This is a genomic window from Paracoccus pantotrophus (assembly GCF_008824185.1).
Taxonomy (GTDB): Bacteria; Pseudomonadota; Alphaproteobacteria; order Rhodobacterales; family Rhodobacteraceae; genus Paracoccus; species Paracoccus pantotrophus.
Window position 1 is genome coordinate 1,361,599 of record NZ_CP044426.1, and the last position, 55,770, is coordinate 1,417,368.

Below are 55,770 nucleotides of genomic sequence, written 5' to 3' on the forward strand. Positions count from 1 at the left end.
TCGCCTCCTTGCCGCGCGCGCGGTCGATGGGGATGCAGCCGACCTTGCGCGCGAACCAGCCCATGACCGGCACCCGCAGCACCTCGCGCTTCATCACGAAGGCGCGGCGCGGGCAGGCGCGGGCCAGCGCGAGGATGTCGAGAAAGCTCTGGTGCTTCGAGGCCACGATGCATTCTCCCGCGGGCGGCGTGCCGCGATATTCGATACGCACCCCCAGGAGCAGCCGCGCCGCGCCCAGCATCTGGTCCAGCCACAGGCTGGCCACGCGATGCGCGCGCTCGGGATGGACCAGCACCTGCGGCAGGCCCCACAGCCCCAGAACCAGCGTCACCAGAACCGCATAAAGGTAATAAAGCACCGTGCGCGGCCAGTCGAGGATCGAGGCCCGACGCGGGTGATAGGCGCTCATCAGCGCACCTCGCGCAGCATCTTCAGCGCCGCCCAGCGGGTCGCGACGAATCCGATGGCGGCGGCGGCGGGCGGGATCAGCAGGGGCCAGAGCCAGCCCCAGCCCTGAAACCCCAGCCCGGTCAGGAAACTGCCCGCCTGGTCCATCGAGGGCAGCGCCCAGATCGCCGCCATGCCCAGCACCGTGCCCCCGGCCGCACCCATGGCGGCGCGGCGGGTAAAGCGGCGCACGAAGGCGGTGGCGATGGTGATGTCGCGCGCCCCGATCAGGCGCAGCACCCGGATCACCTGCCCGTTTGCCGCCAGCGCCGCCTTCGCGGCCAGCGTGATCATCGCCCCCGAGGCGGCAGCGATCAGCAGCAGCGAGACAAGCCCCAGCACCCGCAGCCGGTTCGCCGCCGAGACCAGCGGCTGGCGCCAGCGGGTATGGTCGTCCAGCACCGCGCCCGGCGCCTCGCCCTCCAGCCGCAGGCGCAGCGCCTCGGCATCGAAACCCTCGGCGGCCTGGGCGATCTCGATCAGGCGCGGCACCGGCAGGGCCTCGACCGGGACATCGGGACCGAACCAGGGCTCGAGCAGCCTTTCCACCTCGTCATCGGGCAAGAGCCGCGCCTCGGCGATGCCGGGGGTGGTCTTCAACGCCTCCATCACCGTCACGGTCTGCTCGTCGATCTGGTCCTCGGGGGCCGAGATGCGCACGGTCACGGTCTGGGCCAGCTCGGTCGACCAGCGTTCGGCCAGCCGGCCGGTGGCCAGCGCCAGCGCCAGGGCAAAGACCGCCAGGAAGGCCATGGCGCCAGCCGAGAACACCGTCAGCTGCGCGGTGAAGCCGGTCGGCGGCACCACGCGGTCCGTTCCCGCCGGGTCGGGCCGGGTCAGCCCCCGCCACAGCGTTGCCAGGTCCAGCGATTTCAGATCGGCTTTCTTCACAGGTCCGCCCCCGCCAGTTGCAGCCTCTTGCCCGCGATGCGCAGCACCCGCGCCTGCACCTGCTGCTTGGCGGCACGGATCAGGTTCAGGTCATGGGTGGCGATCAGCACCGCCTTGCCAGAACGGTTCAGTTCGATCAGCAATTGCAAGAGCCGCATCGACATGTCCCAGTCCAGGTTCCCCGTCGGCTCGTCCGCCAGGATCAGGTCGGGCGACATGATGACGGCGCGGGCCAGCGCGGCGCGCTGCCGCTCGCCCCCCGACAGTTCCGGCGGCATGGCGCGGGCATGGCCCGACAGCTGCACCCAGGCCAGCAATTCGCCCAGGGCGCCCATGTCCACCTGCTCGCCCGAGACCAGCAGCGGCAGGGCGATGTTTTCCGCGACAGGCAGGTGGTCCAGGAACTGCGTGTCCTGATGCACCACGCCCACCCGCCGCCGCAGCCCGGCGATGCCGTCGCGCGACAGCGCCTGCACGTCCTGGCCGAAGGCCGTCATCCGCCCGCCGCTGGGCAGCAGGTCGGCATAGCACAGCCGCAGGAAGGTGGTCTTGCCCGCGCCCGAGGGACCGGTCAGGAAATGGAAGGAACCCGGCTGAAGCGTCAGCGACATGTCGGCAAGCAGCGGATCGTTGCCGCTGTAGCCGAAGGACAGGTTCTGCATCTCGATCACTGGTGGTCCCTTTCCGAGCGGGCTGCTTGGCGCGCGGTTCGTGGCTTGATAGAACAGTCGTGCGGCGAATGCGAGACGCCCGCATGATCGAAACCATCCCCCTACCGGAGCCGAAAGACCAGCCCATGCGCCTGACCTGCCCCCGCTGCGCTGCCCAGTACGAGATCGCGGAATCCGCCATTCCCGCCTCGGGGCGCGAGGTCGAATGCTCGGCCTGCGGCCATGTCTGGCGCCAGCCCGGCGCGGGAAAATCCGCGCCGCCCGCCCCTGCTGCCGCCGCTGCCGCCGCCCCTGGCGCCTATGACCCGCAGGCGCGCCCGGTCCTGAACCGGCCGCTGGACGAATCGGTGCTGGCCATCCTGCGCGAGGAAGCTGCGCGCGAGTTGCGCGCCCGCGAGGCGCCGGCACGAAAATCCAGCCCCGATCACATTCCCGCGACGACCCCGGCAGCGGCACAGGAGGCGGCACAGGACGCGGCACAGCCTGCCGCAGGCGAACGCCGCGCCAAGGCCGAGCCACCGATCGACTGGCCTGCCGTCACCGTGACCGAAACCGGCAGCGCCGCGGCGCCTGCCGAACCCGTCGCCGGCAAGGAGGCCCCCGCCAACCCGCAAATGCCGCCTGTGCCCCAGCAGGAAAGCCCGGCCGCGGAAGCCCCTGCCGCCAGGCCCGCGTCCCCGGACCGGCCCGAGCCGGTCGCCCCCGCCCTGCCCGATGCCGAGGAACTGGCCGCGACCCTGACCCGCACCGGCCCGCCACGGCCCGACGCGGCCATCACGGCCGAGGAGCCGCCCCCGGCCGTCGCGCCGCTGATCCGTCCGGCCTTGCCGGAAATCCCGGCCGCGGCTACGCCGCCAGCGACCGCCGCGGCGACCGTCCCGCGCGAGGCGCCGGTCCCCGCCCTGGTGCCGGTGCGCCGACAGCGCGGCGGCTATGGCATGGGCTTCGGCCTTGCCGCGATGCTGGCGCTGGGGGCGGTGATCCTCTATGTGCTGGCTCCCCAGATCCCGGCCGAGGAAGGCGGCGGCTGGCTCGCCGACTGGCGCCAGCAGGTCGACCAGGCCCGGCTCTGGCTCCACGACCGCCTCCTGGATCGATAGGGGCTTCGCCGAACCGAACGGCCCCGCCGCAAGGGCCGGCAGCGCGTCTTCAGAAATTCTCCAGCAGCCGCCCCAGGTAGTCGCGCTCGTCGCGCGGCCGTTCGCGTTCGCCGCTGCGCCGCCGGATCTCGTCCTGCAATTCGCGGGCCTTGCGCGAGGGATCCCCCCCTCGGCCAGGGGATCGCCCGAAGTGATCGAGCCGCCGTCGCCCGACAGCGCCCGTCCCAGCGGATCGGTCTGCGGCTGGCGGTCATAGGGCTGCGCCAGCCCGCGCCGCCCGCGCGGATCGCCCGAGGGCCCTTCGGGGCCGTCCTGCTGCCCGCCTTGCTGCGGCTGGCCGTCCTGGCCCTGCTGCCGGTCCTGCGCCATCATGTCGCCAAGCGCCCGCATTCCCTCGCGCATGGACTGGATCGCCTGGGCCTGGCGCTCCATCGCGCCGGCCGCATCGCCCTCGCGCAGCGCCTGTTCGGCATCCTCCATGGCGCGGCCGGCCTCGTCCAACTGGCGCCGCGCCTCCTCGCCCTGCGGGGTGCCGCGGCCGGGCAGCAGACCGCGCTGGCGGCCCAGATCCTCGCGCAATTCGCGCTGGCGGTCGGCAAGCTGCTGGTTGTCCTGGCTGCCCTGCCCCTCCTCCTCGCCCGGCTGCCATTGGCCGAACCGATCCTGCATCTGGCGCATGGCCTCGTCGGCCAGCTTCTGCTGGTCGCGCAGGGTCTCGGCCAGCCTGTTCATCGGCCGCTGGCGGCCGCCCTCGCCGCCTTCGGATTGCGTCACCCGCATGTTCTGCATCATGCGGTTGAACTGCTCCAGCAATTCCTGGGCCTCGGCCATGCGGCCCTCGTTCATCAGGCGCTGGATCTCGTCCATCATCTGCTGGATCTGGTCGCCGGTGATCTGCCGGCGGTCCCGGGCCGAGCGGTCGAAGCGCTCGGCCGGATCCTCGCCCTGCTGCTGGGCCAGCATGTCCAGGTAATCGTCTGTGGCCTGCTTCAACTCGTCCATCAGGCGCTGGATCTCGTCGGGGCTGGCGCCGTTGCGGATCGCCTCGCTCAGCCGCTCCTGCGCCTGGCTCATCCGTTCCAGCGCATCGGCCAGCCCGCCATCCTCCAGCGCCACGGCGGCATCCCACAGCTGCTGCGCCAGCTTGTTGCGCGCCTCCTCGCCCAGGTTGCCGGATTCCAGCGTGCCGATGGCGCCGCGCAGACCGCGATAAAGCTCCTCCTCCATGAAACCCTCGGGCTGCCAGCTCGCCGCGCGCAGGATCTGGGCGCTGCGGGCGGCATTGTCGCGCGACCACAGCAGGTCGCGCCGCACCTCGATCAGCGCCGCCGCCAGCGGATCGAAGAAGCGCCGCCCCGGCAGGACCATGCGCATGGGGGCCGAGACGCCCTGCTGCTCGATCCCGTCCTCGACCTTCAGCGAAACCGTCACCGGCAGATTGGCCCAGGGGTGGCGCGCCAGGTCGCCCACCAGCCGGCCGCGGATCTGCTTGCGGCTGCCGGTCGCGGGCAGCGGCAGCACCAGTTCCACCGCCTCGCGCGGCTCGGGCTCCGGGGCCAGGCCAAAGCGGCGGTCCACCGCATCCAGGTCCAGCACGATGACCGCCTGGCCCGCCGCGATGCCGTTGTCGTCGCTGGCGGTGAATTCCTGCACCAGCCGACCGTCGGCACGCCGCTCGGGCGCCTTGCCGGGCGCCACGACCGGCACCGCATCGGGCAGCACCGTCACGTCGAAGCGCCGCCCGGCGACCTCGATCATCCCGTCGCGCTCGGCCATGAACTCCGGCGTGGCAGGCTCGCCGCCCGGCACCGCCGCGCCGATGTCCTGCGCGATCTCGGCGCCCTCGCCGTAAAGCCGGAAGCTCAGCTTCGAGCCCTTGGGCAGTTCCAGCCCCTGCCCCTCGGGCAGGGCGTTCAGATACAGCGTCGGGCGTCGGGTATAGGTGGGGGGCTCGGCCCAGCCCTCCCATGACGGGCCGGCCTCGGCGCCAGGCCGCGCCTCGGGCAGGGGCCGGAAGGTCGCGCCCAGGGCGGCAAGGCCCTGCCCCAGCTGCCCCGCCGGCGCAAAGACCAGCGCCATGACCAGCGCCACCACGCTGGCCAGCCGCAGGGCGGCCGGATCGCGCCAGCGCAGCCGTGCATCGGGCGGCACGGGGCGCGCCGCCGCCGCCGCCATCTGCATCCGCGCCAGATGCGCGCGCCACAACGCATCCGCACCCTCGTCCCCGGCCCCCAGGGCCAGGCGGTCGCGCAGGGCCGATAGCGGCCGCCCCGGCAGGGTCAGGTCGACCCGCACCCGCGCCGCCAGGGCCGAGGGTCGACGAAAGCGCCGCAGCCCCCGGCCGAAAGCCAGCACGGCGACCAGGGCCACCAGGCCCATCAGCCCCATCAGCGCCTGCGAGGAGAAAAGCTCGGCCGCGCCAAAGGCCAACGCCGCCAGGACCAGCGCCAGCAATACGCCCAGGGGCCAGAAGGCCGCGGCCAGCGCCTCCCACCACATGCCGGCACGGGTCAGTCCGACCGCCCATCCGATGCGGCGCGGTTCAGCCATGGCCGCTTCTTTCTTGGGCAAATATCCCACGGGGGTCCGGGGGTGTGAAACCCCCGGCGACCACGCAGCAGGAAGCGATACCTAAAGCCATTCCGGGATGGTATCGCGTCCCAGCATTTCCTCAAGCGTCGGTCGCGCCCGGATGACGGCGAATTGATCGCCGCTGACCAGGACCTCGGGCACCAAGGGCCGCGAATTGTATTCCGAGGCCATCACCGCCCCATAGGCCCCGGCCGAGCGCAGCGCCACCAGGTCGCCGGGCCCCAGCACCGGCAGATCGACCGCCTTCTGGAAGGTGTCGCCGGTCTCGCAGACCGGGCCGACCACGTCATGGGGCGCGGCCTCCGCCCCCGGCGCCGGCTCGCGCACCGGGACGATGTCGTGATGGGCCGAATACATCGCCGGCCGGATCAGGTCGTTCATGGCGGCGTCGAGGATCAGGAAATCCCGCCCCTCGCCCTGTTTCAGGTAGATCACCGAGGCCAGCAGGATGCCCGCATTGCCGGCGATGTTGCGCCCCGGTTCGATCTCGATCTCGCAGCCCAGGTCGCCCACGGCGTCGCGGATCACCTGGCCGTATTCGATCGGCAGGGGCGGCGCGTTGTTGTCGCGCCGGTAAGGGATGCCCAGGCCGCCGCCCATGTCGAGCCGGGTGATGGCATGGCCGTCGGCGCGCAGCGCGCGGGTCAGCTCGGCCATCTTGGCATAGGCCTGGCGATAGGGCTCCAGGTCGGTCAGCTGGCTGCCGATATGCATGTCGATGCCGACCACCCGGATGCCGGGCAGGCGCGCGGCATGGGCATAGACCTCGCGCGCCCGCGCGATGGGGATGCCGAACTTGTTTTCCGACTTGCCGGTGGCGATCTTCTCATGCGTCCTGGCATCCACGTCCGGGTTCACCCGCACGGCGATCGGCGCCTCGACGCCCATCGAGGTGGCGACGCGCGACAGCAATTCCAGCTCCGGCTCGGATTCGACGTTGAACTGGCGGACGCCGCCTTCCAGCGCCATGCGCATCTCGGATTCAAGCTTGCCGACGCCGGAGAACACGATTCGCTCGCCCGGCACACCTGCCGCCCTGGCCCGCGCATATTCCCCGGCCGAGACGATGTCCATGCCCGCGCCCAGGTCGCCCAGAAGCTTCAGCACGGCGATGTTCGAATTCGCCTTGACCGCAAAGCAGACCAGGTGGTCGGTCCAATCCAGCGCCTGCTGGAACAGCTTGAAATGCCGGGTCAGCGTCGCAGTGGAATAGACATAGACCGGGGTGCCGACCTCGGCCGCGATGCGGGCCAGCGGCACCTCCTCGGCATGCAGCCAGCCATCGACATAGTTGAAGTGATCCATCAGGTGATCCTGCGAGAGCGGATGAACAGATAAAGCGGCAGCGCAAAGCCGATCCCCAGCGCCAGCGCCGGCAGCGTCAGCAGCGCCGCCCAGTTGCGGCGCTGCATGGTCTCGACCAGGCACCACAGCGCCAGCGTTGCGTGTGCCACCAGCTCGGACCCGCCCGCGCCCTGCCACGACGCCTCGCCCCGCCACAGCGCCGCCACCAGGCCGGCCAGCGCAAGCGCGGCCCAGGCCAGCCGCAGCGGCGTCAGCTCAGAGCTGCGTGACGACACCGAAACGCGCCTCTCCGCTGATATGCACGCCGGGTTCCGGCACGGTTTCGCGGGCGGGCTCGGGACGGGTCGGGGCGCCGTCGACGCCGCAAGCGGCCAGGCTTGCCAGGATCAGCGCGAAAGCGGCCAAAAGCAGATGCTGCGTCATGCGGATTTCTCCTCCAGTTTCTCTTTCCAGCGGGCGATCTGGGCGCGCACCTGCCGGGGTGCGGTGCCGCCATAGGACATGCGCGAGGCGACCGAGTTATGCACGCCCAGCACGTTATAGACATCCGCGGTGATCGCGGGGTTGACCGATTGCATCTGCTCAAGCGTCAGCTCCGGCAGGTCGATGCCGGCCTGCTCGGCCATGGCGACCAGCGCGCCGGTCGCGTGATGGGCGTCGCGGAAGGGCAGCCCGGCCTCGCGCACCAGCCAGTCGGCCAGGTCGGTCGCGGTGGAAAAGCCCGAGCCCGCCGCCGCCTCCAGCCGCTCGCGGTTCGCCGTCAGGTCCGACAGCATCCCGGTCATCGCCGCCAAGGCCAGCATCAGGTTGTCCGCGGCATCGAAGACCTGCTCCTTGTCCTCCTGCATGTCCTTGGAATAGGCCAAGGGCAGGCCCTTCATCACCACGAACAGCGCCACGGCCGCCCCAAGGATGCGGCCGATCTTGGCCCGGATCAGCTCGGCCGCGTCGGGGTTCTTCTTCTGCGGCATGATCGACGAGCCGGTCGAGAAGCGGTCCGACATGGTGACGAAACGGAACTGCGCCGAGGACCAGATCACCAGCTCCTCGGCCAGCCGCGACAGGTGGACGGCGCAGATCGCGGCCGAGGACAGGAACTCCAGCGCGAAATCCCGGTCGCTGACCGCGTCCAGGCTGTTGGCCATCGGCCGGTCGAAGCCAAGCGCGCGCGCCGTCGCCTCGCGGTCGATGGGAAAGCCGGTGCCGGCCAGGGCGGCGGCGCCCAGGGGCGATTCGTTCATGCGCTTGCGCGCGTCCCGGAAACGCGACAGGTCGCGGCCGAACATCTCGACATAGGCCATCATGTGATGGCCCCAGGTGACCGGCTGCGCCGTCTGCAGATGGGTAAAGCCGGGCATGACCCAATCCGCGCCCCGCTCGGCCTGCGACAGGGCGACGCGGATCAGCGCATCGAGCCCCTGGATGGCCGCATCGCATTGGTCGCGCACCCAGAGCCGGAAATCGGTCGCCACCTGGTCGTTGCGGCTCCGCGCCGTGTGCAGCCGCCCCGCCGGCTCGCCGATGATCTCCTTGAGCCGCGATTCCACGTTCATGTGGATATCTTCCAGCGCGGTCGAGAAGGGGAAGTCGCCCGCCTCGATCTCTGACAAGACCGTGAGCAGCCCTTCCCCGATCGCCTCGGCATCGCTAGTGCTGATGATGCCTTGTGCCGCAAGCATCGCGGCATGGGCGCGGCTGCCCCGGATGTCCTGGGCATAGAGCCGCCGGTCGAAGCCGATCGAGGCGTTGATCGCCTCCATGATCGCGTCCGGGCCTGCGGCGAAACGTCCGCCCCACATCTGGTTGGCGGTGGTGGGCTGCTCGGTCATGACTTGTCCTTCGGGGGGTGGAATGCGTTGGCTGGTTCTTTATACGGCGCTGCTGATCGGTGCAAATGCGGGTTTCGGCCCGGCATTTGCCGGCGAAATCGACTGGCAGGCCGCCCGTGACGGCGGGCTTGCCAAGCTGGCGCCCACCGATCCGACCCCGGTGCCCGCAACCGGCTTCACCGACCCCGAGGGCGGCACGCACAGCCTGGCCGACTGGCGGGGCAAGGTGGTGCTGCTGAATTTCTGGGCCACCTGGTGCGCCCCCTGCCGCGAGGAAATGCCCTCGCTCGACGCGCTTCAGGCCGAGATGGGCGGCGAGGATTTCGAGGTCCTGGCCATTGCCGCCGGCCACAACCCGCCGCCCGCGGTCAGGAAATTCCTGGACGAGGAAGGCATCACCCATCTGCCGGTGCATCTGGACCCGCGCCAGCAACTTGCGCGCGAAATGGGGGTGATGGGCATGCCGGTGACGGTGCTGATCGACCGCGACGGCAACGAGATCGCCCGGTTGATCGGCGGCGCCGACTGGTCCTCGGAGGCGGCCAAGGAACTGGTCAGGCAGGCGACAGCGCCTTGACGCGGGCATGGGCCGGGCAATGGGTCATGTGGTCGTTGACCAGCCCGCAGGCCTGCATGAAGGCATAAGTGATCACCGGCCCGCAGAAGTTGAAGCCACGCTTTTTCAATGCCTTGGCCATGGCCTCGGATTCCGCGGTCTTGACGGGAACCTGGCTCATGGCGGTGAAATGGTTCTGGATCGGCCGACCGCCGACGAAGGACCAGATGAAGGGCGAGAACCCCTCGCCCGCCTCGATCTCCAGGAACAGCCGGGCGCCCCGGACGGCGGCCTCGATCTTGCCACGATGGCGGATGATGCCGGGGTTTTGCAGGGCGCGCGTGATCTGCGGCTCGCCCCAGGCGGCGACGCGCTCGGGGTCGAAGCCCTCGAAGGTCTCGCGGAAGGCCTCGCGCTTGCGCAGGATGGTGATCCAGCTCAGCCCCGCCTGAAAACCGTCCAGCACCAGCTTTTCCCAAAGCGCGCGGGAATCGTATTCCGGCACGCCCCATTCATGGTCGTGATAGGCGACGTAAAGCGGGTCGGAGCCGCACCAGGCGCAGCGTTCGGACAGGTCGGGCAAGGATCCGTTAACCTCGAGTCGAGAATGCGGCTTCAGTTTACGCGATCTTAGGAGATGATCGCCAGCGTGCCGTGGATGACAGGAGTCTTGGCATGACCGACAAAATCGATTCGCGACTGGAAATGGGCTCTCCGCTGGATTTCGCCGTGGACCGGCAGGCGCGGGTGACAATGGCGACGGTGCGGCGGGCGGTCTCGCGCGGCGACGCCGTCCTGGCCTATCAGCCGGTGGTGCAGGCGGATCGCACCGACCACGCAGCCTTCCACGAGGGGCTGATCCGAATCATCGATGAAACCGGGCGCATCGTGCCGCTGCGCGATTTCCTGCCGCTGGCCGAAACCACGGAACTGGGACGGCAGATCGACTGCCTGTCGCTGTCGCTGGGGCTGAAATCCCTGGCCGAAGCGCCCTCGCTCAGGCTTTCGATCAACATGTCGGCGCGCTCCATCGGCTATCCGGCCTGGCTGCGCACCCTGCGCAAGGGCATCGCCGGGGATGTCAGCATCGCCGAGCGGCTGATCCTCGAGATCACCGAAAGCTCGGCCATGGGCATGCCCGAGCTGGTCGAACAATTCATGCAGGAGTTGCAGGCCCAGGGCGTCAGCTTCGCGCTGGACGATTTCGGCGCCGGCTATACCTCGTTCCGCTACCTGCGGGATTTCTGCTTCGACATGGTCAAGATCGACGGACAGTTCGTCCGCGATATCGCCACGCAGCGCGACAACCAGGTGCTGGCGCGGGCACTGCAATCCATTGCCCGGCATTTCGACATGTTCACCGTCGCGGAATCGGTCGAGACGGCCGAGGACGCGGCCTTCCTGATCGACATGGGCATAGACTGCCTGCAGGGCTATTATTTCGGCGCCCCGACCATCGTGCCGCCCTGGAAATCGCCCAGCACCGCCGCCCGGCGCAGCTGAACCCGATTCACCCTGCGGTAGAAATGCCCGCCGCCGCCATGGTGACCGGCGGCGCCCTGGCCCGCGGTCCAGAGCGATGGCGGACGATTTCCCGACCGACCGGCCGGCCGGCGCGGATCGGCCTGGCAGGCGTCACGACCACGCGGCTTGCCGGCCTGCGCGAACGGGCGCCCAAGCCTCGCGGCCATGCCGCCTATTGGCAGCAGCACAGCATCAAGTCCGCTTGACCTCGGGTAACGAAACGGCAAACAGTCTTCCTGTAACCGAATATTTTCGGCCATCTGGGAAGGAGCCCGTCATGACCAAAGCCGTAATCGTTTCCGCTGCCCGCACCCCCGTCGGCAGCTTTCTGGGATCCTTTGCGAACCTGCCGGCGCATGAGCTTGGCGCCATCGTCCTGAAAGCGGTCGTCGAGCGCGCCGGAATCGATCCTTCCGAAGTGTCCGAAACCATCCTGGGCCAGGTGCTGACCGCCGCCCAGGGCCAGAACCCCGCCCGCCAGGCGCATATCAAGGCCGGCTTCCCGCGGGAATCGGCGGCCTGGGTCATCAACCAGGTCTGCGGCTCGGGTCTGCGTACGGTGGCGCTGGCGGCGCAGCAGGTTCTGCTGGGCGACGCCAGGATCGTCGTGGCCGGCGGCCAGGAATCCATGTCGCTGGCACCCCATGCCGCCTATATCCGCGCCGGGCAGAAGATGGGCGACATGAAGATGCTCGACACCATGATCAAGGACGGGCTCTGGGACGCCTTCAACGATTACCACATGGGCACCACGGCCGAAAACGTCGCCGGCAAATGGGAAATCTCGCGGGCCGAGCAGGACCAGTTCGCCGTCGCCTCGCAGAACAAGGCCGAGGCTGCGCAGAAGGCCGGCAAGTTCGCCGACGAGATCGTGCCCGTGACCATCAAGTCCCGCAAGGGCGAGACGGTGGTCGATGCCGATGAATACATCCGCCACGGCGCCACGCTGGAGGCAATGGAGAAGCTGCGCCCCGCCTTTAGCAAGGAGGGGACGGTGACGGCCGGCAATGCCTCGGGCCTGAACGACGGCGCCGCCGCCGTGCTGGTCATGACCGAGGACGAGGCCGCTCGCCGCGGCCTGACGCCGCTGGCCCGCATCGCCTCCTATGCGACCGCCGGTGTGGACCCGCAGATCATGGGCACCGGCCCGATCCCCGCCAGCCGCAAGGCGCTGGAAAAGGCCGGCTGGTCGGTCGGCGACCTGGACCTGGTCGAGGCGAACGAGGCCTTCGCTGCCCAGGCCATCGCCGTGAACCGCGACATGGGCTGGGATCCCTCGATCGTGAACGTGAACGGCGGCGCCATCGCCATCGGCCATCCCATCGGCGCCTCGGGCTGCCGCATCCTGAACACGCTGCTGTTCGAAATGCAGCGCCGCGACGCGAAAAAGGGCCTGGCCACGCTGTGCATCGGCGGCGGCATGGGCGTCGCCCTGTGCCTCGAGCGCCCCTGACCCGAAAAGGCGCGCGCAACTATCTTGCGCGCGCCGTGCCAGTTCGGTAACACAATTTCACGACCATTTTCAAAGGGGGACGAAAAATGGCAAAAGTGGCCCTTGTGACCGGCGGGTCGCGCGGCATCGGCGCGGCAATCTCGAAGGCGCTGAAGGAGGCCGGCTATACGGTCGCGGCGAATTACGCCGGCAATGACGATGCCGCCCGCGCCTTTACCGAGGAAACCGGCATCAAGACCTACAAATGGTCGGTGGCGGATTACGACGCCTGCGCGGCGGGCATCAAGCAGGTGGAGGAGGAGCTTGGCCCCATCGCCGTGCTGGTCAACAATGCCGGCATCACCCGCGACGCGATGTTCCACAAGATGACCCCCCAGCAGTGGAAAGAGGTCATCGACACCAACCTGACGGGCCTGTTCAACATGACCCATCCGGTCTGGTCGGGCATGCGCGACCGCAAATACGGCCGTATCGTCAACATCAGCTCGATCAACGGCCAGAAGGGCCAGGCCGGCCAGGCGAACTATTCGGCGGCCAAGGCAGGCGACCTGGGCTTTACCAAGGCGCTGGCCCAGGAAGGCGCCCGTGCCGGCATCACCGTGAACGCGATCTGCCCCGGCTATATCGGCACCGAGATGGTCCGCGCCATCGACGAGAAGGTGCTGAACGAGCGCATCATCCCCCAGATCCCGGTCGGCCGCCTGGGCGAGCCCGAGGAAATCGCGCGCTGCGTGGTCTTCCTGGCTTCCGAGGATGCCGGTTTCATCACCGGCTCGACCATCAGCGCCAATGGCGGCCAGTTCTTCGTCTGAGCCGGCTCCCCCGACAGGCAACGGCCCGCGAGATGTCGCGGGCCGTTTCTCATTCCATGGTCCTGGCCTTCGGGCGGGCACGGGCCCGCCCGCGCCGCAGGTCAATGCGACAGGCGCGTGATCTCTTCCTTGAGGCGAAGTTTTTCCTTCTTCATCCGGGCGATGGTGAGGTCATCCGTGCCGGGGCTGCGATGCGCGGCCTCGATGGCGTTCGAAAGTGACTGATGTTTGCGGCGAAGCTCCTGCACATGGGATTCAACCGACATTCCGTCCTCCTCTTGGATTGATCGAACCAAGGGATTGCAGCATAGAATCGTCACATTGTCACCGAAAATTCGGCCCGCCGAGCGAAAGTGCCGCACCCTCGCGCAAAACCGCCTGTGCGGCCCCGGTCAGGTCTTCTTCATCGGCCGAATGTAACGGTTTTGCATGCATGACAAAGGGCGACAGCAGGCGCAGCGGCGCCCGCGTGCCCTTGCGCGCGGCGACGATGATCCGCCCCGCTTCGCGCCCCTCGCGCGCCGCGACCGGCAGGATCGTGATCGCCCCGGCCGCGGCCGAAAGCGCGGCCAGGATCTCGGCCAGCCGCTCGCTGCGCTGGATCAGCGTCAGCCAGCCGCCCGGCCGCAACCGGCGCAGCCCGGCCTCGATCCACAGCGGCAGGGGCGTGGCCTCGTGCCGGGCGCGGCCGCGGCCGGCATCGGGCGCCGGCGGGCCGCCGGTGAAATAGGGCGGGTTGGCGATCACATGGTCGAAGCTTTGGCCGCGCAGGGCGGCAGGCATCCGGGCCAGGTCGCCCTCATGCAGCTCGGCCGGAATGGCATTGGCCGCGGCATTGCGTCGCGCCAGCTCGGCATAAGCCGGCTGGAGTTCCAGCCCGGCCAGCCGCAGGCCCGGCACCCGCGCGCCCAGGCACAACAGCGCCGCCCCTGCCCCGCAGCCCAGTTCCAGCACGCTGTCGCCGGGTCGCGCCGGGCAGGCCGCCGCCAGCATCACCGCATCCGCCCCGGCGCGATAGCCCTGCGCGGGCTGGGCAATGCGCAGCCGGCCGCCGAGGAATCCGTCCTCGCGCAGTTCAGTCATGATGGATGCGATTGTCCCGCAGGATGGCGCGCGCCATGAACAGGTCGCGATCCGCCACCATCAGCCGCCGCGGCAGGATGCCCAGCGAACCTTCCAGCACGCTCATGTGCTGGTCCAGCGGAAAGGCATGGATCCCCTCGGCCGCCAGCAGGTCGGCGGCGCGGGTGATGAGAAGTGGATCGGTGGTGCGCAGAAGCTCTTTCATGACACAGCAAAGTTACGCGGCTGTTGCGCATGTGTCCATGGCGTGGCAATGGCTGGCAGCGAAAGGGGATCGCTGATGGGCATGAACGAAAACGTCTCCAAGCCGCTCGACCGGCTCTCCGTGGAACTGGCCGGGGATATGGGCCGGGTCAATGCGCTGATCCGCGAACGCATGGCCAGCCGCCACGCCCCCCGCATTCCGGAAGTGACCGCGCATCTGGTCGAGGCCGGCGGCAAGCGGCTGCGGCCGATGCTGGTGCTGGCGGCCGCGCGGCTGTGCGGCTATGGCGGCGACAGCCATGTGCTGCTGGCCGCGGCGGTCGAGTTCATCCATACCGCAACGCTTCTGCATGACGACGTGGTCGACGAAAGCCGGCAGCGGCGCGGCCGGCCGACGGCCAACCTGCTGTGGGACAACAAGTCCAGCGTGCTGGTCGGCGATTACCTGTTCGCGCGCAGCTTCCAGCTGATGGCGGATACGGAGAGCATGCAGGTCATGCGCATCCTGGCCAATGCCAGCGCCACCATCGCCGAGGGCGAGGTGCTGCAGCTGACCGCCGCGCAGGACGTCTCGACCACCGAGGACACCTATATCCAGATCGTGCGCGGCAAGACAGCGGCGCTGTTTTCCGCCGCGACCGAGGCAGGCGCGGTGGTGGCCGGCGCCGACCCGGCGGTGCAGCGGGCGCTGTTCGATTACGGCGATGCGCTGGGGATCGCCTTCCAGATCGTCGACGACCTCTTGGATTACGGCGGCTCGACCACCACGATCGGCAAGAATGTCGGCGACGATTTCCGCGAGCGCAAGCTGACTCTGCCGGTGATCAAGGCCATCGCCCGCGCCGACGAGGCCGAGCGCGCCTTCTGGGAACGCACCATCGGCCAGGGCCGGCAGGACGAGGCCGACCTGGCCACTGCGCTGGAGATCCTGCGCCGCCGCGAGGCGCTGGAGGCCGCCCGCGCCGATGCCATCGCCTGGGCCGGCCGCGCCAAGGCGGCGCTGCAAGCCGCGCCCGACCAGCCCCTGCGCCGCATCCTGGCGGACTTGGCGGATTTCGTGGTCTCGCGCCTGTCCTGACCATCAAGCCCCGCGCCGACGAAAAAGCCCGGCAAGAAGCCGGGCTTTTCCTTTTGCCTGAAGCCCTGCCTCAGCTGTTATAGGCGTTCTCGCCATGGGTGGTGACATCGAGGCCCTGCCGCTCGTCGCCGCCCGAGACGCGCAGGCCGATCACCGCCTTAACGATCATCAGCGCGATGAACGAGACCACGGCCGACCAGACCACCGCCACGGTCACGCCCAACGTCTGGGTCATCACCTGGCCGGCGATGTCATAGCCGGCCACGACCGATTCGGTGGCATAGTCGTAGATGCCCGAGCCGCCCAGCGACGGCGCGGCGAAGACGCCAGTCAGGATGGCGCCGACGATGCCGCCGATACCGTGGATGCCGAACACGTCCAGGCTTTCGTCCACGCCCAGCTTCGCCTTCAGGCTGACGACGAACCACATGCACAGGAAGCCCGCGGCCAGGCCGATGACGATGGCGCCCATCGGGCCGACGAAGCCGGCGGCGGGGGTGATGCCGACGAGGCCGGCGATGGCACCCGAGACCCCGCCCAGAAGCGAGGGGTGGCCGCGCAGCAGCCATTCGCCGAAGGCCCAGGCCAGCGCGGCGGCGGCGGTGGCGACGGTGGTGTTCAGGATCGCCATGGCGGCGGTGCCGGTGGCCTCCATGTTCGAGCCGGCGTTGAAGCCGAACCAGCCGATCCACAGCAGGCAGCCGCCCAGGAAGGTAAAGGGCAGGTTGTGCGGCGCCATCAACTCCTTGCCGTAGCCCAGCCGCGGCCCGACGACCAGCGCCGCCACCAGCCCGGCGACGCCGGCGTTGATGTGGATGACCGTGCCGCCGGCGAAGTCCAGGTCGCCATGGCCGAACAGGAAGCCGCCCGGCGCGTCATAGGCCGAGGGCCCGCCCCACCACCAGACCATATGCGCCATGGGCAGGTAGGAGAAGAAGAACCAGATCACCACGAAGGCCAGCACGGCCGCGAATTTCATCCTCTCGACCGTGGCGCCGACGATCAGCGCCGGCGCGATGCAGGCGAAGGCCATCTGGAAGATGATGAAGACATATTCCGGCACATAGACATTGGTGGTGAAGGTCTCGGCAAGGGACGCGCTGTCCACCCCCGCCAGGAACGCCTTGGAGAGGCCGCCGATGAAGGGCGTGAGCCAGGTCGCCTCCTCGGCCGAGCCGGCGCCGGTGAAGGCCAGCGAATAGCCGAAACAGACCCACAGGATCGACATGATGCAGAAGATGGTGAAGACCTGCATCAGCACCGAGAGCATGTTCTTGGCCCGCACCAGCCCGCCATAGAACAGCGCCAGCCCCGGAATGGACATGGCCATGACCAGGATGGCCGAAATCATCATCCAGGTCGTGTCGCCCTTGTCGACGATGGGCGCCAGGGTCTCGACGACGGTTTCGACGGTCGCCGCCGGGGCCTCGGCATCCTGCGCCAGGGCCGGCACCGCCAGCCCGATCAGCGGGAGGGCGAGCGCCGGGATCATGGGTTTGATCGCGGTAGGTCTCATCATGTTTCCTGCACCTTCTTTCTGCGTTGCAGCAGTTCCATGTCCCGGTCAGGAAACCCGCCGCCCCCCTCCAGGCACAAGGTTTGTGCAGCTTTCGGCCCGGCCCGCCCCTCGCCTGCACGAAATAAGGGCAGGAATGCCGGGTTCTGCAGCCTGCGGGGGCAGTTCACTGATAGGTCATCTCGGTTCTCAAGCCCCTGGCTTTGATGTATGTTGCGCGCCAATGGGCCGGAGCAATCGGCCGGGCAGGAAAGCAGGCATGAAGAAACCGACCGGCAAGGGCCGCATCGTCGCGGACAAGCGCAATTTCGACCAAGCCCCTCAGAAAGCGCAGAAACGAACCGGCGGATCATCCCCTGGCAAGCCCCCCAGGCGGCGGCGCGGCGGCAATGTGGTGACGCGGGGAATCGCCGGAATCATCGCGCTGGTCTGGCGGGTGATCTGGGGCGCCTTCTGGCGGCTGGGGCTGACGGTGGCGCTGATTCTGCTGGCCGCCAGCTTCTATTATTACACCACGCTGCCCGAACCTGCGGCGCTTTTCGACGGCCGTGCCCGCGGTTCCGTCACCATGCTGGACACCGAGGGCCGGGTCTTTGCCTGGCGTGGCGAAACTTTCGGCATGGTCAGCGCCGACAAGATCGCACCGGTGCTGAAGGACGCGGTGGTCGCCACCGAGGACAAGCGATTCTATCGCCATCCGGGCGTGGACCCGCAGGGCATCGCCAGCGCCATCAAGATCAACCTGGCCGCCGGCCGCGGCCCGCTGGAGGGCAACGGCGGCTCGACCATCACCCAGCAGGTCGCCAAGCTTCTGTGCCTGGGCGAGAGCTTCGACCCGATCCGCTGGAAATCCGAGGCCGAGTTCGAGGCCGAGTGCCGCAAGTCCTCGATCTGGCGCAAGGTCAAGGAAGTGCCCTATGCGCTGGCGATGGAGTTCAAGTATTCCAAGCAGGACATCCTGAACATCTACATGAACCGCTCGTATCTGGGTGCCGGGGCGCGCGGCTTCGAGGCGGCGGCGCAGCGTTACTTCGACAAGTCGGCCGCCGAGGTGAACGCGGCCGAGGCGGCGATGCTGGCCGGGCTGCTCAAGGCGCCCAGCTATTTCGCGCCGACCTCGAACCTGCAGCGCGCCCAGGACCGGGCCACGGTGATCCTGGGGCTGATGCATGACCAGGGCTATCTGGACGACAGGCAGTTCGCCGAGGCCAAGGCGCAACCGGCGGCGCTGTCCAAGGCGGCGGCGGCGCGGGCCGGCGGCTATTTTGCCGATTGGGTAATGGAATCCGGCCCCGGCTTCCTGACCAGCGAGACGACCGAGGACGTCACCATCACCACCACCTTCGACCAGCGCGTGCAGCGCGCCGCCGAACGTGCGCTGAAGCGCATCTTCGACGAAAAGGTCGCCGAGGGCTCCAAGGCGCAGGCGGCCGTGGTGGTGATGTCGCCCGACGGCGCCGTGCGCGCCATGATCGGCGGGCGCGACAATACCGCGACCGGCACCTTCAACCGCGCGACCCAGGCCAAGCGGCAGACCGGCTCCAGCTTCAAGCCCTTCGTCTTTGCCGCCGCGCTGGACCAGGGCTACAGCCCGAACGACACGGTGCTGGACGCGCCGCTGACCATCAACGTGCGCGGCTCGGGACCGTGGTCGCCGCAGAACTACACCCGCCGCTATTCGGGCGAGGTGACGCTGACCCGCGCCCTGTCGCAATCGCTGAACACCGCCACCATCCGCCTGCAGGAAATCGCCGGCCGCGATGCCGTGCGCCGCGTGGCGCAGGATTTCGGCTTTGCCAGCGACCTGGCCAGCGGCCCCTCGCTGGGGCTGGGCGTCTCGGAATCGACGCTGCTGGCGATGACCGGCGCCTATGCCGGCATCCGCAACGGCGGCACCGCCGTCAGCCCCTACGGCCTGGTGGAGCTGCGCATCAAGGGCGACGACCAGGCGCTGATCGGCCAGGCCGGCGGCATGGGCCAGCGCGTGATCTCGCAAAAGGCGGCGCGCGAGCTGATCGGCATGATGCAGCAGGTGATCGAGCGCGGCACCGGCACCCGCGCCAGGCTGTCGGGCCGTCCGGCGGCGGGCAAGACCGGCACCACCTCGAGCTATCGCGACGCCTGGTTCATCGGCTTCACCGGGCAATATGTCACCGGCGTCTGGATGGGCTATGACGACAACACGCCGCTGAAGGGCGTGACCGGCGGCGGGCTGCCGGCCGAGATCTGGCAGGCGGTGATGGCCGAGATCCACGAGGGCCTGCCGGTCGAATCGCTGGGCAGTTTCGCCTTCGACCCGGACAGTGCCGTCCCGCAGGTGGTCAGCACCGGCGGCGATGGCGCGGCCGATCCCCTGGCCGCGGCGCTGTCCGAGGCGCTTGGCCAGCCCTTGCCGCAAGGCCAGCGCCAGGATCAGACGCAGCCGGGGGACGGGGCCGGGCGCGCCCTGCCCGATCCCGGCGTGCAGACGCCCGGCGGCCCGCCCACCTTCCCGGCCGAGACCATCACCAGCGGCCCCGAAGCCGAGATGCCGCCGCCCGGCGCCGACGACGCGCTGACCCAGGCGCTGCGCGGCATCCAGGGTGTCTATCAGGAATGAGGAACGGCCGGTTCCGCGGGACCGGCCTTCCTGTTTTTCGTGCAGGCCGCAGGCGTCATCACTGTGCCCGCCCGGCCGCGCCGCCGCGGTGGGTATTTGGGGAACGAAGAAGCCGCTTTGTCCTTGGCGCCGGGACGCGCGCCGGGGCTCAGCCTGCCTGCTGCAAGTCCGCCGTCAGCGCCGCCAGATCGCCCTTGCGCCGCGCCAGCATCGCCCCGATCTCGGCCCGTTCCGAGGCGAGCATGTTCACCCCCTCGATGATGATGTTGAAATAGCGGCTCTTCCCGGACTTGTCCGAGACATGCCATTCCACTTCCATCGGGCTGCGACCCTTGAGATAGGCGACCGAGGTCACGGCAAAGAAGGATTTCACCGGCCTGGCGCCCGTGACCTCGATCTTCGAGCCGATGAACTCGCGGAAGCGCTTGCCGTATTTGCGCCCGATATAGCCCTGGAACGCCTGGCGATAGGCCGCAAACTCGGCCGCCCCGGCCTGGCGCGCCGCCGGACCCAGGGCCGAGCGGGCGATGATCTCGACATCGGCATAGCGCGCGAAGATCGCCTCGAAGGCGCGATACATCTGCGCCGGCGGCTGGCCGGAATTGATCACGGCATAGACTTCGCCCAGGGATTTCTCGATCAGCGCCCGCGCCTCGCCGGTGTCCAGCGCCCAGGCGGGCCGGACGGCGATGGCCAGCCCCGCGCCGACCAGGCCCAGGAACCCGCGGCGGGTTTCATTCGGCATAAGGGTCAATGTGCTCTCCTTCCTCGCCCAGTTCGTGACGGCGATGCTGCAACCAGATCAGCCGCGTCTGGGCATAACTATCGGCGCTTTCGTGCAGGATGGAATCGACGGAATCGCCGAAACGGCCCCGCTCACCGGCTTTTGAGGCGACGCGTGCCCCCATGCCGATCAGGTATTGGTCGCGGTTCAGCCAGCCCCGCATCGGGTCGATGACCAGATCGACGACGCGGCCCGCCGCATCGCGCTGGGTCGAGGGACCAATCAGCGGCAGTTCCAGATAGGCCCCCTCGCCCACCCCCCAGGTGGCAAGGGTCTGGCCGAAATCCGTGTCCTCCTCGGGCAGGGAGAAATCGCTGGCGGCCGGATCGAGAAAGCCCGCCAGCCCGACCGTCGTGTTCACCAGGAACCGCAGGGTCATGCGCGCGGCCGGCCCCGGCTTGCCTTGCAGCAAGTGGTTCACCACCCTGCCCGGCTGTGCCAGGTTCGAGCCGAAATTGCCAAGGCCCGCGACGACATGGCTGCCGATCCCGCTCCCTTCGCCGCCCGACATGCCTGCGCCCAGCGGCTTGACGACATGCGCGTCGATCCCGCGGTTGAAGGCATGGACCTTGCGGTTCATCGGTTCGTAAGGGTCATGGATGCCGTCACCGTCGCGGTTCGAACAGGCCACCAGCACGACGGCCGCGACAAGAAGCAGGGGGAGATTCCACGCAGGCAAGCTTTTGATAACCTTCTGAAGCTAAGACTGGTCGGACCGGCGGCGATTCGCCTCGGGGCAGACGGCGGGGCGGCGGCGGACTGTTTCACGGCTGCGCTTTGGGATATGCGCTGGGGCGATTCCGGGCAAGCCCGGTCATGGTAACGAGGAAGGAACCGGCATGGCCTTGCCGCCGATGCGACATGACGGCCAGCGCGAACTGCAATCCGCGCGCAGCCTGGCCTGGCAGCTTTACGCCATTGTCGGCCTGTTTTCCTTTGCGGTGAACCTGCTGATGCTGACCGGGCCGCTGTTCATGATGCAGGTCTATGATCGCGTGCTGGCCAGCCGCTCGGTCGAAACATTGACCGCCCTGTTTCTGCTGGTCGCGTTCCTGTTCACGCTGATGGGGGTGATCGACCTGGCGCGCAACCGCGTGATGTCCCGCATCGCCGCCCGTTTCCAGGACCGGATGGAGGGGCGGGTCTTCACCGCCGCGCTTCAGGACGGCCAGGCCGCCGGCTCGGACCTTGTGGTGCGCGGCGGCATGCGCGACCTCGAGGCAGTGCAGCGGCTGATCGCCTCGCCGGTGCTGATGGCGCTGTTCGACCTGCCCTGGGCGCCCTTTTTCCTGGCAGCGGTCTTCATCTTCCACCCGATCCTGGGCGCGGTGGCGACGGCGGGCATGGCGGTGCTGGTCGCGGCGACGCTCTTGAACCAATGGCTCAGCCGCGATCTGCTGCAGCAGGCCGGCGTCGCCGCGCAATCGGCCGAGCGCATGTCCGACCTCTACCGCGACGAGGGCGAGTTGATCGGCTCGCTCGGCATGCGGGCGGCGGCCTTCCGCCGCTGGCAGGCGGCGCGCGACCGTGCGACCGAGGCGACGCTGCGCGCCAGCGACCGCGCCACCGGCTTCACCGTCTTCTCCCGCACCTTCCGGCTGTTTCTGCAAAGCGCGCTGCTGGCCGCCGGCGCCTGGCTGGTGCTGCGCCAGCAGGTGACGCCGGGCGCCATGATCGCCTCGTCGATCCTGATGGGCCGGGCGCTGGCCCCGGTCGAGCAGGTGGTGGGCGGCTGGTCCATGGTCCAGCGCGCCCAGGACGGCTGGAAACGGCTGGCCGAGCTGCTGTCGCGCCACCCGCCGGTCGCGCAGCGCACGCCCCTGCCCCGGCCCGAGGCCCGGCTCGAGCTGCGCAACCTGGCCGTCGTGCCCCCCGGCCAGGGCGCGGCGATGCTGCGCGGGGTCAGCTTCGACCTTGCCCCCGGCCAGGCGCTCGGGGTGATCGGCCCCTCGGGCGCCGGCAAGACCACGCTGGCGCGGGCGCTGATCGCCGCCTGGCCCGTCGCCTCGGGCTCGATCCGGCTCGGGGGGGCGACGCTGGACCAATACGACCCGGACGCACTCGGCCGGCTGATCGGCTATCTGCCGCAGCAGGTCACGCTGTTCGACGGCACCATCGCCGAGAACATCGCCCGCCTCTCGCCCCAGCCCGATCCGCAGCGCGTCGTCGCCGCCGCCACGGCCGCCGCCGCGCATCGCATGATCCTGGACCTGCCGCAGGGCTACGACACCCGCGTCAGCCAGGCCGGCGGGCAGCTTTCCGGCGGCCAGATCCAGCGCATCGGCCTGGCCCGCGCGCTTTACGCCGACCCGGTCATCTTCGTCCTGGACGAGCCGAACTCGAATCTCGATAATGAGGGATCGACGGCGCTGAACCTGGCGATCCGCACCATCAAGGCGCGCGGCGGCGCCGTCATCATCATGGCCCATCGCCCGGCTGCGATCACCGAATGCGACCTGCTGCTGGTGCTGGACCAGGGCCTGCGCCGTGCGTTCGGCCCGCGCGACGAGGTGCTGAAATCCCTGGTCAAGAACGCCGAGCAGATCGCCCGTGCCCAGGGCCACGGCGGAGGGGTGACATGAGCGATCCGAACCGATCCGGCCGCGCGCCGGCCGACGACATGCCCGGCGACGTGGCCCGCGTTTCCGCCGGGCCGCATCCGGCCCCGGGGCCATCCCCACCGCCCAGGCGCCCCGACTGGTCGGCGCGTGGCCCGGTCATCCTGGGGCTGGCGGCGATGCTGGTTCTGGTCGGCGGCTTCGGGCTCTGGTCCTGGACCGCGCGTATCGCCGGCGCTGTGGTCGCACCCGGCCAGGTCGAGGTCGAGCAGCGCCGCCAGGTCGTCCAGCACCCCGATGGCGGGGTGGTGGCCGGGATCCTGATCCATGACGGCGAAAGCGTGACCGCCGGCCAGCCGCTGATCCGGCTGGACGGCGCGCTTCTGGGGACCGAGCTCGCCATCGTCGAGGGCCAGTATTTCGAGATCCTCGCCCGCCGCGGCCGGCTCGAGGCCGAACGCGCCGACCGCAAGCGGATCGCCTTCCCGCAGGAACTGGTCGAGGCCGCCGCCAACCGCCCCGAACTCGCCGCGCTGATGGAGGGGCAGGCCAGCCTGTTCCAGGCCCGGCTCGACACGCTCGAACAATCCCTGGGCCAATTGGCCAAGCAATCCGAACAGGTGCAGTCGCAGATCGGCGGCGTGGACGCGCAAACCCAGGCGCTGGAGCAGCAGCGCGGCTTCATCGCCCAGGAATTGCGCGACCAGCGGTCCTTGCTGGAAAAGGGCCTGGCGCAGGCCCCGCGCGTGCTGGCGCTGGAACGCGAGGCCGCCCGGCTCGACGGGCTTCTGGGCGAGGCGACGGCGACCCGCGCCCGCGCCGTGACGCAGCTGGCCGAAATCGACCTGTCGCGGCTGGAAAAGACCGCCACCCGCCGCGAAGTCGCCGAAACCGAACTGCGCGAACTGGGCTATCGCGAGCTGGAACTGGCCGAGCGCCGCCGTGCGCTGGCCGAGCGCATCGCCCGGTTGGACATCCGCGCCCCGGTCTCGGGCGTGGTACAGGAATTGCAGATCACCACCCCGCGCTCGGTGATCCGCCCGGCCGATCCGATCCTGTTCATCATCCCGCAGGACCGGCCGCTGCTGGTCGCCGCCCGCATCGCCACCATCAATATCGACGAGGTCCAACCCGGACAAAGGGTGGTGCTGCGCTTCTCGTCCTTCTCGTCGCGCACCACGCCCGAGATCGACGGGATGCTCAGCCGCGTCTCCCCCGACACCCTGGTCGACCCGGCCACGCATGTACCCTATTATCGCGGCGAGGTGACGATCCCCGCCACCGAGGCCGAAAAACTGAAGGGGCTGGACCTGATGCCCGGCATGCCGGTCGAGGTCTATGTCCAGACGGGCGAACGCAGCCCGATGGCCTATCTGGCCAAGCCCCTGACGGATTACTTCACCCGTGCCTTCCGCGAGAACTGAACGGCCCCGGCCCCCCCGTCATTCTCCCTTGTCCAAATATCCCGGGGGAGTCGCGCCCCCGGCGTGATGATGGATGACAAAAGGTTTGAGACTCTGCAATTTTTCGGGTGTTTAAAATCAATGGCTTCCCAATGCTTCTCAAGCTGGGCCGCGATAAGCCGGTTCTCCGGGTCGCAGGCGGCATAGCGCCGTTCCGCCAGCGAAGCATCGTATTCTGACTGCTGCAGGCCGAGTTCGGCTATGCGCCGGCGCTCGGCCTCTCCTTCCCTGTGCATCCGCTCTGCCTCCAGCGCGGCCTCGACCGCCATCGGCTCGACCACCCGCAGTATCTCCGATGCGATCGCGGCGTCCACACGGGATCCGCCGAAGCTGAGACAGCGCAGCAGGCCGAGCATGAGATTGGGCCGATCGCAGCGATAGGTCGGACGCCTAGAGCGAATTTGACCAACACCGGGTCGCTTTGAGGATTCACGCGATGAACAATGTCTGATTCACTGCTCCTGTGATTTGCCAGGAGGAGATGATGACGAGGAGCCTGAGACGAGGAGCCTGAGCGGAGACCTTCGCGGTCGGGTAATTGCCGCGATCGAAGATGGGGTTTCGACGCGGGAGGCGGCACGACGCTTCCGCATCGGCATCTCGACGGCCGGGGCCTGGTATCGCCGCTATCGCGAGACCGGCGAGATGGAAGCGCGCAAGCAGGGACAGCCGTCGCGCTCGAAGCTTGATACGCACGAGGCCTTCATTCTGGGCCTCATCGAGAAGACACCGGACATCACTCTTGCTGAGATCGGCGAGCGCCTTGCTGGCGAGCGCGGCGTGCGGGTGGCGCCCTCGACGGTCTGGCTGTTTCTTGACCGGCGCGGCATCACGTTCAAAAAAAGACGGCCAAAAAAAGACGGCGCATGCCTCAGAGCAGCAGCGTCCCGATGTCTTGCGCCGCCGCATAGCCTGGTTCGACGGCCAGCTCGATCTCGATCCCGAGAGGCTCATCTTCATCGATGAGACCGCGGCATCCACGAAGATGGCGCGGCTGCGAGGACGAGCGCCATGTGGCGAGCGATGCCGGGCGCCCATTCCACACGGACATTGGAAGACCACCACCTTTACCGCGGGCCTGCGGCTATCTGGCATGGCGGCACCGATGCTGCTCGATGGGCCAATGAACGGACCAGCCTTCCTCGCCTATGCCGAGCAGGTGCTCGCACCAGAGCTGCGCCCCGGTGACGTCGTGGTCATGGATAATCTGCCCGCCCACAAGATCAGCGGCGTGCGCGACGCCATCGAAAAAGTTGGAGCACGGCTCCTGTTCCGCCCGCCATACTCGCCGGACTTCAACCCCATCGAGATGGCTTTCTCCAAGCTCAAGGCACTGCTCAGAAAGGTCGCTGCCAGAACCGTTGACGATCTCTGGTCAGCCGTCGCCGACTGTCTATCCGCCTTCACCCCCGAGGAATGCCGGAACTACTTCGAGCCCGCCGGATATGACCCGGACTAAGTCGAATCCGCGCTAGGTAGTGTCTTCATTTAAGGATTCCCATACTGTCTGAGTTCTGTTTCAAGATCGAAAACGGAGGCGATCTTGAGCAGGCGGACGCTGACAGACGAGCAATGGGAACGGATCGGGCCTCTGTTGCCCGGCAAGGCTGGTGATCGGGGCCGCAGCGCTGCGGACAATCGGCTGTTCATCGACGCGATCCTGTGGTTGGCACGAGGTGCTTCGCCCTGGCGCGACCTGCCGCCGGAACCGGGGCACTGGAAGAGCGTCTACACCCGGTTCCGCCGCTGGTCCCGCGCCGGGGTCTGGGAGCGTCTTTTCAGGGAGTTGAGCGCCGATCCCGACTTCGAATATGTGCTGGTCGATGCCACCATTTCCAAGGTCCACGCAGATGCGACCTCGCAAAACGGGGGCTTGAGGCTCACGCCATCGGCCGCTCTCGGGGTGGGCTGACGACCAAGATCCATGCTGCGGTGGACGCGCTTGGCCTCCCGGTCCGGTTCGCGATCACGCCGGGCCATTGGGCCGACAGCCCGCAGGCCCGGGGGCTGATCCGCGGCCTTGCGGGCGGCGGCCATGTCATCGCCGACGCCGGATACGACACCGAGGCGTTGCGCCGCTTCATCGCCGGCGACCTGCGCGCCACCGCACAGATCAAGCGCAACCGAAGCCGCGCCGGAAGCCGGCCGCTGGATCGGGCGCTCTCCGGGGAACGCCACCTTGTGGAGTGCTTCTTCAACCGCCTCAAACGATTCCGCCGGATCGCGCTCCGATGCGAGAAAACCGTCGCCTCCTTAAAGGCATTCGTCGACCTCGCCTGCGCAATGGCAGCGATCGCCTAAATGAAGACACCGCCTAGGCTGGGGCGCCGGCAGGGGCGACCGCCAGGCCGCGGCCACAGCGCCCGCAGGTCAGCATGCCCGCAAGAAGGGCACGGCCGCCCCGCCCGGACTTCTATCCTCCCGCACGTCCATAGGCATTGGCTGCGAGCAGCATCCGGTTCCGCTCGTATTCCGCCCAACCGATATAGGCGGCATGATGATCGCGGATCAACACGTCCCACGCCTCCGGCGGCTTGCCATGGCCGTAGGACTTGCGGGCGCGGCCGTCGACCAGTTCGATGCGCTTCTCACTCTTTCCATAGACATAGGCCCCGGCGTAGAAGGGATTCTTCAGCATCCCGATGACGTTGCGGTAGCGGATCGCTGTCCAGTCGAAGGAGGTCAGGCGCTTGCCGTCCGAGGGGCGTGGAAAGACCACCCCCTCCGCCGCCAGCGACAGATGCGCCTGCCGTGCGCTGCCGAGCTGGCGAAACCGCTCGAAGACCAGCCGGATGACCTGCTGGAGCCGGAAGTCAGGATCGAGGCCGAGGCCGGTCTCGCGATGCCGGATGTAACCGAGCGGCACGCTGATCCGAAGTTCGCCACGGCGCGCCTTCGCCCGGGCAGCGTCAAGCATGCGCGCCCGGATCACCCCGAGCTCGAACTCGCTGATGCTACCCCTCATGCCGAGCAGCAGGCGGTCGTTCGGCAGGCAGGGATCGTGAGAGCCCATCGAGGTCGATGACACGCGCCTCGACAAGCCCGCACAGTTCGAGCAGGTGGTGCCAGTCCCTGCCATTGCGTGCCTGCCGCGAAGCGTCAAAGCAGAGCACGGCGCCGACTTCCCCGGCGCACAAGGCGGTGACAAGCTTCTCGAAGCCGGGCCGGGCCACCATGCCGCTGGCGGAGCGGCCGAGATCGTCGTCGATCACATCCACGGTCCGGAAACCACGACGACATGCGATCTCAACCAGTTCATATTGAGCCATCCGCCGAGAATCGGACAGTGAGGCAAGCTGCGATCCGCCGTCTTCTGGTCTCCAGGGACGAGGGGATCGGACGATGCCGAAAGGCAGGAACCATGACGCGGGCTTCAAGGCTCGGGTGCGCCGGAGGCCGCGAAGGGCGGGCGCATCGTGCCGGAGCTGGCCGCGGAATACCGCGTGCGCCCGACGATGATCCATCAATGGAAGAAGGCGCTGCTCGAAGGGGCATCGGACATCTTCGAACGCGGCGGGAAGAAGGCCGAGATCGATGAGGCCACGATGCGGTCGCTGCACGCCCGGATCGGGGAGCCGGCCGGCGCCAACGCTTCCTGTCCGGAAAGCCCAGGCCCTGGACCGGCCAGTGACGAGGGATCGAAGCCGCCACCGGTTCAAGGCCGATCCCGAACGCGATGATTGAACGCTCCCGTCCTGCGCTGTCGCTCGGGGCGCCATGCCGCCTGCTGTCGATCCCGCGGTCCTCGATCCCGCGGTCCGCGTCCTGTTGCGCAGCAAGGGACGAGACCGGGATGAACCTCGCCCCTATGCGGCTGATCGACCGGCAGTTTCCGGAAACGCCCTGCTACGGCGTGCAGCAGATGACGGCGTGCAGCAGATGACCCGGCCCCTGCACAACGAAGGCCATGCCGTGAACGTCACGCGCAGCCGGCGGCTGATGCGGCTCATGCGCTTGATGCCGATCCGCCGGAAACCCGCTGCCAGCAGGCCCGCGCCCGGGCGCAAGACCTATCCCTATCCGCTGGGGGGCGGGTCGAGCAACCCGACCAGGTCGGGTGCGCCGGCATCGCCGACCTGCCGATGCGGCGGGGCTGCCTCTGCCCGGTCGCCGTCATGGACCGGTTCCCCCGCAAGCTGCTGGCCTGGCGCATCTCGAACACGCCGGCGGCGGATTTCTGCGTTGCGGCCCGAAACGAGGCGGTCCACCACTGTGGCCCACCCGAGATCATGAACGCCGATCGAGCTTCGCAGTTCACGTCCTGCGCTTGGGTTGATCGGCTGAAACGGGCCGGCACCCGCATCTCGATGGATGGCAGGGGCGCTGTCTCGACACCGTCTTCATCGAGCGCCTCCGGCGATCCCTGATGCATGAATGCGCCTACCCGCACGCCTGGGAGACCGGCGCGCAGGCCAAGGCCGGCGCCGGCAGATGGATCGCCTTCTGCAGCCACCAGAGCGGCCTCGCGCCGCCCATGGCGGACAGCCGCCCGCCGCGGTCTGCGTCAACCAGAGCGAAACCGACCGGCAGAGCCAGAGAGCGGCTTAAGTCACCCCAGAGCCCGCCCAATGATCGCGGAGTGGCTCATTATACCTCATTAGGTTATAATATGACCTGATGAGGGCGCTTTTTCAGCTTCTAACACCTATCATGCCAATCTTCCCGCGCACCATCTCAAAATCTGCGTGGCTTTTGCTGCTCGCGGCACATCGCTGCACGCTTGGTGCCAAGAATCGGGCGTGAAAATGCAAAACGCCCGGGCATCGCTGTTGGGACAATGGCGGGGTCCAAAGGCTCAACAACTCATCGAGCGCATACTGGAAGCAGCGGAGCGGCCTCACGGATGTATGGTGCCGCTCTCAAATCTTGCTGGCATAGGACCACTGCCTGCAACGCGCATGGGTATTCCCACCTGATCCCACGAAAAACGGGCTCAAACCTTTTGACGCCGTAGATCAAAGGTTTTGACACATGACATCCCTGCCACAGGCGCAGGGCCCCCACCTCCCGGCGGCCCTGAAAGGATCGGGATGCGCTGCGGACCGGGTCAAAGACCCAGGCACCAGCGCATGATGGCCTTTTGCGCATGCAGCCGGTTCTCGGCCTCATCGAAGATGACCGAGTTCGGACCGTCCATCACCGCGCTGGTCGCCTCGTCGTCGCGATGCGCGGGCAGGCAATGCATGAACAGCGCATCAGACTTGGCACGCGCCATCAGCGCCTCGTTCACCTGATAGGGGCGCAGCTGGTTGTGCCGCCGCTCGCGCGCCGATTGCGGGTCGTGCATCGACACCCAGGTATCGGTCACCACCAGGTCGGCGCCCTCGACCGCCTTGACCGGATCGCGCTCGATCACCGCCTGCACGCCCTGGGCGCGGGCAAACTCCAGCGCCTCGCGCTCGGGGTCCAGCGTCGGCGGGCCGGTAAAGGTGAAGTCATAGCCGAACTGCCCGGCGGCATGGATCATCGAGCAGCAGACATTGTTGCCGTCGCCCGACCAGACCACCTTCCTGCCGGCAATGGGGCCGCGATGCTCCTCGAAGGTCATCACATCGGCCATGATCTGGCAGGGATGGGTGCGGTTCGTCAGCCCGTTGATCACCGGAACGCTGGCATATTCCGCCATCTCCAGCAGCGTCGCCTCTTCGAAGGTGCGGATCATGATCAGGTCCACATAGCGCGACAGCACCCGCGCCGTATCGGCGATGGTCTCGCCATGACCCAGCTGCATCTCGCTGCCCGACAGCACCATGGTCTGCCCGCCCATCTGCCGCACGCCCAGGTCGAAGCTGACGCGGGTCCGGGTCGAGGGCTTTTCGAAGATCAGCGCCACCATGCGGTTCCTGAGCGGCAAATCGGCGTCGGGCGCACCCTTGGGCTGGCCGTTGCGCGCATCCTTCATCCGGCGCGCGGAATCGATCATGTCGCGCAGATCGGACCTGTCGGTGGTATGGATGTCGAGGAAACTGTTCATGTGTGACTGTCTTTCGGATTGGTCCGGCAAGCAAGCCGCTTTGCCTGGGGGAGGTCAAGGCCAAAGGCCCCGCGTCGTGACGGAAATCGGCCTCTCCTCATCGGTGCCGCGTCATGATGCGCGCCGGAGTTCCATCCTCCGAGGGACGCAGCTCCTCGCCGCGAAAGCCGGCCTTTTCATAGGCGCGAATGGCGCGCAGGTTGTCGGGCTCGGGGTCGATGACCAGGACCGGCGCCTCGGCCAGCAGCGTGTCGGCCAGGGCGCGCAGCCAAAGCCCGCCATGGCCGAAGCCGCCGGGCCCGGAAAAACAGTCGATCGCCAGCGCCTCGGCCGGCAGGCCGGCGAAATGCGGCGCGCCCCAGTGATGCGCCGGATAGAACTGCGCATAGGCAATGGGCGCGCCGTCCATCAGCGCCAGCCATTGCCGCATGGCCGGCTCGTCCAGGTCTTCCTCGATCCCGGCCAGCTCCTTCTCGGCCCCGCGCCACCAGCGCGCGACCTCGGGCTGGCGCAGCCAATCCGCCAGCATGGGCAGATCGGCGCGCGTGACCGGCCGGAAGCCGAACCTATCCATCGATCCTTCCGGCCGCCCGGTCCAGCCGGACGACCGCCTCGGCGATCTCCTCATCGCTGATGGTCAGCGGCGGCAGCAGGCGCAGCGTATCGTCCGCCGCGGCCACGGTCAGGATATGCTCGCCGTAGCCGGCCTTGACCAGGTCGCCCGGCGCGACCTTGCATTTCAGGCCCAGCATCAGCCCCTGTCCGCGTACGAAGTCGAAGACATCGGGATGCGCGGCCACCAGCCCCTCGAGCTTCTGGCGAAACAGCGCGGCCTTGCGATTCACCTCGGCCAGGAACTCGGGCGCCGCGACGATCTGCATCACCCTGGCGCCGACCGCGCAGGCCAGCGGATTGCCGCCATAGGTCGAGCCATGCGTACCCGCGGCCATGCCGGCGGCGGCCTTTTCCGTCGCCAGCACCGCGCCCAGCGGGAAGCCGCCGCCGATGCCCTTGGCGATCATCATGATGTCGGGGGTGATGCCGGCATATTCATGCGCGAACAGCTTGCCGGTGCGGCCCATGCCCGATTGCACCTCATCCAGCACCAGCAGCGCGCCGGTCTGGTCGCAAAGCTGGCGGATCAGGCGCAGGTCGGCATCGGGCAGCGGGCGGATGCCGCCCTCGCCCTGCACCGGCTCCAGCATGACGGCGGCGGTGCGGTCCGAGATCGCGGCTTTCAGCGCCTCCATGTCGCCCCAGGGCAGCTGGCGGAAGCCCGGCATCAGCGGGCCGAAGCCCTTGACCATCTTTTCCGAACCCGCCGCCGCGATGGCGCCGGTCGAGCGGCCGTGAAAGGCGCCCTCGAAGGTCAGGATCTCGTAGCGGTCGGGATCGCCCTGCTCGTGCCAGTACTTGCGCACCATCTTGATCGCCAGCTCTGCCGCCTCGGTGCCGGAATTGGTGATGAAAGCGGTATCGGCGAAGGTATGCTCGACCAGCAGGTCCGCCAGCTTCTCCTGCTCGGGGATCTGGTAGAGGTTCGAGACATGCCAGATGCGGTTCGCCTGCTCGGTCAGTGTGGCGACCAAGTCGGGGTTGGCGTGACCCAGCGCGTTCACCGCGATACCGGCGCCAAGGTCCAGGTATCGCGTCCCGTCCGTCGCGATGGCCCAGGAGCCCTCGCCCCGCTCGAAGGCGATGGGCGCGCGGTTATAGGTCGGCAGGACGTGCGAAATCATGGAGTTACCCTCTCTGGGAACGGCCGCTTGGCGGCACCATGGCTGACGGAAAGGCGGAAAGGCAGGCGGGATCGGACGTTGAGGGCGTCAACGTCGGGGACGGGCGATCTGGATGGTCCGCGTGATCATGCTTCGTCGCATAGCGCGGAAGCGTGTCCCATGCAACGGGGTTTTCAGGGCTTCATCCGATAGCCCGAGGCCAGCCAGCGCCAGGCCGTGAACAGCACCAGCGCCACCGTCAGCGCGCAGACCGCCAGCCCGCGCAGCACCGGCGCGTCGGAAACCCCGGCGATGCCGTAGCGCGCGCCGTCGATCAGGTAGAAGATCGGGTTCCAATGCGCCAATGCTCGGAAGGGCTCGGGCAGCGCCTCGACCGAATAGAAGGTGCCGGACAGAAACGAGAGCGGCGTGACGATGAAATTGGTGATGACCGCCATCTGGTCGAATTTCTGCGCCACGATGGCGGCCAGCAGCCCCAGCCCGCCCATCAGCGCCGCGCCCAGCACGACGAAGGTCAGCGCCCAGAAGGGATGCGCCACCCCCTGCCCGATGACCAGTGCCATGCCCAGGGCGATGGCGGCGGCGACGATCAGCGCGCGCGCCACGGCGCCGATCAGATAGCCGGCCAGGATCTCGCCCGCCGAGAGCGGCGGCATCAGCGTATCGACGATATTGCCCTGCATCTTGGCCGAGATGATGCTGGAGGAGGTATTGGCGAAGGCGTTCTGGATCACCGTCATCATCAGGATGCCGGGGCCGAGGAACGCCAGGTAGGGCAGGCCCATGACTTCGCCGCGGTTTTGCCCCAGTGCCAGCGCAAAGACGATCACGAACAGCGCCGAGGTCATCAGCGGCGCAAAGATGGTCTGCTGCCAGACGCTCATGAAGCGCATGATCTCGCGCCGGCTGAGCGTATAAAGGCCCAGCCAGTTCACCCGGCCAAAGCGGCGCACACCCATCTGGCGGAATCCGGGGCTGGTCGGGTCTGGCTGCATCGGGGCTCCTTGAATTTGCGGGCTCGGATGGGTAAATCTGGCTATCCCCGGATTTAAGGCCGGGTCTTGCGGAATTGAAGCCACTAGCACGAAGAGCGCCGGGACGCATCCCGGCGCAGGAAAGGCAAGCCATGTCCTGGACCGACGAGCGCGTCGAGACGTTGAAACGCATGTGGGCCGAAGGCCAGTCGGCCAGCCAGATCGCCAAGGAGCTGGGCGGCGTGACCCGCAACGCGGTGATCGGCAAGGTGCATCGCCTGGGCCTGTCGAATCGCGCCGAGGAAGGCGCCGATCCGGCACCCGAACCCGTCGCCAAGCCCGCCGTCACCGCGGCCCCCCCGCGCCCGAGCCCAAGCCCGCCCCCGAGCCGGCCCCGGCGCCCGAGCCCAAGCCCGCCGCTGCGGCCGCCCCCGCGCCGGCGCCCGAACCCGCGCCGCAGCCGGCCAGCTTCAATCGCCGGCCCATCGTGCCGGCCGGCCAGCCGCTGCCGCCCCAGCCCTCGGCCAACGAGATCAGCCCCGAGGCGCTGGCCTCGGTCCGCGAGGTCGAGAAGCGCGCCCGCAAGCTGACGCTGATGGAACTGACCGAGCGCACCTGCAAATGGCCGATCGGCGACCCGGCGACCGACAAGTTCTGGTTCTGCGGCCTGCCCTCGATGCCCGGCAAGCCCTATTGCGAGGCGCATGTCGGCGTGGCCTTCCAGCCGATGAGCTCGCGCCGCGACCGCAGGCGCTAGGTGCCCGATTTTCCCCGGCTCGCCGCGCTGGCCGTCACGCTGGACGGCTGCGGCGACGCGGCCCGCGCGCTGCTGGTGCGCCGCCGCAATCCGCCCGATGCCGGGCTTTGGGGCTTTCCCGGCGGCCATGTCGAGCCGGGCGAGACCGCGCTGGCCGCCGCCGCCCGCGAACTGGCCGAGGAAACCGGCATCACCGGCCGGCCCCGCGCCTATCTGGACAATATCGACGTGATCGAGCGCGGCGCGGACGGCGCACTGCGCTTTCACTTCCTGCTGGCGGCGGTGCTCTGCGACCATGTCGCGGGCGAGCCGGTGGCGGCGGACGATGCGCTGGACGCGCGCTGGGTGGCGGTTGCGGACATCCTGGCCGGCCGCCTGCCGCTCAGCGCCAGCGTGCCCGATGTCATCCGCAAGGCGCTGGCCTGCCGGGACGCCCCCTGCTGACCCGGCGGCCCGGCCCGCGGCGAAAACCGTGCGAACCGCTGGCCTTCGCCGCCGGTGCTGGATAAAGAAGCGCCAGAGAATAATAGGACCGGATCATGGCGCGGCATCTCATCACCTCGGCGATCCCTTATATCAACGGGATCAAGCACCTCGGCAATCTTGTCGGCTCTCAGCTTCCGGCGGATCTCTATGCCCGCTACCTGCGCGGCCGCGACCACGAGGTGATGTTCATCTGCGCCACCGACGAACACGGCACCCCGGCCGAGCTTGCCGCCGCCAAGGCCGGTAAGCCGATAGCCGTCTATTGCGCCGAGATGCACGAGATCCAGGCGGAAATCGCGCGCAATTTCGGCCTGTCCTTCGACCATTTCGGCCGCTCGTCCTCGGAACGCAACCATGTGCTGACCCAGCATTTCGCCGGCAAGCTGGACGAGAACGGCTATATCGCCGAGGTCGAGGAGCGGCAGGTCTATTCCATCGACGACGGCCGCTTCCTGCCCGACCGCTATATCGAGGGCACCTGTCCCAACTGCGGCTATGACAAGGCGCGCGGCGACCAGTGCGAGAACTGCACCAAGCAGCTCGATCCGACCGACCTGATCGAGCCGCGCTCGGCGATTTCCGGCTCGACCAACCTTGAGGTGCGGGCGACCAAGCATCTCTACCTGCGCCAGCGCGCGCTGAAGGACCAGATCGCCGCCTGGATCGACAGCAAGACCGACTGGCCGATCCTGACCACCTCGATCGCGCGGAAATGGCTCAACGACGGCGACGGCTTGCAGGATCGCGGCATCACCCGCGACCTCGACTGGGGCATCCCGGTGAAGAAGGGCGACCAGCCCTGGCCGGGAATGGAGGGCAAGGTCTTCTACGTCTGGTTCGACGCGCCCATCGAATATATCGCTGCCACCGCCGAGGGCGCCGACAAGCGCGGCGAGCCCGACAGCGCCTGGCGCCGCTGGTGGCGGCTCGACGAGGGTGCCGGGGACGTTACCTATACGCAGTTCATGGGCAAGGACAACGTGCCTTTCCACACGCTGAGCTTCCCGGCCACGATCATCGGCTCGGGCGAGCCCTGGAAGCTGGTCGACTACATCAAGTCATTCAACTACCTGACCTATGACGGCGGCCAGTTTTCGACCAGCCAGGGACGCGGCGTGTTCATGGACCAGGCGCTGTCGATCCTGCCCGCCGATTACTGGCGCTGGTGGCTGCTCTCTCACGCCCCCGAATCGGGCGACAGCGAGTTCACCTGGGAGAATTTCCAGCAATCGGTGAACAAGGATCTGGCCGACGTGCTGGGCAATTTCGTCAGCCGCATCACCAAGTTCTGCCGCTCGAAATTCGGCGAGACCATCCCCGAGGGCGGCAGCTACGGCCCCGAGGAAGAGGCGCTGGTCGAGGCGTTGACCGCCCGCATCCGCGCCTATGAAGGCTTCATGGACCATATCGAGATCCGCAAGGCGGCCGCCGAGCTGCGCGCGATCTGGGTGCTCGGCAACGAATACCTGCAATCGGCGGCACCCTGGTCGACCTTCAAGACCGACCCGGACCGCGCGGCGATGCAGGTGCGGCTGGGGCTGAACCTGATCCGGCTTTACGCGGTGCTGTCGGCGCCCTTCATCCCCTTTGCGGCCGATGCGATGCTGGCGGCGATGCGGACCCAGGACCGCATCTGGCCCGACGATGTCCGTGCCGCGCTGGAGGCCCTGCCCGCCGGCCATGCCTTCACCGTGCCCGATGTTCTGTTCGCCAAGATCAGCGACGAGCAACGCGACGAATGGCAGGACCGCTTCAAGGGCATCCGCGGCTGACCTTGCTCCACGCCTTGCGGCAAGGCGACGCGATTCTGTGGCATTCGCGCCACAGAGTCCTTCCTGGGCGGGATGGTCCCTTGTCCTGGGAAAGGGTGGCTGATTAACCGCCGGCAGCTACCCAGGTCACGGCATTCCCCTCTCGCCCTCTCGGCCCAGGCAAAAACCTGTTCCTGTTGTCGAGAGGTGTCGATGCCGTCCTTTCCCGTATTTCCCCCAGCCCGCGCCTGCGGTAGCCGCAACATGCGCGCGGCCCTGCTGTCGCTGACGGCGCTTTGCGTGCCTGCGATGGCCCTGGCGCAAGCGGAAGATGCCGATGTAGTCGTCCTGGACAACATCGTCATCACCGCCGCCGGGTTCGAACAGAACATCAAGGAAGCGCCCGCCAGCATCTCGGTCATCACCGCCGAGGAACTGCAAAAGGGCAATTTCACCAGCCTGACCGATGCGCTGAAAGAGGTGCAAGGCGTCGTCACCACCGGCACCGCCAATGAATCGGACATCTTCATCCGCGGCCTGCCGGGGCAATACACGCTGATCCTGGTGGACGGCAAACGCCAGAGCACCCGCGATTCGCGTGTAAACGGCAATGCCGGCTATGAGCAAAGCTTCATCCCGCCGATCGCCGCCATCGACCGGATCGAGGTCGTGCGCGGGCCGATGTCCTCGCTTTACGGCTCGGATGCCATGGGCGGCGTGATCAACATTATCACCAAGCCGGTCGCCGACACTTGGACCGGCTCAGTCTCGGTCGAGACGGTCGTCCAGGACGAGGAAGGCTTCGAAAACAGCCGGCAGACCTCGTTCTACGCCTCGGGCCCGCTGGTCGCCGACGTGCTGGGCCTGCAAGTCTGGGGTCGCAAGCTCGACCAGGACGCCTCGTCGATTTCGGGTGGTCCCGGCGGATCGGACGATTACGACCTGGGCGCGCGGCTGACCTGGCACGTAGATGACCAGAACCAGGTGCTGCTGGAGGCCGGCCGCACCCAGATCACCGCCGAGGATTATGGCGACCTGGGTTATCGCGACCATGACCGCGACCACTGGTCGCTGACCCACAAGGGCAGCTTTGCGGATCTGGATACCGAGCTCAGCTTCTCGCAGGAAACCGGCGAACGCACCTCCTACAGCAGGACTGCGGCCGGCGCCGATTTCGTCGAGAACCTGCGCTCGCCGGAAGTACGCAACTCGGTCCTGGACGGCAAAGCGACCCGGACCCTGTCCTGGAACGGCGAACACCGGCTGACCGTTGGCGGGCAATTCATCCGCACCGAAATCACCGACCAGAACCCCGGCGCCGTGGCTCCGGGCGAGGATCCCCGTGACGAGAAGTTCCAGGGCGACGAATGGTCACTTTATGTCGAGGACGAATGGCGTCTGCGCGACGATTTCGCCCTGACCCTGGGGCTGCGCTATACCGACAACGAATTCTATGGCGGCCATGTCGCACCCCGTATCTACGGGGTCTGGAACGCGACCGAGAACCTGACCGTGAAGGGCGGCATCTCGACCGGCTACAAGACGCCCGAGCTGCGTTCGATCATTCCTGGTTACGCCTATACCAGCGGCGGCGCCGGCTGCGCCAGCAACACGCCGCCTTCCTGCGCCGTCATCCTGGGCAACCCGAACCTGAAGCCGGAAGAAACCCTGAACTTCGAGCTGTCCACCGTCTATGAGGCCGACGCCTTCACCCTGAGCGCCACGGCCTTCCATACGAAGTTCGACAACAAGCTTCAGCAAAAAAGCCTGGGTGTCGGCGACAACGACCCGGCCAATGGCATTGAAGACGGATACTGGACTGGGGGACCGCAGTATCTCGGGACTGACGGCGGGCTGTATTACCGCCGCGTTATCCAGAACTTCAACGTCGATGAGGCCGAGATCAGCGGCCTGGAACTGGCAGGCGATTGGGACATCACCCCGACCCTGTCGGCGCGCGCCTCCTATACCTACACGAAGTCCGAGCAGAAGACCGGCGAATTTGCAGGCTTCCCGCTGGCGCGCACGCCGGAACACATGGCCAGCCTGCGTTTTGACTGGATGACCCCGGTGGAAGGGTTGGATAGCTGGCTGTCGGCGAACTATCACGGTTCGGAAATCGCCTCGGGTCTGCGCATCGGCAGCAACGGCCGCGAAGTCGAGATCAACGGCCAGACCGGGCGCAAATATTCACCCTACACCACGGTCGACATCGGCGCGAACTACAGAATCAACGAGATGGCGACCCTAAACGCGGCCGTCTACAACGTCTTCAACGAAGAGGTTCGCGAGGCCGAGTTCAACACCGTCCAGGAGGGCCGCCGCCTCTGGCTGGGCGTGACGGCGAACTTCTAGGCGTCCCTTTTTTCCCGAAACGCCTGCCTGCCCGGCTGTGGACTTTCCACCGCCGGGCATGTTCTTTTCGGAAGGCAGGAGACAGGAAGGAACGCGCATGACCCATTGCATCCTGATCGGCGCCCCGGTGGACGAGGGGCAGCGGCGGCCCGGCTGCCTGATGGGTCCGGCCGCCTATCGCGTGGCGGGGCTGGCCTCGACGCTTGCCGAGCTGGGCCATACGGTCGAGGATCGCGGCGACCTGCGCCCCGCCGCCGGCCGCGGCCAGACCTGCGCCAACCCCGCCGTCCATCACCTGCCCGAGATCGTCGCCTGGACCGAGGCGCTGCGTGCCGCCGGCTGCGCCGCGATGGAAGAGGGGATGCCGATCTTCCTGGGCGGCGACCACGCGCTGGCGCTTGGCACCCTCGCCGGGGTGGCGGCCCATGCCCGCGCGGCGGGACGGCCGCAATTCGTGCTGTGGCTGGACGCGCATAGCGATTTTCATACCATTGAGACCACGGGCTCGGGCAACCTGCACGGCACGCCGCTGGCCTATGCCTCGGGGCGGCCGGGATTCGAACCGTTCCCCGCCTTTCCGGCGCCGATCCCGGGCCGCAACATCTGCATGTTCGGCATCCGCAGCGTGGACGGCCCCGAACTGGCCGCGCTGCGCGAGACCGAGATCGTGGTAAACGACATGCGCGTGCTCGACGAACGCGGCATCATCGCACCCCTGCGCGAATTCCTGGACCGGGTCCGGGCCGAGAGCGGCATGCTGCATGTCAGCCTGGACGTGGATTTCCTCGACCCCTCGATCGCGCCGGCCGTCGGTACCACCGTCCCCGGCGGCGCCACCTTCCGCGAGGCGCATCTGGTCTGCGAACTGCTGCACGAAAGCGGGCTGATGACCTCGCTCGACCTGGTCGAGCTGAACCCGTTCCTGGACGAGCGCGGCCGCACCGCCAAGCTGATGGTGGATCTGGTCGGCTCGCTGATGGGGCGCAAGGTCTTCGACCGGCCGACCCGCAGCTTCTGAGCCCGCGCCCTGCGGCACCAGCGGCGACCGAGGCTTGCCAATCCCCCGCCCGCCCGCTAGCCAATGCCCGGCGCGGGCGTGGCGGAATGGTAGACGCATGGGACTTAAACTCCCTGGGGCGCAAGCCTGTGCGGGTTCGAGTCCCGCCGCCCGCACCATATCCCCCCCCTCGTGGTCCTGCGACCTGCCATCGACCCATCCGCACCGCCAATCCCTTCCAGCCCTGCCGGCGGCATATTCGTTGCAAGCACCAGCCGCCCCCTGCCCCGCAATCCGAAAAAGAAGCAGGGAAAGGCGCACCGGTTCGCCTTTCCCTGCCGCCCGAACAGCCCTGACCACCACGCTCGGGCCCATCCGGGGGTGCGGCTTGCACCGCAAGATGCCTAATCCGGCGCCGCTTTCGCAGCAAACGCCAAGCGCGGGCGATTTTAAACAAATCGCCTTGGTTCCCCTGCCCGGCTCGGATAGGTTCGCGGCGGAATCCGAACCCAGGAGAACATGATGGCACAGCGCCTCCACCTCGTTTTCGGCGGTGAACTTGTCGACCCCACCCGCACCGAGTTCCGCGACACCAAGGACATCCATATCGTCGGCATCTTTCCGAACTACGCCCAGGCCCATGCCGCCTGGAAGGCCGAGGCGCAGCGCACCGTGGACAGCGCCCATACCCGCTATTTCATCGCCCACCTGCACCGGCTTCGCGACGAGGAGCGCGAGGTCAGCCCGACCGAGGAACTGGGCAGCTAGGCGCCCGCGAATCGCGATGCCGCCCGCCGATGCCACCGCGTCCCTGGCGCTCTGGCTGCACCTGCGCCGCCGCGCGGCGCTGGCCGGCGGCCCGGTCGAGCCCGTCGATGCCCCGCCGGGCGAAGGGCCGCTGGTCGTGGTGCATCTTGCCGAACAGGCCGAAGAACCGCCGCAGCCGGGCGCGCTGGTCAGGGCGCTCCTGGCGCGGCGACCGGGGCTGCGCTTTGCCTTTCTGGGCGCGCCCTTGGCCCCCGACGCCTTGCCTGCCGGGCTGCGCGCCGTCTTCCTGCCGCGGCCGCGCGATCCGGCCTCGGTGCGCGAGATGATCCGGGCGCTGCAACCGCGGGTGCTGCTGGTCCTGGGCGACCAGCTTCCGGCCTCGCTGATCTCGGGCGCGGCCGAGCAGCGCCTGCCAGTCATCCTGTGCGAGGCGCGGCTGGCGGCCCATGCCCGGCGCGGAACCTGGCGCGGCGCGGTCGATCGCGGGCTGATGGGCAAGATCGCCCGCATCCTCGCCCCGGACGCGACCGCCGCCGCCGCCGCCCGGCAGATGGGCGCCCCGCCCGCCCGGATCGAGCTGACCGGCCCGATCACCGAGACCCGGCCGCCCCTGGCCGCCAACGAGGCAGAGCGGCGCGCCCTGGCCCAGATCCTTGCCGGCCGGCATGTCTGGCTGGCGGCCTGTCCCACCCTGCCCGAGGCCAGGGCGGCGCTGGCCGCCCATCAGGCCGCGCTGCATCACAATCACCGCGCCTTGCTGATCCTGGCCGGGCTGCCGGCCGGGACGATCCCCCAGGTCCGGGCCGAGGTCGAGGCGCTCGGCCTGGCCGCGGTGCTGCGCTCGGACGACGAAGACCCCTCGCCGGACGATCACCTGCTGATCGCCGAGGACACGCAGGAAATGGGGCTGTGGTACCGGCTGGCGCCGGTCTGCTTCATGGGCGGCACGCTTCTGCCCGGTCCGGGCCTGGCGCCGCGCCACCCGTTCGAGCCGGCGGCACTTGGCTCGGCCATCATCCACGGCCCGCTGACCGAGGCGCATGGGCCGGAATGGGTACAGCTCGACGGAGCCGCGGCCGCGCGGCTGGTGACCGAGGCGGCGGGGCTGACGCGCGCGGTCGCGGACCTGTCGGCGCCGGACCAGGCAGCGGTGCTGGCCGGCAATGCCTGGTCGGTCAGCACCGGCGGCGCCGCCGTGCTGGGCCGCATCGCCGATACGGTCATCGAGGCCATGGAGAACCCGCAATGAGCCGCCGCGCCCCCGATTTCTGGTTCCGGCAGCCGGGGCTGCGGGCCCGCCTGCTGGCGCCGCTGGGTGCGCTTTACGCCCAGGCTACCGCCCGCCGCCTGGCGCGCGGCCCCCGGATGCGACCGGGCGTGCCGGTGATCTGCATCGGCAACCTGAACGCCGGCGGCACCGGCAAGACGCCCACCGCCATCATGCTGGCCCAGTTCTTGCAGGGCCGGGGCGTGGCGGTGCATGTGGTCTCGCGCGGCTATGGCGGCCGCGAAAAGGGACCGCTGCGGGTCGAGGAGGCGCGCCACAAGGCGGCCCAGGTCGGCGACGAGCCGCTGCTGATGGCGGCCTTTGCCCCGGTCTGGGTCGCGGACGACCGGCAGGCGGGCGCACGGGCGGCAATCGCAGCCGGGGCGCAGGCGATCCTGCTTGACGACGGTTTCCAGGATCCGGCCCTGGCGCATGACCTGGCGCTGGTGGTGGTCGATGCGGCCAAGGGTTTCGGCAACGGGCTTTGCCTGCCCGCAGGGCCGCTGCGCGAGCCGGTGGATCGCGGCCTGGCCCGCGCCGACCTGCTGCTTTCGATCGGCGAGCCGCCGGCCCAGGAACGCTTCGCCGCCGCCTGGGGCGCGCATTTGCCCCTGCCGCACCTGACCGGGCGGCTGGCGCCCCTGCAGACCGGCATGGACTGGCAGGGCCAGCGCGTGCTGGCCTTTGCCGGCATCGGCCATCCCGAGAAATTCTTCGCCACCCTGCGCGGCCTTGGCGCCGAGGTGGTGCGCGCCGAGGCGCTGGAGGACCACCAGCCCTTCACCCCGCAGCTTTTGACCCGGCTCGAGGCCGAATCGCGGCTGGTCGGCGCGCAGATGGTGACGACGGAAAAGGATGCCGTGCGGCTGCCGCGCAGCTTCCGGCCCAAGGTGCTGGCCCTGCCGGTGCGGCTGCAACTGGACGACCCGGCGCCGCTCGCCGACCGGCTGGCCGCGCTGGGATTGTGAAAGGCCCCGGAGCAGGTCCGGGGCCTTCCGCCTTCACCGTTTTCCAAATACCCCGGCGGCCGCGCCACCGGAGCGGCGGTCAGCCCTTCTCGGCCAGCTTGGCGTCGATGATCTTCTTCAGCTCCGCCCAGGGCTGGTTCTGCACCTTTTCGCCGGCAATGATGAAGGTCGGCGTGCCCTCGATCTGGTCGGCGGTGGCATGGGTCTGGAAGGTGGTGACCAGGTCCGCGACCTTCTGCTTGTCGTTCCAGCAGGCATCCATCTGCTCGGTCGTCATGCCGGCCTTGGCCCCGATCTTGCGCAGGTTCGCCGCGATCTCGTCGCCCGATTTGGCGTTCAGCCAGTTCTTCTGGTCGCCGAAGATCAGGTCCGAGACGGCGTAGTATTTCTCGTCGCCGCCGCAGCGGGCGAGGATGCCGGCCCAAAGCCCGACGGCATCGAAATAGACGTCGCGCTGGATGAAGCGCACCTTGCCGGTATCGACATATTCCGCTTTCAGCCTGGGCAGGTTCTCGTCATGAAAAACCGCGCAATGGCTGCAGGTGAAGCTGGCATATTCGATGATCGTGACCGGCGCATCGGCCTGGCCCAGGGCGATGTCGGGCAGAACCTTGCCCTCGGGCATCTGCTCGGCGGCATTGTCGGCAGGTTTCGCCTCTTGCGCCATCGCGGGCAGCGCGGAAAGGGTCAGCGCGGCCGTGGCGGCGGCGATCAGGGAACGGCGAAGCAGCATCATGGATTGGCCTTTCGGTCGTTGGCGTCCCGGCGGGACAGGATGTTCAGCGCCAGCCGCCGCATGGCGGCGGACAGCGCCGGATTGTCGAAGCCCGAGGCGATGGCCTCGGCCTGGGCGATGTCTTGCGGACCGGGCGCGGCCGCGCGGCGCGGCGCGGCCAGGAACCCCGCCTGCCCCTCGGCAAAGCCCCCCGCCCCTTCGCCAAAGCCGACAGGCGCGGTCTGGGTCAGCACGACGCGCGAGACGGCGTTGAAGCCGTAACAGGCATTCACCCGCGCGCGGATCTGTTCCAGCTGCATGGCGACCAAGGGCGCCTGCGCCCCCGGCACCAACAGGGTCAGCGTGGCGCCGAAACCCTTGCCGTGGCTGATCCTGACCGGGCGGGCATGGGCGGCAAGCTCGGGGCCGACCACCTCGGGCCAATGGGTCAGCAGCCGGGCGATGGCAAAGCCCCGGCCTTCGCCCGCCGCCTTGACCCGATGCGCGACCAGCTGGGCCGCGGTCTCGAAGCCGCGCATCCGGCGGCGGGGCTGGGTTTCGGGTTTCTTCTGGGCCATCGGGCGACCATATGGTTTATCTGGCGCGCAGTCTGGACCGCCGCGCGCCCGGATACCAGAGAGACGAGGCTGAAAATTGCGTGACCCCAGGGTGATCCCGACCGAGCTGCTGGCATGGTACGACCGCCATGCCCGCGTGCTGCCATGGCGCGTGCCGCCCGGTCGCGGCCCGGCCGATCCCTATCGCGTCTGGCTGTCCGAGGTCATGCTGCAACAGACCACCGTCGCCGCGGTGAAAGCCTATTTCGAGCGTTTCACCAGCCTCTGGCCCACGGTCCACGACCTTGCCGCGGCCGAGGATGCGCAGGTCATGGCGGAATGGGCCGGGCTCGGCTATTACGCCCGCGCCCGCAACCTGGTCGCCTGCGCCCGCGCAGTCGCGGCCATGGGCGGGTTTCCCGACACGCGCGAAGGGCTGGCGGCCCTGCCCGGCATCGGCGCCTATACCTCGGCCGCAATCGCCGCCATCGCCTTCGACCGCCCCGAGACGGTGGTGGACGGCAATGTCGAGCGCGTGGTCGCGCGGCTTTTCGCGGTCGAGACCCCGCTGCCCGCCGCCAAGCCGGAACTGGTGGCGCTGGCCACCGGCCTGACCCCGCCCGAACGGCCGGGCGATTTCGCCCAGGCCATGATGGACCTGGGCGCGACGATCTGCACGCCGCGCAGCCCGGCCTGCGGCATCTGCCCGATCTTCCCCCATTGCGCGGCCCGCGCGCAGGGCATCGCCGCCGACCTGCCGCGCAAGGCGCCGAAAAAGCCCAAGCCCCTGCGCCGCGGCATCGTCTGGATCGGCTTTGCCGAAAATGCGGTCCTGGTCGAGACCCGGCCGGACAAGGGCCTTCTGGGCGGCACGCTGGCCTTTCCCTCGACCGGCTGGGACGGCTCGGACCTGCCGCCACCCGCGCCGGCGGACTGGCAGGAGATCGGGCTCGTCCGCCATGTCTTCACCCATTTCGCGCTGGACCTGACGGTGATGTCCGCCCCCTTGACCGCGGCGCCGCTGCGCGGCAGTCTGGCGCCGTTCAGCGAGTTCAGACCTGCCGCCCTTCCGGGGCTGATGCGCAAGGCCTGGGCGCTTGCCCGCCCCGAAGCCGCAACCGGATCTGCGACAACCGGTCGCCGTGGCAAGGCATGGTGAAACCCGCCACAGCCTTGCCCGCGACATGCATTTTTCCGGCTGCTCACGCCCGCATCAAGTTTGATCCATTTCGTTGCCACCCATGCAAACCGCTTTTCGTTCCCGTCTGATCGACGCCCTGCCCTTCTGGCTTTCGCTGGGCATGGTTCCCCTTTTCCTCATTGCCGCGCGTTTCGGCAGCTGGTGGTTTTTGCTGATGCCGGTCTATGCTTGGTATCTGATGACCTTGCTGGACGCGATCCTGGGCCCGAACGAGGAAAACCCCGACACCGAAACCCCCGAGGCGCAATTGTTCTGGTATCGCGCCATCACGATCATCTGGTTCCCGATCCAGGCGGCGATGATCTTCGGCGCCATCTGGCATGTCACGCGCAGCGACCTCGCCGGCTGGGAAAAACTGGGGCTGTTCTTCGGGGTCGGCGTGGCCTCGGGCACCATCGGCATCGTCTATTCCCATGAATTGCTGCACCAGAAGAACCGGCTGGAACGCTGGATGGGCGACCTGCTTCTGGCCTCGACGCTTTATTCGCATTTCCGCACCGAACACCTGCTGGTGCATCACTCCTGGGTGGCGACGCCGCGCGACGCGGTCTCGGCCCGTTATAACGAGGGGTTCTTCCGCTTCTTCCTGCGCGTTCTGGCCCAATGCCCGAAAAGCGCATGGGCGGCCGAGGCGCGGCGGCTGACCCGAGCCGGCCGGTCGAAATTCGACCGCCGCAACCCGTTCTGGCGCTACGCTGCGCTGCAACTGGCGATGCTGGCGCTGGCGGCGGCGCTTGGCGGCTGGCAGGGGGTTCTGCTGTTCCTCTGGCAGGCCTTCATCGCCATCTGGCAACTTGAGCTGACCAATTACGTCGAACATTACGGGCTGACGCGCAAATACCTGGGCGAGGGCCGCTATGAACATGTGCTGCCGCGCCACAGCTGGAACAGCGCGCACACGGCAACGAACTGGCTGCTCATCAACCTGCAGCGCCATTCCGACCATCACTACAAGCCCGACCGCCGCTTTCCTCTGCTGCAAAACTACAGCGAGGACGAGGCGCCGCAATTGCCGATGGGCTATCCGGCCATGACCTTCCTAGCCATGGTTCCGCCCTTGTGGCGGCGGCGGATGAACCCCCGCGTCCGGGCCTGGCGGCGGCAGTTCTATCCCGAGATCACCGATTGGCAGCCCTATAACCGCGGCGAGCTGCCGATGCCGCGCGGCGCGCTCTAGCGCCGCCGCCGGCCAGGCCCGTTCCGGCACAACAGAAAAGGCCCCGCCCGGCGGCATGCCGCAGGACGGGGCAAGGCGGTCCCGGCCGCACCAGAGCTTGCGGAGCCTCGGGACTTGGCGAAACCGGGAAACTCAGTGGGCGCGGCCCTTGTCGGCCTCCATCTCGGCGCGGATCTGCTGGCGCAGGATGTCGATGGGCACCATCCGTCCCTCGCGCCGGAAATGCCAATAGGTCCAGCCGTTGCAGCTGGGAGCCCCTTCCAGCGCCGCGCCGACCTGGTGGATCGAGCCCTTCACGTCATTGCCGATCAGGCTGCCATCGGCGCGCACCTTGGCCTTGTGGCGGTTGTTGAGCGAATAAAGCTCCTCGCCCGGCCGCAGCATGCCGCGCTCGACCACCTGGCCGAAGGGCACCCGCGGCTCGGCGCGCTTGGGCTTGAGGGTGGCGATGGCCTCGCTGTCGAACTTGCGGATGCGGGCCAGCCGCTTCTCGGCCACCTCGCGATAGGCCTGTTCGCGCTCGATGCCGATGAAATCGCGGCCCAGCATCTTGGCCACGGCGCCGGTGGTGCCGGTGCCGAAGAACGGGTCCAGCACCACGTCGCCGGGATTGGTGGATCCGACCAGGATGCGGTGCAGCAGCGCCTCGGGTTTCTGGGTCGGATGCGCCTTGGCGCCGCCGGCATCCTTCAGCCGCTCGGAGCCGGTGCAGATCGGCAGCACCCAGTCCGACCGCATCTGCACGCCCTCGTTCAGCGATTTCAGCGCCTCGTAGTTGAAGGTGTATTTCGCGCCCTCGGATTTGCTGGCCCAGATCATCGTCTCATGCGCATTGGTCAGCCGCTTGCCGCGGAAATTCGGCATCGGGTTGGCCTTGCGCCAGACCACGTCGTTCAGGATCCAGAAACCCTGGTTCTGCAGCTCGGCCCCGACGCGGAAGATGTTGTGATAGGAGCCGATGACCCAGATCGCCCCGTCCGGCTTCAGGATGCGCCGCGCCGCCGCCAGCCAGTCGCAGGTAAAGCGGTCATAGGCGGCAAAGCCGGAAAACTGATCCCAATGGTCGTCCACCGCATCGACGCGGGAATTGTCCGGCCGGTGCAGTTCGCCCTTCAGCTGCAGGTTATAGGGCGGGTCGGCAAAGATCAGGTCGACGCTGGCCTCGGGCAGCGCATTCATGACCTCGATGCAATCGCCGGCGAGAATCTGGTTGAGCGGAAGGGTTCGCGCCGCGGCGCGGGATTTGGTGTCAAGCTTGGTCATCACTGCCTCGGGTTTCGGCTATTGGGTTGCCGATTGGATGGGCCGATAATGATTCACCGCCGATTCGCCGTCAAATTCTTTTTCGAATCAACGGCTTGCGATTTCTTCTTTACACAATATCTTGTGGACCGGGGCAAAGCTGCGCCTATGATATGGGGTCACGCCCAGATCTAGCAGCGCCCGGCGATGCGCCGGGGTCGGATAACCGGCATTCGCCTCCCAGCCGTATCCGGGATGCTGTTGCGCCAAATCCACCATGATGCGATCGCGCAACAGTTTCGCCAGGATCGAGGCCGCGGCGATGGACAGGCAACGCGCATCGCCGCCGACCACCGCCTGCCCCGGCAGGTCCAGCTCGCGCGGCAGCATGTTGCCGTCGACCAGCACCAGGCAGGGCCGCCGGCGCAGCCCGGCGATGGCCCGGCACATCGCCAGATGCGAGGCACGCAGGATGTTCAGCCGGTCGATCTCCTCGACGCTGGCATGGCCGACGGCCCAGTCGCAGCGCGCCATGATCAGCTCGGCCAGCGCCTCGCGGCGCTTGGCGGTCAGCTTCTTGGAATCGTTCAGCCCCTCGGGGATGCAGGCGGCATCCAGGATCACCGCTGCCGCCGTGACCGGACCGGCCAGCGGCCCGCGCCCGACCTCGTCCACGCCGGCAACCAACTGCGCCCCACCACGCAGCGCGGCATCCTCCAGGGAATAGTCGGGCAGGCTCATGCCTCGACGGTGACGGGGGCGATCTCGACTTCTTCCAGGTTCACGCCCTCGCCCTCGCGATCCACGACCAGGAAATCGGCCGGCCGGTCCAGCGGCGTCAGCACGCCGTGCCAGACCCCGGCCCGCAGGTTCACGCCCATGCCTGCCGGCACCAGAAAGGCGATCGGCGCGCCCGGCCGGCCGCCCTGGTCGGGGGCGACGATCGACAGCCAGGGATCCGGCCCCAGCGGCACGAAGGCCTGCGAGCCCAGCGGATGCCGCTCCAGCAGGGTGCAGTCATAGGGCAGGCGCACCGGCTCGGAGCGGAAGATCGAGATGATCGCCTCGCCGCCGCCGCGCTCGACCGTGGCCAGGGCGTGATGGCGCTCGCAGCGCCCGGCATTGATCATCTTGCTGGGCGCCTCGCGTGGGGTCAGCAGCTCGCCATAGGGAGCGAATTCCTCGGCCGTGATCGGCCTTGCCTTGATCGTCGTCGTCATGTTTCTTTCTTGCCCAAATATCCCGGGGGTCCGGGGGCAGCGCCCCCGGCCCGGCCTCTACAAACGCCCCATCCGCGGCAGGAAGATGGTCAGCAGACCCATCAGCGGCAGATAGGAGCAGATCTGGTAGACGAATTCGATCCCCTTCGCATCCGCGATCACCCCCAGCACCGCGGCGGCAATCCCGCCCATGCCGAAGGCGAAGCCGAAGAAGATACCGGCGATCATCCCGGTCCGCCCCGGTACCAGCTCCTGCGCAAAGACCACGATGGCCGGAAAGGCCGAGGCCAGGATCACCCCGATCACCACGGTCAGAAGCCCGGTCGCGACCAGCCCGACATGCGGCAGGACCAGGGTAAAGGGCAGGATGCCCAGGATCGAGAACCAGATCACCTTCAAGGGACCGACCCGGTCGCCGACCAGCCCGCCCAGCATGACGCCCGCCGCCATGCCGCCCAGAAACAGGAACAGCATCACCTGCGCATGCTGGGTGCTGAGCCCGAATTTCTCGATCAGGAAGAAGGTGTAATAGCTGGAAATGCTGGCGGTGTAGATGTTCTTGGTGAAGGTCAGCAGCGCCAGCACCACGATGGCCAGCGCCACCCGCTGCCGGGTGAATGGCAGGGCCTCGGCGGGACGCGCGGCGGCGGCCTTGCGCCGCCCGTCGGCCCAGCTGCCGATCCGCCACAGGATCGCCGATCCCGCCATGGCGGCGATCGAGAAGATCGCGACCGAGGGCCGGCCCAGCGGCACCACGATGAAGGCGGCCAGAAGCGGCCCCAGCGCCGATCCGAAATTGCCGCCCAGCTGGAACAGCGACTGCGCCGTGCCGAATCGCCCGCCCGAGGCGATGCGGGCCACGCGCGAGCTTTCGGGATGGAACACGGCCGAACCGATGCCGATCAGCATCGCCCCCGACAGAAGCACCCAATATTCATGCGCGAGCGCCAGCAGCAGCACGCCGATAAAGGTCGAGCCCATGCCCACCGCCAGCGAACGCGGCATCGGGTTGCGATCCGTCACCATGCCCACCACCGGCTGCAAGAGCGAGGCGGTGACCTGGAACGCAAAGGTCATCATGCCGATCTGCCAATAGGACAGCGCGAATTCCTCGCGCAGCAAGGGATAGATCGCGGCCAGCATGGACTGCATGATGTCGTTGATCATGTGGCACAGGCTGATCGCCACCAGTACCGTCCAGGCCGTGGCGGAAACGCCCTGGCCGCGGAACATCGAAGCTTCCGACACGGCATCACCTCTTGAGAATCGCCCGATTTGTCCTGTCCGGCCGGGAAAATGTCAACCGCGGCAGGCGGATCACGGCCGATCCGTGCGATTGCCCTTGACCCTCACGGGAATTTGCACTCAAAAACTAAACCAATAAGTTTACTTAAGTCTCCGGCCGGGCGAGACATGGATTTCGGCCTTGTTGCAGCCTCGACGCCGCGAAACCGCTTGTTCCAGACATATCGAGTTCTGCCGCCACCTCGACACAAAGACATATTCCAGAGATGATTGAACTTCCCCGCCACCTGGCACAGGCGCTTTCGGCCGAAGCACAAGACCGGAAGCGCCGCAACATGACCTGGCAGGCCGTCCAGGAAGAGGTTCTGACCCGCATCCACGACGGCCAATGGCCCGAGGGCGAGTTGATTCCGACCGAAGCCGAACTGGCGACCGAGTTCGGCTGCGCCCGCGCCACCGTGAACCGCGCCCTGCAGACCTTGGCGCAAAGCGGCGTCCTGGAACGCCGGCGCAAGGTCGGAACCCGCGTCGCGCAGCATCCGCGCGTGCAGATGGTGCGCTTCCTGCTGAAGCGCGAGATCGAGGCGGCGGGCAAGGCCTATGGCTATGCGTTGCTGGACTATCAGGAATGCGCGCCCCCGGCGGATGTCGCGCAGGCCATGCTGCTGCGCACCGATGACAGCCTCTTGCGGGTCCGGGCCCGGTTCAGCGCCGACGAGGCGCCCTATTGCTGCGAGGAACGCTGGATCAACAACTATGCCACCCCCGGCCTGACGCGCGAGGCGCTGGTGCAGATGAGCCCCTGCGAATGGCTGCTGGGCCATGTGCCGATCAACCGCGCCAGCATGGCGATCGGGGCGACGCTGGCCGGTTCGGGCTTCATCGCCGAGGCGCTGGGACTGGCGCCGGGCGACCCGGTCCTGCTGGCCGAACGGATCGACTGGCTGAACAACATGCCGGTTTCGCTGACGCGGCGCTATTTCCCGCAGCATCACCGCTTCGCCGCCACGATCTGAAGGACGCGTTCAACCCGAGTTGACCGGCTCTTGCTTGCCTTGGGCGGCACATTTGGCCAAATGTGCCCGACAAAACCAGAAGACCACAGGCAAACAGAACGGTTCCGAGCATGTTCCCGACCCGACCCCGCGCGGGCCTTTTTTCGCATCTCTCCCTGGCCGCGGCGGCCCTGGTGCTGCCGCTTTCCGCCGGCTGGGCGCAAACCGCGGCCGTGGCGCCCGCCTCCGGCGCCGCCGCGCCGGTCGTAGCCCCCCCAAGCCCCGCGCCCTGACCTCGATCACCCCGGCCGAGATCGAGGCGGCCGTCTATGGCGGCACCGACCTGCCCGCGGGCCAATCCGCGCTGACTGCCAAGGTGCAGATCCTGCTGGACCGCGCCGGCATCTCGCCCGGCGTGGTGGACGGCTGGCGCGGCGGCATGAGCGAAAGCGCCATCATGGCCTTCCAGCGCCGCTCGGGCCTGCCGATGACCGGGCGCATGGATCACGCGGTCTGGGAACTGCTTCAGGGCTATGCCGCCGCGCCGCTGACCACGACCTATACCATCACCGAGGAGGACGCGGCCGGCCTGGTAGACCGCATCCCCCCGGACTATGCCGAAAAGGCCGCGATGACTTCGCAGGGCTATACCAGCGTGCTGGAAAAGCTGGCCGAACGGTTCCACATGGACGAAAAGTTCCTGGCCAAGCTGAACCCCGGCGCCCGCTTCCAGCCCGGCGAGACGATCCATGCCACCGTGCCCGCCAAGCCGATCCGCGCCACCGTCACCCGCATCATCGTGGACAAGGAAACCCGCCGCGTCGCCGCCTATGACGCCAAGGGCAACATGGTCGCGGATTACCCGGCCACGGTCGGTTCGTCCGACACCCCCTCGCCCCATGGCAATCATGTCGTGGACGCGGTGGCGCTGAACCCGACCTATACCTACAACCCGCATCGCAACTTCAAGCAGGGCGAGAACGACCGGGTGCTGATCATCCCGCCGGGACCGAACGGACCGGTCGGCAATGTCTGGATCGACCTGTCCGAGCCGACCTATGGCATCCACGGAACCGCCACGCCCTCGCAGCTGTTCCTGAACCAGTCGCATGGCTGCGTGCGGCTGACCAACTGGGACGCATGGGAACTGGCGCATATGGTCAAGCCCAAGGTGACGACGGTCGAGTTCCTGCCCCCCGGCGTACGGATCGCCGACGTGACCGGCATCTCGCCCGTGGCGGCGGCGACGCAGACCGCGGCGGTCGCGGCCATCGCCGGAACCCGCCCGCTGGCCCGCGGCGACCGGCTGCCGCCGGCCGCATCCGCGGCGATGGCCATCCCCGCCGCCGCGACCGCGGCCGAGGCCGCCGCTGCAACCGCCGCCACCGTGGTCACACCCGAACCGCTGGTCATCACCCCCGCCGGCCCGGCCCCGGACGAGCCGCTGGTCCCCGAGACGGCCCCCACCCTGCCCGCACAGGACGAGCCAGAATACCCCTCGGACGCGGTGCTGCCGGAAAGCCTGCCCGGACAGGCACCGGGCAGCGTGACGCTGTATCCCCAGGCCGGACAGCCCTGAGGATGCGCGGGCTGGCGCCGATGCTGGTGGCGATGGCCGCGCTGTTGGCCGGCCCGGCATCGGGGCAGGATGCGCCTGCCCCGCGTCCCGACCATCCCGCCGCCGACCGCCCCGCGCCCCGGCCGGAACCCGAGGCGGAGGCAGAGGCAGAGGTAGCGCCCGAGCCGGCTGCCGAGCCCGTCCCGGAGCCCGAGACCCCGGAGAACGCCGCAGCAGAGGCCGCACCCGCAGCCCCTGCCCCGACCGGCCCGCCGATTCGTGCGACCCTGCGCGAAAGCGATTTCGATCATTCCGCCTGCCTGCTGGAACTGACGCTGCTGGGCGCCGATTACAGCGAGGCGCCGCCGATCCTCGACCCCGATCAGCGCGATTGCGGCATCGACCGCCCGGTCCTGCTGCGCCAGCCCCTGCCGGGGATCGAGATTCCGGGCGGCGCGCCCATGCGCTGCGACCTGGCGCGGCACCTGGCGCATTGGCTGCGCGATTTCGTCCGCCCCGCCGCGGCGCTGCTGCCGGGCCAACCGCGGCTGGTGGCGCTGGAGCCGGGCTCGACCTATCAATGCCGGCCGACCGTCGGGACCGCGGGCGAGAGCCTGTCGGAACATGCCTTCGGCAACGCTTTCGACATCGCCGCCTTCCGCTTCGACGACGGCTCCCGCATCGAGGTCGGCCCGCGCCAGGACAACGGCGACTTGCAGGAGGCCTTCCAGCGCGCGGCGCGCGGCACCGCCTGCCTGCATTTCACCACCGTCCTCGGGCCCGGGGCCAATGCCGCGCATGACGACCACCTGCACCTGGACATCAAGGCCCGGCGCGGCGGCTTTCGGCTGTGCCAATAGCGCCTAAAGCCTGATCGTTTCAGGCTGGATCGGGCGTTCCCAGATCGGGGGTGGTCTGCTTCGACATGGCTGCTGGGAAAGGAGGCCGGCATGCATGGCGAGACCTTTGTCCAGCGATCTTCGGACACGCGTTGTTGCGCGCGTTGCTGAGGGAGAGACGGTGCGCGCGGTTGCGTCTATGTTCGGCCTCAGCGTGCCGAGCGTTGTGAAATGGTCCCGGAGATGGCGCGCGACAGGCAGTTGCGAGGCCAGTCCGATGGGCGGTAAGCGGCGCGATGTGATGGCGCCGGGACGGGACGACGCGCTGGCCCGGCTTGCGGAACACCCCTCGCTGCCCCTGCGCCGGCTCCGGGCCGGGCTGGCCGCGCGCGGGGTCAGGGTCAGCTATGGCGCGTTGTGGCGTTTCGTCCATGCCGAGGGGGTGTCGTTCAAAAAAAGGCCGTCCTTGCCGCCGAGACCGGACGGCCCGACATCGCCCGCCGCCGCGCCCGCTGGCGGCGGCACCAGCACAGGATCGACCCGCGCCGGCTCGTGTTCATCGAGGAAACCCGGGCGCAGACAAACATGGCCCCGCGGCGCGGCCGGGGGCCGAGGGGCACCCGCCTGCCGGGCCGTGCGCCACAGGGGCACTGGCGCAGGATGACCTTCGTGGGGGCGCCGCGGGTGGAGCGGATCGACGCGCCCTGCGTCATCGATGGCCCGATCAATGGGGATCTGTTCCGCGCCTGTGTCGAGCCGGTGCTTCTTCCCGACCCTGCGTCCGGGCGACGTGGTGGTCATGGACGATCTCGGCAGCCACAAGGGCGGCGCGGTGCGAAAGGCCATGCGGGCGGCAGGCGCGCATCTGCTGTTCCTCCCGCCATACAGCCCGGATCTGAGCTCCATCGAACACGATCGGGGGCTCACTCGAACGCATGGCGTTCGCCCCCTCATGTTCGCCGCGCCCAAGCCCCTCATGCGCTCCGCCGCCGAACGCACCGTCGAAGCCGCCTGGAAACGCCTCGGCACATGACCTGACAGCTTCTCCGCAAAGGAATGCGCCAACCACCTCAAAAACGCAGGCTATGCTTGGATTTGATATGGGCAGGATCTAGCGCCGGGCCCGGCCCAGTTCCAGATATTCGGGATCGAACCGCGCCAACCGCGCCAGCCTCTGCCAGTCGAGGATCTCGACCTCGGTGCCGATCCAGCGGATCAGCCCGTCGGCGCGCAGGTCGCGCACGGCGCGGTTCACATGGATCGGCGTATAGCCCAGGATGTCGGCCAGTTCCCTTTGCAGCAGCGGCAGGGTGAAGCGGTGGTCCTGCGCCGCGCCCACACTGGCCAGCCGCGTGTAAAGCTCGCATAGAAGATGGGCCAGATGCGCGCTGGAGCGCAGCGAAGCGGCCGCGACCAGCCATTGCCGGTGAATCGCCGCGTCGATCGCGGTGGACATCCACAAGAGCCGGGTCAGATGCGGGAAGTTCTGGGTGATCTGCCGCAGCTCGGCATGATCGACGAACTCGACCTCGGATTCACCGACCGAGATCACGTCATGTTCCAGCCCCGCCAGCACGAAGGCGTGCAGGTCCACGAAATCCCCCGGAACATGCAGGGCGGTGATCACCCGCTCGCCCGGACGCCCGACCAGCTCATGCTGGCGGGCCGACATGCCGCGCAGCATCATGCAGCTGCGCCTGGCCATCCGCCCGCGTGGCACGATCACCTCGCCGGGACGAAAGCAGACATGCTGGGTCGGAATGGCGCGCAGGCAGGCAATATCGGATTCGGAAAGCAGGTCTCGTCTTTGCAAATATCGGACGAAATATTCGGTGATGGCCATGACGCTCCTCGGCTCGACCGCCGAAGATTGTCAACGCGCCGCGGGCGGTGCAATGATCTCGGGACTCCGGTTAACATTCATCAATCATGTCATAGCCCCGCCGGATTCATAGGCTTCTTTCGCCTTCAGCCCGGTTTCGGCGCCGGAACGCCCAGAGCCTCGGCCAAGAGCGCAAAGCTTTGCCCCGCATCGGCGCCTTGCCGGGTGAAGAAGGCGTCCAGGGCCGGGTAAAGCCGCACCGCCTCGTCCAGCCGGGGGTCCGAGCCCGGCGCATAAAGCCCGGCGCGGATCATCAGCTCGGATTCGGCATAGGTGCCCAGCGTCGCCCGCGCCCGCGCGATCAGCGCGTTCTCGGCCGCACTGGCCGCCTGCGGCAGGGAACGCGAGACCGAGCGCAGCACGTCCACCGCCGGGAACCGCCCGCGCTCGGCGATGGCGCGGTCCAGCACGACATGGCCGTCCAGCACGCCGCGCAGGATGTCGGCCACCGGTTCCTCCATGTCCGAGCCGGCGACCAGCACGCTGAAGATCGCGGTGATGTCGCCCGACCCCTCGGGGCCCGGCCCGGAACGCTCGGCCAGCAACATGATCAGATGCGAGGTCGAGGGCGGAAAGCCGCGATAGCTGGGGCTTTCCCCCGCCGCCAAGGCGATTTCCCGATGGGCCTCGGCAAAGCG

The 55,770-nt window shown here is 68.2% G+C and carries 54 protein-coding genes, 1 tRNA gene and 3 pseudogenes (2 of these 58 cut by a window edge); 28 read left to right on the forward strand and 30 right to left on the reverse strand.

Annotated features, from left to right (window positions below; translation table 11 throughout):
- The 3 genes in view from ESD82_RS17250 to ESD82_RS17260 are tightly spaced (each overlapping or abutting the next) and all read right to left on the reverse strand, a layout consistent with a single transcriptional unit that may run on beyond the window.
- Positions 1–409 carry the 5' portion of a lysophospholipid acyltransferase family protein gene (locus ESD82_RS17250; RefSeq protein ID WP_024845027.1) on the reverse strand. It extends 356 nt beyond the left edge of the window, so the window shows 409 of its 765 coding nt (coding positions 1–409); the start codon lies at positions 407–409; the stop codon falls past the left edge of the window.
- Positions 409–1,338: a cell division protein FtsX gene (locus tag ESD82_RS17255; protein WP_036747884.1), complete on the reverse strand. Its 930-nt coding sequence runs from the start codon at positions 1,336–1,338 to the stop codon at positions 409–411. The genes ESD82_RS17250 and ESD82_RS17255 overlap by 1 nt, the downstream gene beginning before the upstream one ends.
- Positions 1,335–2,009, reverse strand: a complete 675-nt coding sequence (locus tag ESD82_RS17260; protein WP_024845029.1) for a cell division ATP-binding protein FtsE — start codon at positions 2,007–2,009, stop codon at positions 1,335–1,337. The genes ESD82_RS17255 and ESD82_RS17260 overlap by 4 nt, the downstream gene beginning before the upstream one ends.
- Positions 2,010–2,134: 125 nt before the next feature.
- On the opposite strand from ESD82_RS17260, the gene ESD82_RS17265 reads away from it, so the two are divergent.
- Positions 2,135–3,109: a zinc-ribbon domain-containing protein gene (locus ESD82_RS17265; protein WP_167521783.1), complete on the forward strand. Its 975-nt coding sequence runs from the start codon at positions 2,135–2,137 to the stop codon at positions 3,107–3,109.
- A gap of 216 nt (positions 3,110–3,325) precedes the next feature.
- Here ESD82_RS17265 and ESD82_RS17270 read toward each other — a convergent pair.
- The 5 genes and pseudogenes from ESD82_RS17270 to argH all read right to left on the reverse strand — a co-directional run.
- Positions 3,326–5,659: pseudogene (locus ESD82_RS17270) on the reverse strand (DUF4175 domain-containing protein); the annotation flags it as partial.
- 81 nt (positions 5,660–5,740) lie between these two features.
- A complete protein-coding gene (gene lysA, locus ESD82_RS17275) occupies positions 5,741–7,006 on the reverse strand; it encodes a diaminopimelate decarboxylase (RefSeq protein WP_147427739.1) in 1,266 nt (421 codons plus the stop codon).
- Positions 7,006–7,281, reverse strand: a complete 276-nt coding sequence (locus ESD82_RS17280; RefSeq protein ID WP_147427738.1) for a DUF2834 domain-containing protein — start codon at positions 7,279–7,281, stop codon at positions 7,006–7,008. Before ESD82_RS17280 ends, lysA begins: the two co-directional genes overlap by 1 nt.
- Positions 7,262–7,429: a hypothetical protein gene (locus ESD82_RS21860; RefSeq protein ID WP_024845034.1), complete on the reverse strand. Its 168-nt coding sequence runs from the start codon at positions 7,427–7,429 to the stop codon at positions 7,262–7,264. Before ESD82_RS21860 ends, ESD82_RS17280 begins: the two co-directional genes overlap by 20 nt.
- Positions 7,426–8,835: an argininosuccinate lyase gene (argH, locus tag ESD82_RS17285; RefSeq protein WP_024845035.1), complete on the reverse strand. Its 1,410-nt coding sequence runs from the start codon at positions 8,833–8,835 to the stop codon at positions 7,426–7,428. The genes ESD82_RS21860 and argH overlap by 4 nt, the downstream gene beginning before the upstream one ends.
- Positions 8,836–8,857: 22 nt before the next feature.
- Here argH and ESD82_RS17290 point away from each other — a divergent pair, with 22 nt between their 5' ends.
- Positions 8,858–9,412 (forward strand): TlpA disulfide reductase family protein, encoded by a 555-nt coding sequence (locus ESD82_RS17290; protein ID WP_024845036.1) that lies wholly within the window; start codon positions 8,858–8,860, stop codon positions 9,410–9,412.
- Here ESD82_RS17290 and ESD82_RS17295 read toward each other — a convergent pair.
- Positions 9,390–9,974: a DNA-3-methyladenine glycosylase I gene (locus ESD82_RS17295; RefSeq protein ID WP_147427737.1), complete on the reverse strand. Its 585-nt coding sequence runs from the start codon at positions 9,972–9,974 to the stop codon at positions 9,390–9,392. The two genes, ESD82_RS17290 and ESD82_RS17295, sit on opposite strands and share 23 nt — an antisense overlap.
- Positions 9,975–10,066: 92 nt before the next feature.
- Between ESD82_RS17295 and ESD82_RS17300 the strand changes: the two genes are divergently transcribed.
- The 3 genes from ESD82_RS17300 (at position 10,067) to phbB (ending at position 13,180) form a co-directional block, all read left to right on the forward strand.
- Positions 10,067–10,894 (forward strand): EAL domain-containing protein, encoded by an 828-nt coding sequence (locus ESD82_RS17300; RefSeq protein WP_024845038.1) that lies wholly within the window; start codon positions 10,067–10,069, stop codon positions 10,892–10,894.
- A 298-nt stretch (positions 10,895–11,192) separates the two neighbouring features.
- Positions 11,193–12,368 (forward strand): acetyl-CoA C-acetyltransferase, encoded by a 1,176-nt coding sequence (locus ESD82_RS17305; RefSeq protein ID WP_024845040.1) that lies wholly within the window; start codon positions 11,193–11,195, stop codon positions 12,366–12,368.
- 86 nt (positions 12,369–12,454) lie between these two features.
- On the forward strand, positions 12,455–13,180 hold the full coding sequence (phbB, locus tag ESD82_RS17310; RefSeq protein ID WP_024845041.1) for a beta-ketoacyl-ACP reductase: 726 nt from the start codon (positions 12,455–12,457) through the stop codon (positions 13,178–13,180).
- Between the two features lie 101 nt (positions 13,181–13,281).
- On the opposite strand, the gene ESD82_RS17315 is transcribed toward phbB, so the two are convergent.
- From ESD82_RS17315 to ESD82_RS17325, 3 genes are read right to left on the reverse strand one after another with little or no spacing between them, the layout of a single operon-like run.
- The gene (locus ESD82_RS17315; RefSeq protein ID WP_072461905.1) at positions 13,282–13,446 is read right to left on the reverse strand and encodes a YdcH family protein; all 165 of its coding nucleotides are present in this window, start codon (positions 13,444–13,446) and stop codon (positions 13,282–13,284) included.
- Between the two features lie 58 nt (positions 13,447–13,504).
- Positions 13,505–14,263 carry a tRNA1(Val) (adenine(37)-N6)-methyltransferase gene (locus ESD82_RS17320; protein ID WP_147427736.1) on the reverse strand — a complete coding sequence of 253 codons (759 nt, stop codon included), beginning with the start codon at positions 14,261–14,263 and terminating at the stop codon, positions 13,505–13,507.
- Entirely contained in the window at positions 14,256–14,468 is a 213-nt protein-coding gene (locus ESD82_RS17325) for a putative signal transducing protein (RefSeq protein WP_024845043.1), read from the reverse strand. Before ESD82_RS17325 ends, ESD82_RS17320 begins: the two co-directional genes overlap by 8 nt.
- Before the next feature lie 75 nt (positions 14,469–14,543).
- Between ESD82_RS17325 and ESD82_RS17330 the strand changes: the two genes are divergently transcribed.
- Entirely contained in the window at positions 14,544–15,545 is a 1,002-nt protein-coding gene (locus ESD82_RS17330) for a polyprenyl synthetase family protein (protein ID WP_024845044.1), read from the forward strand.
- Positions 15,546–15,615: 70 nt separating this feature from the next.
- On the opposite strand, the gene ESD82_RS17335 is transcribed toward ESD82_RS17330, so the two are convergent.
- Entirely contained in the window at positions 15,616–17,061 is a 1,446-nt protein-coding gene (locus ESD82_RS17335; protein ID WP_197029443.1) for an ammonium transporter, read from the reverse strand.
- A gap of 259 nt (positions 17,062–17,320) precedes the next feature.
- Here ESD82_RS17335 and ESD82_RS17340 point away from each other — a divergent pair, with 259 nt between their 5' ends.
- Positions 17,321–19,660, forward strand: coding sequence for a transglycosylase domain-containing protein (locus tag ESD82_RS17340; protein WP_147427735.1), 2,340 nt, complete (start codon positions 17,321–17,323; stop codon positions 19,658–19,660).
- Between the two features lie 148 nt (positions 19,661–19,808).
- On the opposite strand, the gene ESD82_RS17345 is transcribed toward ESD82_RS17340, so the two are convergent.
- A complete protein-coding gene (locus tag ESD82_RS17345) occupies positions 19,809–20,405 on the reverse strand; it encodes an MlaC/ttg2D family ABC transporter substrate-binding protein (protein ID WP_024845047.1) in 597 nt (198 codons plus the stop codon).
- Positions 20,395–21,123 carry an MlaA family lipoprotein gene (locus ESD82_RS17350; RefSeq protein WP_024845048.1) on the reverse strand — a complete coding sequence of 243 codons (729 nt, stop codon included), beginning with the start codon at positions 21,121–21,123 and terminating at the stop codon, positions 20,395–20,397. The genes ESD82_RS17345 and ESD82_RS17350 overlap by 11 nt, the downstream gene beginning before the upstream one ends.
- A gap of 160 nt (positions 21,124–21,283) precedes the next feature.
- Between ESD82_RS17350 and ESD82_RS17355 the strand changes: the two genes are divergently transcribed.
- Both ESD82_RS17355 and ESD82_RS17360 read left to right on the forward strand, forming a co-directional pair.
- The gene (locus tag ESD82_RS17355; RefSeq protein ID WP_024845049.1) at positions 21,284–23,026 is read left to right on the forward strand and encodes a type I secretion system permease/ATPase; all 1,743 of its coding nucleotides are present in this window, start codon (positions 21,284–21,286) and stop codon (positions 23,024–23,026) included.
- Positions 23,023–24,426: an HlyD family type I secretion periplasmic adaptor subunit gene (locus ESD82_RS17360; RefSeq protein ID WP_024845050.1), complete on the forward strand. Its 1,404-nt coding sequence runs from the start codon at positions 23,023–23,025 to the stop codon at positions 24,424–24,426. Before ESD82_RS17355 ends, ESD82_RS17360 begins: the two co-directional genes overlap by 4 nt.
- Here the strand turns inward: ESD82_RS17360 and ESD82_RS21865 are convergent.
- On the reverse strand, positions 24,396–24,821 hold the full coding sequence (locus ESD82_RS21865) for a hypothetical protein (protein ID WP_024845051.1): 426 nt from the start codon (positions 24,819–24,821) through the stop codon (positions 24,396–24,398). The genes ESD82_RS17360 and ESD82_RS21865 overlap by 31 nt on opposite strands.
- A 112-nt stretch (positions 24,822–24,933) precedes the next feature.
- Here ESD82_RS21865 and ESD82_RS17370 point away from each other — a divergent pair.
- Together ESD82_RS17370 and ESD82_RS17375 are read left to right on the forward strand one after the other, a co-directional pair.
- Positions 24,934–25,924 (forward strand): IS630 family transposase gene (locus tag ESD82_RS17370; protein WP_407672815.1). Its coding sequence is split into 2 segments (ribosomal slippage): positions 24,934–25,299 and positions 25,301–25,924, totalling 990 coding nucleotides; the frame shifts between segments, so codons are not numbered across the junction.
- An 84-nt stretch (positions 25,925–26,008) separates the two neighbouring features.
- A protein-coding gene (locus ESD82_RS17375; RefSeq protein ID WP_147427734.1) for an IS5 family transposase occupies positions 26,009–26,766 on the forward strand; the annotation gives its coding sequence in 2 pieces (ribosomal slippage) (positions 26,009–26,324 and positions 26,324–26,766; 759 coding nt in all).
- A gap of 112 nt (positions 26,767–26,878) precedes the next feature.
- Here the strand turns inward: ESD82_RS17375 and ESD82_RS22025 are convergent.
- Positions 26,879–27,430, reverse strand: a complete 552-nt coding sequence (locus tag ESD82_RS22025; protein WP_208852065.1) for a recombinase family protein — start codon at positions 27,428–27,430, stop codon at positions 26,879–26,881.
- Positions 27,420–27,683 (reverse strand): recombinase family protein, encoded by a 264-nt coding sequence (locus ESD82_RS22030; RefSeq protein ID WP_244314540.1) that lies wholly within the window; start codon positions 27,681–27,683, stop codon positions 27,420–27,422. Before ESD82_RS22030 ends, ESD82_RS22025 begins: the two co-directional genes overlap by 11 nt.
- A gap of 198 nt (positions 27,684–27,881) precedes the next feature.
- Between ESD82_RS22030 and ESD82_RS21870 the strand changes: the two genes are divergently transcribed.
- Both ESD82_RS21870 and ESD82_RS22660 read left to right on the forward strand, forming a co-directional pair.
- Entirely contained in the window at positions 27,882–28,145 is a 264-nt protein-coding gene (locus tag ESD82_RS21870) for a hypothetical protein (protein ID WP_167521755.1), read from the forward strand.
- Positions 28,146–28,580: 435 nt separating this feature from the next.
- Positions 28,581–28,832 carry a DDE-type integrase/transposase/recombinase gene (locus ESD82_RS22660; RefSeq protein ID WP_167521784.1) on the forward strand — a complete coding sequence of 84 codons (252 nt, stop codon included), beginning with the start codon at positions 28,581–28,583 and terminating at the stop codon, positions 28,830–28,832.
- 680 nt (positions 28,833–29,512) lie between these two features.
- On the opposite strand, the gene argF is transcribed toward ESD82_RS22660, so the two are convergent.
- The 4 genes from argF to ESD82_RS17405 form a co-directional block, all read right to left on the reverse strand.
- The gene (gene argF / locus ESD82_RS17390) at positions 29,513–30,439 is read right to left on the reverse strand and encodes an ornithine carbamoyltransferase (RefSeq protein WP_024845710.1); all 927 of its coding nucleotides are present in this window, start codon (positions 30,437–30,439) and stop codon (positions 29,513–29,515) included.
- A 97-nt stretch (positions 30,440–30,536) separates the two neighbouring features.
- Positions 30,537–31,013: a GNAT family N-acetyltransferase gene (locus tag ESD82_RS17395; protein ID WP_024845711.1), complete on the reverse strand. Its 477-nt coding sequence runs from the start codon at positions 31,011–31,013 to the stop codon at positions 30,537–30,539.
- Positions 31,006–32,178 (reverse strand): aspartate aminotransferase family protein, encoded by a 1,173-nt coding sequence (locus ESD82_RS17400; protein WP_024845712.1) that lies wholly within the window; start codon positions 32,176–32,178, stop codon positions 31,006–31,008. Before ESD82_RS17400 ends, ESD82_RS17395 begins: the two co-directional genes overlap by 8 nt.
- 173 nt (positions 32,179–32,351) lie before the next feature.
- Positions 32,352–33,173 carry an ABC transporter permease gene (locus ESD82_RS17405; protein ID WP_147427732.1) on the reverse strand — a complete coding sequence of 274 codons (822 nt, stop codon included), beginning with the start codon at positions 33,171–33,173 and terminating at the stop codon, positions 32,352–32,354.
- A 131-nt stretch (positions 33,174–33,304) separates the two neighbouring features.
- On the opposite strand from ESD82_RS17405, the pseudogene ESD82_RS17410 reads away from it, so the two are divergent.
- From ESD82_RS17410 to lpxK, 9 genes and pseudogenes are all read left to right on the forward strand, one after another.
- Positions 33,305–33,909: pseudogene (locus ESD82_RS17410) on the forward strand (GcrA family cell cycle regulator).
- Positions 33,910–34,353 (forward strand): NUDIX hydrolase, encoded by a 444-nt coding sequence (locus tag ESD82_RS17415; RefSeq protein WP_024845715.1) that lies wholly within the window; start codon positions 33,910–33,912, stop codon positions 34,351–34,353.
- A gap of 95 nt (positions 34,354–34,448) precedes the next feature.
- A complete protein-coding gene (metG, locus tag ESD82_RS17420) occupies positions 34,449–36,167 on the forward strand; it encodes a methionine--tRNA ligase (RefSeq protein WP_147427730.1) in 1,719 nt (572 codons plus the stop codon).
- 243 nt (positions 36,168–36,410) lie between these two features.
- The gene (locus tag ESD82_RS17425; RefSeq protein WP_244314541.1) at positions 36,411–38,501 is read left to right on the forward strand and encodes a TonB-dependent receptor domain-containing protein; all 2,091 of its coding nucleotides are present in this window, start codon (positions 36,411–36,413) and stop codon (positions 38,499–38,501) included.
- Between the two features lie 97 nt (positions 38,502–38,598).
- The gene (rocF, locus tag ESD82_RS17430) at positions 38,599–39,519 is read left to right on the forward strand and encodes an arginase (protein ID WP_024845718.1); all 921 of its coding nucleotides are present in this window, start codon (positions 38,599–38,601) and stop codon (positions 39,517–39,519) included.
- Between the two features lie 72 nt (positions 39,520–39,591).
- Positions 39,592–39,677 (forward strand) — tRNA-Leu (locus ESD82_RS17435).
- 343 nt (positions 39,678–40,020) lie between these two features.
- A complete protein-coding gene (locus tag ESD82_RS17440; protein ID WP_024845719.1) occupies positions 40,021–40,266 on the forward strand; it encodes a DUF4170 domain-containing protein in 246 nt (81 codons plus the stop codon).
- 16 nt (positions 40,267–40,282) lie between these two features.
- Positions 40,283–41,515: a 3-deoxy-D-manno-octulosonic acid transferase gene (locus ESD82_RS17445; RefSeq protein WP_024845720.1), complete on the forward strand. Its 1,233-nt coding sequence runs from the start codon at positions 40,283–40,285 to the stop codon at positions 41,513–41,515.
- Complete coding sequence (lpxK, locus tag ESD82_RS17450) at positions 41,512–42,501, forward strand: tetraacyldisaccharide 4'-kinase (RefSeq protein ID WP_024845721.1); 990 nt, start codon at positions 41,512–41,514, stop codon at positions 42,499–42,501. Before ESD82_RS17445 ends, lpxK begins: the two co-directional genes overlap by 4 nt.
- 79 nt (positions 42,502–42,580) lie before the next feature.
- Here lpxK and ESD82_RS17455 read toward each other — a convergent pair whose 3' ends face one another.
- Both ESD82_RS17455 and ESD82_RS17460 read right to left on the reverse strand, forming a co-directional pair.
- A complete protein-coding gene (locus tag ESD82_RS17455; RefSeq protein ID WP_024845722.1) occupies positions 42,581–43,237 on the reverse strand; it encodes a DsbA family protein in 657 nt (218 codons plus the stop codon).
- Positions 43,234–43,794 carry a DUF721 domain-containing protein gene (locus ESD82_RS17460; protein WP_024845723.1) on the reverse strand — a complete coding sequence of 187 codons (561 nt, stop codon included), beginning with the start codon at positions 43,792–43,794 and terminating at the stop codon, positions 43,234–43,236. Before ESD82_RS17460 ends, ESD82_RS17455 begins: the two co-directional genes overlap by 4 nt.
- A 76-nt stretch (positions 43,795–43,870) precedes the next feature.
- On the opposite strand from ESD82_RS17460, the gene ESD82_RS17465 reads away from it, so the two are divergent.
- Both ESD82_RS17465 and ESD82_RS17470 read left to right on the forward strand, forming a co-directional pair.
- Positions 43,871–44,932 carry an A/G-specific adenine glycosylase gene (locus tag ESD82_RS17465; RefSeq protein ID WP_024845724.1) on the forward strand — a complete coding sequence of 354 codons (1,062 nt, stop codon included), beginning with the start codon at positions 43,871–43,873 and terminating at the stop codon, positions 44,930–44,932.
- Positions 44,933–45,014: 82 nt separating this feature from the next.
- Positions 45,015–46,151 (forward strand): alkane 1-monooxygenase, encoded by a 1,137-nt coding sequence (locus ESD82_RS17470; protein ID WP_147427728.1) that lies wholly within the window; start codon positions 45,015–45,017, stop codon positions 46,149–46,151.
- A gap of 132 nt (positions 46,152–46,283) precedes the next feature.
- Here the strand turns inward: ESD82_RS17470 and ESD82_RS17475 are convergent, their stop codons facing one another.
- From ESD82_RS17475 to ESD82_RS17490, 4 genes are all read right to left on the reverse strand, one after another.
- Entirely contained in the window at positions 46,284–47,414 is a 1,131-nt protein-coding gene (locus ESD82_RS17475) for a site-specific DNA-methyltransferase (RefSeq protein ID WP_147427727.1), read from the reverse strand.
- A gap of 87 nt (positions 47,415–47,501) precedes the next feature.
- Positions 47,502–48,134, reverse strand: a complete 633-nt coding sequence (locus ESD82_RS17480) for a ribonuclease HII (protein ID WP_024845726.1) — start codon at positions 48,132–48,134, stop codon at positions 47,502–47,504.
- The gene (locus ESD82_RS17485; RefSeq protein WP_147427726.1) at positions 48,131–48,613 is read right to left on the reverse strand and encodes an ureidoglycolate lyase; all 483 of its coding nucleotides are present in this window, start codon (positions 48,611–48,613) and stop codon (positions 48,131–48,133) included. The genes ESD82_RS17480 and ESD82_RS17485 overlap by 4 nt, the downstream gene beginning before the upstream one ends.
- A gap of 57 nt (positions 48,614–48,670) precedes the next feature.
- Positions 48,671–49,846 carry an MFS transporter gene (locus tag ESD82_RS17490; RefSeq protein ID WP_028710823.1) on the reverse strand — a complete coding sequence of 392 codons (1,176 nt, stop codon included), beginning with the start codon at positions 49,844–49,846 and terminating at the stop codon, positions 48,671–48,673.
- Between the two features lie 278 nt (positions 49,847–50,124).
- On the opposite strand from ESD82_RS17490, the gene ESD82_RS17495 reads away from it, so the two are divergent.
- The 4 genes and pseudogenes from ESD82_RS17495 to ESD82_RS17510 all read left to right on the forward strand — a co-directional run.
- Complete coding sequence (locus tag ESD82_RS17495) at positions 50,125–50,874, forward strand: GntR family transcriptional regulator (RefSeq protein ID WP_147427725.1); 750 nt, start codon at positions 50,125–50,127, stop codon at positions 50,872–50,874.
- A gap of 355 nt (positions 50,875–51,229) precedes the next feature.
- Complete coding sequence (locus tag ESD82_RS17500; RefSeq protein ID WP_244314542.1) at positions 51,230–52,432, forward strand: L,D-transpeptidase family protein; 1,203 nt, start codon at positions 51,230–51,232, stop codon at positions 52,430–52,432.
- Between the two features lie 2 nt (positions 52,433–52,434).
- Positions 52,435–53,271 (forward strand): extensin family protein, encoded by an 837-nt coding sequence (locus ESD82_RS17505; protein WP_147427723.1) that lies wholly within the window; start codon positions 52,435–52,437, stop codon positions 53,269–53,271.
- Between the two features lie 94 nt (positions 53,272–53,365).
- Positions 53,366–54,280, forward strand: a pseudogene (locus tag ESD82_RS17510) (IS630 family transposase); the annotation flags it as partial.
- Positions 54,281–54,361: 81 nt separating this feature from the next.
- On the opposite strand, the gene ESD82_RS17515 reads toward ESD82_RS17510, so the two are convergent.
- Both ESD82_RS17515 and ESD82_RS17520 read right to left on the reverse strand, forming a co-directional pair.
- Positions 54,362–55,093: a Crp/Fnr family transcriptional regulator gene (locus ESD82_RS17515; protein ID WP_024845997.1), complete on the reverse strand. Its 732-nt coding sequence runs from the start codon at positions 55,091–55,093 to the stop codon at positions 54,362–54,364.
- 125 nt (positions 55,094–55,218) lie between these two features.
- Positions 55,219–55,770, reverse strand: partial view of a FliI/YscN family ATPase gene (locus ESD82_RS17520; protein ID WP_147427722.1) — the final stretch only. It continues 765 nt past the right edge of the window; the window shows 552 of its 1,317 coding nt (coding positions 766–1,317); its start codon lies off the right edge, out of view; the stop codon is at positions 55,219–55,221.

Coding starts and splice junctions, on each gene's coding strand:
- ESD82_RS17360 (WP_024845050.1), top strand. CDS start 23,023: ATGAGCGATCCGAACCGATCCGGCCGCGCGCCGGCCGACGACATGCCC.
- ESD82_RS17475 (WP_147427727.1), bottom strand. CDS start 47,414: ATGACCAAGCTTGACACCAAATCCCGCGCCGCGGCGCGAACCCTTCCG.
- argH (WP_024845035.1), bottom strand. CDS start 8,835: ATGACCGAGCAGCCCACCACCGCCAACCAGATGTGGGGCGGACGTTTC.
- ESD82_RS17455 (WP_024845722.1), bottom strand. CDS start 43,237: ATGATGCTGCTTCGCCGTTCCCTGATCGCCGCCGCCACGGCCGCGCTG.
- phbB (WP_024845041.1), top strand. CDS start 12,455: ATGGCAAAAGTGGCCCTTGTGACCGGCGGGTCGCGCGGCATCGGCGCG.
- ESD82_RS17325 (WP_024845043.1), bottom strand. CDS start 14,468: ATGAAAGAGCTTCTGCGCACCACCGATCCACTTCTCATCACCCGCGCC.
- ESD82_RS17355 (WP_024845049.1), top strand. CDS start 21,284: ATGGCCTTGCCGCCGATGCGACATGACGGCCAGCGCGAACTGCAATCC.
- ESD82_RS17405 (WP_147427732.1), bottom strand. CDS start 33,173: ATGCAGCCAGACCCGACCAGCCCCGGATTCCGCCAGATGGGTGTGCGC.
- argF (WP_024845710.1), bottom strand. CDS start 30,439: ATGAACAGTTTCCTCGACATCCATACCACCGACAGGTCCGATCTGCGC.
- ESD82_RS17335 (WP_197029443.1), bottom strand. CDS start 17,061: ATGAGACCTACCGCGATCAAACCCATGATCCCGGCGCTCGCCCTCCCG.
- ESD82_RS17315 (WP_072461905.1), bottom strand. CDS start 13,446: ATGTCGGTTGAATCCCATGTGCAGGAGCTTCGCCGCAAACATCAGTCA.
- ESD82_RS17305 (WP_024845040.1), top strand. CDS start 11,193: ATGACCAAAGCCGTAATCGTTTCCGCTGCCCGCACCCCCGTCGGCAGC.
- ESD82_RS21865 (WP_024845051.1), bottom strand. CDS start 24,821: ATGCTCGGCCTGCTGCGCTGTCTCAGCTTCGGCGGATCCCGTGTGGAC.
- ESD82_RS17400 (WP_024845712.1), bottom strand. CDS start 32,178: ATGATTTCGCACGTCCTGCCGACCTATAACCGCGCGCCCATCGCCTTC.
- ESD82_RS17490 (WP_028710823.1), bottom strand. CDS start 49,846: ATGTTCCGCGGCCAGGGCGTTTCCGCCACGGCCTGGACGGTACTGGTG.
- ESD82_RS17495 (WP_147427725.1), top strand. CDS start 50,125: ATGATTGAACTTCCCCGCCACCTGGCACAGGCGCTTTCGGCCGAAGCA.
- ESD82_RS17460 (WP_024845723.1), bottom strand. CDS start 43,794: ATGGCCCAGAAGAAACCCGAAACCCAGCCCCGCCGCCGGATGCGCGGC.
- ESD82_RS17505 (WP_147427723.1), top strand. CDS start 52,435: ATGCGCGGGCTGGCGCCGATGCTGGTGGCGATGGCCGCGCTGTTGGCC.
- ESD82_RS17300 (WP_024845038.1), top strand. CDS start 10,067: ATGACCGACAAAATCGATTCGCGACTGGAAATGGGCTCTCCGCTGGAT.
- lpxK (WP_024845721.1), top strand. CDS start 41,512: ATGAGCCGCCGCGCCCCCGATTTCTGGTTCCGGCAGCCGGGGCTGCGG.
- ESD82_RS17425 (WP_244314541.1), top strand. CDS start 36,411: ATGCGCGCGGCCCTGCTGTCGCTGACGGCGCTTTGCGTGCCTGCGATG.
- ESD82_RS17290 (WP_024845036.1), top strand. CDS start 8,858: ATGCGTTGGCTGGTTCTTTATACGGCGCTGCTGATCGGTGCAAATGCG.
- ESD82_RS17440 (WP_024845719.1), top strand. CDS start 40,021: ATGGCACAGCGCCTCCACCTCGTTTTCGGCGGTGAACTTGTCGACCCC.
- ESD82_RS17345 (WP_024845047.1), bottom strand. CDS start 20,405: ATGCCGAATGAAACCCGCCGCGGGTTCCTGGGCCTGGTCGGCGCGGGG.
- ESD82_RS17470 (WP_147427728.1), top strand. CDS start 45,015: ATGCAAACCGCTTTTCGTTCCCGTCTGATCGACGCCCTGCCCTTCTGG.
- ESD82_RS17485 (WP_147427726.1), bottom strand. CDS start 48,613: ATGACGACGACGATCAAGGCAAGGCCGATCACGGCCGAGGAATTCGCT.
- lysA (WP_147427739.1), bottom strand. CDS start 7,006: ATGGATCACTTCAACTATGTCGATGGCTGGCTGCATGCCGAGGAGGTG.
- rocF (WP_024845718.1), top strand. CDS start 38,599: ATGACCCATTGCATCCTGATCGGCGCCCCGGTGGACGAGGGGCAGCGG.
- ESD82_RS17330 (WP_024845044.1), top strand. CDS start 14,544: ATGGGCATGAACGAAAACGTCTCCAAGCCGCTCGACCGGCTCTCCGTG.
- ESD82_RS22660 (WP_167521784.1), top strand. CDS start 28,581: ATGGACCGGTTCCCCCGCAAGCTGCTGGCCTGGCGCATCTCGAACACG.
- ESD82_RS17395 (WP_024845711.1), bottom strand. CDS start 31,013: ATGGATAGGTTCGGCTTCCGGCCGGTCACGCGCGCCGATCTGCCCATG.
- ESD82_RS21860 (WP_024845034.1), bottom strand. CDS start 7,429: ATGACGCAGCATCTGCTTTTGGCCGCTTTCGCGCTGATCCTGGCAAGC.
- ESD82_RS17445 (WP_024845720.1), top strand. CDS start 40,283: ATGCCGCCCGCCGATGCCACCGCGTCCCTGGCGCTCTGGCTGCACCTG.
- ESD82_RS17340 (WP_147427735.1), top strand. CDS start 17,321: ATGAAGAAACCGACCGGCAAGGGCCGCATCGTCGCGGACAAGCGCAAT.
- ESD82_RS17265 (WP_167521783.1), top strand. CDS start 2,135: ATGCGCCTGACCTGCCCCCGCTGCGCTGCCCAGTACGAGATCGCGGAA.
- ESD82_RS17320 (WP_147427736.1), bottom strand. CDS start 14,263: ATGACTGAACTGCGCGAGGACGGATTCCTCGGCGGCCGGCTGCGCATT.
- ESD82_RS17515 (WP_024845997.1), bottom strand. CDS start 55,093: ATGGCCATCACCGAATATTTCGTCCGATATTTGCAAAGACGAGACCTG.
- metG (WP_147427730.1), top strand. CDS start 34,449: ATGGCGCGGCATCTCATCACCTCGGCGATCCCTTATATCAACGGGATC.
- ESD82_RS22025 (WP_208852065.1), bottom strand. CDS start 27,430: ATGAGGGGTAGCATCAGCGAGTTCGAGCTCGGGGTGATCCGGGCGCGC.
- ESD82_RS17480 (WP_024845726.1), bottom strand. CDS start 48,134: ATGAGCCTGCCCGACTATTCCCTGGAGGATGCCGCGCTGCGTGGTGGG.